Genomic DNA, 57671 nt, shown 5'->3' with positions numbered 1-57671 from the left:
GAGAAACGCCAAATTTATCGATACGTTTGCGCAATACCTCGAAAGCAGATACGATAGACTCGTCTACGCGCTTTCTGATGATAGGGCGCACCTCACTATCACTCATTTGGAAGTTGATTTGGTCGCTGAGGGTTTTATTAGCGAACACATCGGGGGAGGCTAATTTACCTCCGTTCTTAGCGTAAGCCTCGAAGAACAAATCCAAGTAGGTTTTGTCGGTTTTGCGGAGCTGTTCATCGGCTTCGGCTAATGATTTGTTAAAGATAGGGTCTTTGGAGTTGTCAGCAAGACCTCTCAAGATGTCTTTTACGGAAATTTGCAGAATCACGTTGATACCGCCTTTAAGGTCAAGACCGCGGTTCAATTCTTTAGCTTTTACTTCACCATAAGTGAATTTTGTAAAACCGAGGTTATAGACATCTTGCCCCATTTTATCGTCCAAATACTTAGCTTCTATAGCTTCGCGTTTAGCGATATAGTCAGCTTGAGTATTAGGCACTTTTGCCTCAGCGAATGCTTTGGCTTCATCTTCTACTCTACCTGCCACGTAGGTGAATGAAAGCTGATAAATACATATTAGCCCAAACAATATGGCAAATAGTTTCACAAGTCCTTTGTTTTGCATTTTTTTAATTAAATAATTTACTTATTTTATCTCTTCAAACGGCAAAGATATATATTTTACTGAACATAGAAAAATAAAGTCCTAAAAAATTATATTTTATTTATATTTGAAAGGCTGGTATAAGGGGTGAATGTTCTTATATATTTATTGATTATCAAATGGATAAATGAGTTTAATACCACAATGCCAAAAATGCCAATAATACCGATTGTTTAATGATTAATGGTTAATTTGGGAGAAGCTTATAGGAAAGACGGTGCGAGCCGCACGGACAGTCGTAGCACGACAGGCAAATAAACAAAAGACGAACAAAATATCCTCACCCCAGTCACATACTCTCCTATTCGGAGACTTCTCCCAAGGAGAGGGAGTGTAGTAACGGAAAAGTGGGACGAACAAAAGACGAACAAAAGACGAACAAAAGACGAACAAAAGACGAACAAAAGACGAACAAAAGACGAACAAAAGACGAACAAAAGACGAACAAAAGACGAACAAAAGACGAACGAATGACGAACGAATGACGAACGAATGACGAACGAATGACGAACGAATGACGAACGAATGACGAACGAATGACGAACGAATGACGAACGAATGACGAACGAATGACGAACGAATGACGAACGAATGACGAACGAATGACGAACGAATGACGAACGAATGACGAACGAATGACGAACGAATGACGAACGAATGACGAACAAAGAACGAACAAAGAACGAACAAAGAACGAACAAAGAACGAACAAAGAACGAACAAAGAACGAACAAAGAACGAACAAAGAACGAACAAAGAACGAACAAAGAACGAACAAAGAACGAACAAAGAACGAACAAAGAACGAACAAAGAACGAACAAAGAACGAACAAAAGACGGTGCGAGCCGCACGGGCAGATGGAGAAAGAACGAACAAATGACGGTGCGAACTGCACGAGCAGATAATGAATAAGCGAAGGAAGGGTGGGGGTACGTTGAGGTTAAGAGGAGGTTTAAATTAAGGTAAAGTGAATTTTTTACTTATTTATGTCTCTTTTTGGAGTTTATTCACTACTTTTGCACCCGATTTTAAAACAAAATATTAGTAAGAATAAAAAGAATCTTATTAATATTCAGTGTGATAGCACTGTTGCTTACAACCTATGGTTGTTCGTATGTAAGCACTTACGAAGAATGTTCGACCAAGAAGGTAACAGCATTAATGATAGTGAACTCGCTACTAATTATACCCTTAAAAAAATAGCAAATTAGCAAATTTGTCAATTAGCAAATTAACTTTATGTCTTTACAACAAGAAATACAAAAACGCCGTACCTTCGGCATCATCTCTCACCCCGACGCGGGAAAGACAACCCTTACCGAAAAACTCTTACTCTTCGGGGGGGCTATCCAAGAAGCTGGTGCGGTGAAATCGAATAAAATAAAGAAAGGAGCTACCTCCGACTTTATGGAGATTGAACGCCAACGTGGGATTTCGGTAGCTACTTCGGTGCTGGCTTTTAACTACAAAGAGCATAAAATAAACATTTTAGATACCCCTGGACACAAGGATTTCGCCGAGGACACCTTTCGCACTCTTACGGCTGTGGACAGTGTAATCGTGGTTATTGACGTTGCCAAAGGGGTGGAAGAGCAAACCGAAAAACTCGTTGAGGTGTGCCGTATGCGCAATATTCCTATGATTGTGTTCATTAATAAGTTAGACCGTGAAGGGAAAGACGCCTTTGACCTGTTGGACGAAGTAGAACAGAAGTTGGGCTTAAAGGTTACTCCGCTGAGTTTCCCCATAGGGATGGGGTATGATTTCAAAGGGATTTACAACATCTGGGAGAAGAATATCAACCTTTTCTCAGGCGACAGTCGTAAGAATATAGAGGAGACTATTGCCTTTAACGATATTAACAGTCCTGAATTAGAGAAGATTATATCCGAACAATCTGCCGAGAACCTCCGTTCCGATTTGGAGTTAGTGTATGAAGTATATCCTAAATTCGATAGAGAAGCCTACCTCAGAGGAGACCAACAACCTGTATTTTTTGGCTCGGCATTGAACAATTTTGGGGTAAGAGAACTCTTGGATTGTTTTGTGGAAATTGCTCCTTCGCCCCGCCCGAAAGCCAGTGAAGAGCGCATCGTAAACCCTGAAGAACCTACTTTTACGGGCTTCGTTTTCAAGATTCACGCAAATATGGACCCTAACCATCGCGACCGTTTGGCGTTTGTGAAAATTGTTTCGGGCACTTTTGAGCGTAACAAACCTTATTTACATACGCGTTTGGGTAAGAAGTTGAAGTTCTCCAGTCCGAATGCTTTCTTTGCCGAAAAGAAAGAAGTAGTGGATATCTCGTATGCGGGGGATATTGTAGGATTGCACGATACGGGGAACTTTAAGATAGGCGATACACTCACCGAAGGTGAAGTATTGCACTTTAAGGGGATACCGAGCTTCTCTCCTGAGCACTTCCGCTACATTAACAATGCTGACCCACTGAAATCTAAACAATTAGAAAAAGGTATCGACCAGCTAATGGACGAAGGGGTGGCACAGCTCTTTAAGTTAGACTTCAACGGTCGCAAAGTAATTGGGACGGTAGGAGCACTCCAATACGAGGTAATTCAGTATCGATTAGAACACGAGTATGGGGCAAAGTGTAGTTATGAAAACTTTCCTATTTATAAAGCTTGTTGGGTAGAGACGCCTGAAAACCCCAAAGATGCTGAGTATCTTGATTTCTTACGCGTAAAACAGAAATTCTTAGCCCGCGATAAGCAGAATCAATTAGTTTTCTTAGCCGACTCAGCTTTCTCTATTGAGATGGTAAAACAAAAATATCCGAACTTAAAGTTGCATTTTACATCGGAGTTTGAGTAAGAAGAAGTATTGATATACATAAAGTATCAGAATAGAAAAAGTTTCCTCATATTAAAATGTAGGAAACTTTTTTTGTTTATAAAGTTTATTTGCTGTACTTTTGCACCCGCAAAAAACAAAATGATGAAATACACTTTATTTATAATGTTCTTGGCTATTGCGACACCTATTTTTTCTCAGGAGGCGGTGAAAGACACATTGCAGGAACTTCCTAAGACAGGAATAAAAGCCGATAGAAGAGCCCAGTTAGAGAGGGCTATTTCTAAGCTATGGGAGCTTGACCGAGAAGACCAGAGAGGTACTTTTAAATTTGTGGATTACTTACCTATAGAAGAGCCCAGTTAGAGAGGGCTATTTCTAAGCTATGGGAGCTTGACCGAGAAGACCAGAGAGGTACTTTTAAATTTGTGGATTACTTACCTATGTACGTAATGCCTTTCCGTTTTACGGATAAACCTACGGAACAACCTATAAGTTTGAACCCTGACCGACCTATACCCGAATGGCGCGACTACCAGCACGTAGAGGTAAAATTTCAAGTGAGCTTAAAAGCTAAGATTATGCAAGATGCTTTTGGGAAGGGTGATGTGTGGGTAGCTTTCACTCAGCAATCGTATTGGCAGATGTACAATGGTGAGCTTTCACGTCCGTTTAGGGAACTGAATTACGAACCAGAATTGATATTTACTTATCCGCTGAACCTCTCGGTGGGGAATTTTAAAGTGAAAATGGCAGGACTATCCGTAAACCACCAATCTAATGGTAAAGAAGCGGCACATTCCCGCAGTTGGAACAGAATTATTTTATCAGGTATTTTCCAATGGAATGACTTAATGGTTAATAGCCGTTTCTGGTGGCGTTTCTCAGAAAAGGCAAGAGAAGATGACAATCCCGATATTGAGAATTATATAGGGCGTTGTGAATTGGGCATTGCTTACCCCTTCCGTAAAAGTGTTTTTAATTTGCGAGTGAGGAATAATTTAAATTTTAATCATAATCGCGGACACGTAGAGCTGAACTGGGTATATCCGCTGAGTCGCGACCTGCGTATTTTGTTGCAAGCCTCTCACGGTTATGGTGATTCTCTTATCGATTACAATTACAAACAAACTATTGTGGGAGTAGGCTTTACTTTCTTGAGTCTTTAAACAGATAAGAAGTAAGAGGTAAGAGGTAATAATGGAAACTTTTTTTGTTTATTAAGTTTTTTTGTTATACCTTTGCCCCCGAATTTAAAGATGAGAGAGATGAAAGAAGATATTGTAAAACGTGCCTTAAACGACTTTATGCAGTATGGGTTTAAAACCTTTACTATGGATGATTTGGCTAACAAATGGGGGATGTCTAAAAAGACGCTTTACGAGTATTTTCCCTCTAAACAAGATTTAGTAGATGCTTGTTTAGATTATGCCTTAGAAATGAGTTGTACAAATGTAACTACTTTTGTACAAGGGGAAGGTTCAGTGATAGAAAATGTATACCGCAACCAAAAAAAGGTTCAAGAAGTTTTCAATATCAATAGTGACCGCCCTATTTGGGAATTGCAAAAGTACTATCCTAAAACATACGAACGTATGGAAAGTGAGTTCGCTAAAACTGATGGACTTTTTATAGATAAACTCTTAGAAAAAGGTTGGCAAGAAGGACTTTTTAGAAAAGATATCAATGTGAACTTCTATAAGGTTTTCTATACTAGTGTACAACGTCTCCGTTCTATAACTCATACTTTCCCTGAAAGAGAATTTCCCTTCTGGGAAACTATCTATACTATTTTAGAGTACTTTTTTAGGATACTTGTCAATGAAAAAGGGCTAAAAGAATTGGAACGAGTGCTTGAGGAGGTAAAAGATAAAAGGTAAAAGGTTAATTTAATACTATAATACTAAAAATGCCAATAATACCAATCATCAGAGGTGAAAAAGTAAGGTCAGCGAGAGAAGGGTATCTGAATAAATAAAGTAAAAAGAAGTTACAACAGAATTAAAAGGACAATATAAATAAGCCTATTAATAGGCAATACAATTATTATGAAAAAAATCATTACGAGTGCTTTGTTGTGCCTTAGTGTTATGAGCTTTGCACAACAAAAAGAATTGACTTTAAAAGACGCTATTCGTTATGCTTTAGAGAATAAAGCGGATGCTGAGAAAGCGCGATTGGAAGTAACCAAAAGCGAATACAAAATACAAGAAGTACGCGCTAATGCACTGCCTAATATTTCGGCTTCGGGCGGTATGGTGTACAACCCTAAGTTACAAGCTACTTATATTGATGCCAGCACTTTTCCTTTCCCGGGTATGTCCGCAAGTAATGAGCCTATAAAGATGGAAATGGGGCAAAAATGGTCGGCTAATGCTGAAGCAAAACTTACCCAAGTGTTGTTTAATCAAACGGTGTTTATGGGCTTGAAAGCGGCTCGTACGACACGTGAGTTTTATATGCTTAACCAACAGCTTACCGAGAATGAAATCATTGAAAAAGTAGCACAAGCCTACTACCAAGTATACCAAACCCGACAAACATTAGAAAATATAGAAAGTAATTTGGCTCTTACCGAGAAGACGGCTAATGTTGTAAAAGGGTTAAACCAATCGGGGTTGTCAAAGAAAATAGACGTTGACCGCACTACTGTGGCTGTAAATAATCTCAAATCGGCACGCCAACAAGCCCTTAATGGAGTACAACTCTCGGAGAACGCGCTTAAATATATGATAGGTATGCCGATGAGTGAAGTAATTACTTTGCCTAAAGAAGGCTTTGAAGCTAATTACGATTTGGCTTTTGAGAAAGGTAATAGCAATACTCGTATAGAGTTACAAGTACTAGAAAAGCAAAAGCAACTCCTTGACCTCAATACCAAAGTACAACGTGCAGCACTTTATCCATCATTAGCGTTGCAGGCTACTTATGGTTATTTGAGTATGGGACCTAAAACACCGATTATTTACGGCAAAAAAGATAAAGTGTACGGAGCTGACTATTCGGCTATTACATTGGGAGTGAATATACCTATATTTTCGGGTTTCGGTACACGTGCTAAGATACGCCAAGCACAGATAGAAAGTCAAGCGCTTGAAGCGACCCTTAAAGACACCCGTTTGGCAATGGATTTGGCTTATGAGAATGCCCACAGTCAGCTTACTAATAACCTTCTTACTATAGATTCGCAAAAGGAGAATGTAAAGCTTGCAGAAGAGGTATTGCTCAACACCCAAAACAACTACCAACAAGGTTTGGCTTCCCTTACAGATTTATTGGAAGCAGAACGCTCTTTATCGGATGCTAAGAACAATTACACCAATGCTTTGTTGGACTACAAATTAGCAGAAATACAGTTGCTAAAATCACAAGGGAAGTTAGAGACAATGAAGTAAGAAATCCCATAATATCTATATAAGAAAGAGACAGTACAATATTAAAAGTACTGTCTCTTTTATTTTGTTATTTGTACGTTACTTTTTCAAGTGCTCAGCTATAAGCTCTAATTCTTGGTACCACTCTTCTCCAAACTTTCTAATAAGAGCCTCTTTTACGAATTTGTAGATAGGCACTTGTAACTTTTTACCCAAGACACAAGCATCATCGCATATAGGACTCCAACGATGGTAATTGACTGCTGTGAAGGAACTGTACTCTTGTAATCGTATAGGATATAGGTGACACGATATAGGTTTCTTCCAGTCTATCTTTTTATCGTTATATGCTTGCTCGATAGCACAAAGAGCCCAACCTTTTTCATTGCGTACTACATAAGCACATTCGCCTCCATTGATGAGAGGAGTTTCCCATTCGCCGTCTTCTCCTTTGATGTATACTCCTTGTTCCTCAATAGCTGTACGACCTTCCTCGGTAAGGTAAGGAGCTACTTCGGGATAAATGCGCTTCATCACTTTTAGTTCGCTTTCTTCTACGGGTGCTCCTGCATCACCTTCTATACAGCAAGCACCTTTACAAGCATTGAGATTGCATACAAAATCGCAATCTATGATATCTTCCGAAATAATGGTATTGGCTACTTGTATCATATTTTAAACGGCTTTAATAGCTTTTTCAAAAGGAATGCGCTGAGTAATACTTCTGCCCAAAGTTACCTCATCAGTATATTCGAGTTCGCCTCCTACGGCTATGCCTCGGGCAATGGTAGAAATGGTGATATGGTAAGGCTCTACTTGTTTGTAAATATAGAAATTGGTAGTATCGCCCTCCATTGTATTGCTCAGAGCGAGGATTAACTCAGTTACTTTACCTGTCTTTACTTTTTCTATCAGTGAGGCAATGTGTAGATTGGAAGGAGCAATGCCATCAATAGGGGATATTTTGCCTCCTAAGACGTGATACTGACCAAAGAATTGCCCTGTGTTTTCTATTGCCATTACATCTCTAAAATCTTCTACAACACAAACGACTCCCGTATCACGCATAGGGTTAGCACATATCTCACATAAATCTACATCGGAGATGTTGTGGCAGTTTTTACAATACTGTATATGGGTACGTAAAGCCACAATAGCTTGTGCCAATTGTAGTGATTGCTCTTCGGGTTGTTTGAGCAGGTGCAAGGCTAAACGCAAAGCCGTACGTTTGCCTATACTAGGCAATTGTGCTATTTCGTAGACGGCGTTTTCTAAGAGTTTAGATGAGAAGTCCATTTTAGGAGATAGTAGTTAGGGGTTAGGAGATAGTTTGTGAGCAACTTTTGTGCAAGCCTTGTCAATAAGCTGATAGACGTTTTCGAAATCAGCTTCTGTGCCGTAATAAGGGTCGGGGATTTCGTGTTGTGTCATTCCACCCAAAGCATCAGCTAAGAAATGTACTTTAGCACGCTCTTTTTCGTTCTTAGCAAGCCGGATAACGTTTTGGTAATTGCTTTTATCCATTACGAAAATATAATCGAAAAGGGCAAAATCTTTGGCTGAGAACTGACGACCTCTAAGCATAGAGATATCTACTCCGTGTTTTTTGCCAGAGGCGATAGAACGAGTGTCAGGAGCATCGCCTACGTGATAGTTGGCGGTACCAGCTGAATCTACTTCAAAGTTATCGGAAGGGAGTTTGCTCCTCATCAAGCCTTCGGCTAAAGGAGAACGGCAAATATTGCCTAAGCAAACCATTAGTATTTTCGTTTTTTTCATATATTAAAAGAGATAAGGCTTACGCCTTAGAAATTAAACAAAGAGATTATTGGTTTTGACTTAGCCAAAGTGTGAAACTTTGGATAAGTGTGTGACGCAAAAATGTTAGTTGTTACTTGTCAATTGTTAATTGAAATAGAGTCCTAATTTATCAATGTATTGCCATACTTTTTCGGGGAGGAGCGGGCGTATATTGCGTCCAGCTTTGATTTCTTCACGGATAAAGGTGGCTGAGAGTTCGATGATAGGGGCGGGTACACGGGTGATATGCGGGTGCTCAGTTAAAGCTTCGGGCACTGTACCTTCTGAAATACGAGGATAGACATAAATAGGGTAATTTGCTAAAATATGCTCGTAGTTCTTCCATTTGTGAAAGCTTTTTAGGTTGTCTTCCCCCATAATTAGGGCAAAGTTAGTATTAGGGTGTTTTTCCTCTAAATAGGCTAAGGTATTAACTGTGTAATTAGGTTGTGGCAAGTGAAACTCGATGTTTGAGGCGCGTAACTTGGGATAGCTCTCTATTGCCAAATTGACCATTTCCAATCGCAAGTGGTTGTCTAATAACGATTGTTTTTCTTTAAACGGATTTTGAGGTGTTACCACAAACCACAGTTCGTTCATTGCACTGTGCTCTACCAAATGATTGGCGATAATGAGATGCCCTATATGAATAGGGTTAAACGAGCCAAAGAATAAGCCTATTTGTTTTTTCATCGGTTGATAAAATCGGTTACTATGCGCTCAGCCTCTTGTAGGGCTTGTTGTAGATTATCGTTTTTGATAATCATATCAAACTGGTGAGCAGTTGCCATTTCTTGTTCGGCTTTGTTGAGACGCATTTGTATTTTCTCCTCTGTTTCAGTCTTACGGTTGCGCAAGCGCTCTTCTAAGGCAATAAGGCTTGGCGGTTCAACAAATACTGCTAAGGTTTGTTCTGGATATTGTTGTTTGAGGCGGAGACCTCCTGCGACATCAATATCGAATATCACATTCTTTCCCTTTGCCCATAGGCGTTCTACTTCTGATTTTAATGTGCCGTAATAACAACCTGTGTATACCTCTTCCCATTCCATAAATTCGTTGTGCTGAACACGTTTTTTGAATTCATCAGCAGAAAGGAAATAGTATTCTTTGCCGTGTTGTTCTTCACCACGAGGTGTACGAGAAGTAGCCGAAATAGAAAAGGCTAAGTTTAGTTTTTTGAGCGAGAGTAAATGTCTCACTATGGTAGTTTTGCCGCTCCCAGAAGGAGCTGAGAAAATAATTAGTTTGTTCATTTTTTAATTAGCAAATTGGTAAATTAGCAGGTTATAATACGTTTAGAACTTGTTCTTTAATCTTTTCGAGTTCGTCTTTCATTTGGACTACTAACTGTTGCATAGGGGCGAAGTTAGCTTTTGAACCTAAGGTATTGATTTCTCTGCCTATTTCTTGTGCAATAAAACTCAATTTACGTCCGTTAGAATCTTCGCTGTGAAGGGTTTCGAGAAAATAGTCTAAGTGTTTTTTGAGTCGGATTTTTTCTTCTGTGATGTCCAATTTTTCTAAGTAGAAAATGAGTTCTTGCTCAAAGCGGTTGGCGTCTACACTCTGGATATCAGCTACCGCTTTTTCCAAGCGTTCGCGAATGAGCGCTAAGCGTTCACTGTCGAGAGCTTGTACCTCTTGCAGTAAGCTATCGATGTTACTAATACGCAAAACGAAGTCTTTTTCTAAAACTTTACCTTCTTGAATGCGGAAGGTTTGCAAATCGGTAATGGCAAGGCTGATATGTTCGAAAATAGCTGAAAGTTCTTCTTCGGAAACGCTTTCGGTAGTGGTTTGTAAGGCATCGGGCATACGTACTGCCATTTTTAGCAGTTCGGTAAGGTCACCATCAACAATAGTACGCATTTGCTCGATATAGGATTTTACGATATTAGGATTGATTTTAGAGGGCGTTTGTGTGCCTGTATTTTCTACAAAGATACTAAAATCTACTTTTCCGCGTAAGAGTTGCTCGGCAATGAGTTTACGGAAATCGAGTTCTTTTTCGCGATACGCTTGCGGAATACGTGTATTGATATCAATACTCTTACTGTTTAGGGATTTGATTTCTATACTAATATGTTTATCGGTGAGAGATAGTACGCTCTTGCCAAAGCCTGTCATTGACTGTATCATAATATCGTTTTTGAAAATAAGTGCAAAGGTATAAAATAATTAGTAATTGACAATATTTGTGAGGTGAGTATGTTTATAAATTTTCATCAAGACTTTTATTTCATCAATGCGTTTGGTTTGTATCGGTGAATTAAGAATCGCAAATAACAAATAACGAAAATAATGCTAATGTTGGTTAGAATTAGCAATTAGTTGTTTATTAATGCGCTTTATAAGACCTGCACCTTCGTAAATGAAACCTGTATAGAGCTGGATAAGTGAGGCTCCTGCTTCTAACTTTTCGAGGGCATCGGTTTCACTAAATATTCCTCCAACGCCAATGATGGGAAATGCGTGGTTGCTCTTTTCACTTAGAAAACGTATTACCTCAGTGGAGCGATTTTTTAGAGGTTTCCCACTAAGTCCGCCGGTTTCTTTTTGATTATCGGATACTAACCCTTCTCTACCAATAGTGGTGTTGGTAGCTATTACGCCTGCAATATGAGTTTCTTGTACGATTTCGATGATATCTGACAGTTGTTCGTCGGTAAGGTCAGGGGCGATTTTTAAGAGGATAGGTTTAGGGTTTTTATGGGTTAGGTTTGTATTTTGCAAAGTGCTTAAAAGCTGTTTTAGAGGTTCTTTTTCTTGTAATGTACGCAAATTTGGAGTATTGGGTGAACTTACATTTACTACAAAATAATCGACATAATTAAAGAGTTGTTCAAAACAAATCAGGTAGTCGTTTACCGCTTCTTCATTTGGGGTGGTTTTATTTTTACCAATATTTCCTCCTATCAGTACATTGGTATTCTTTTTAAGGCGCTTTACAGCAGCTTCAACTCCTTCGTTGTTAAAGCCCATACGGTTTATAATTCCTTGGTCTTCTATGAGTCTGAACAATCGCTTTTTGGGGTTCCCCAGTTGTGGTTTAGGGGTAATGGTTCCGATTTCGATAAAACCAAAACCTAAATTGGCTAACTCTTTGTACAATTTAGCATCTTTATCTAAACCTGCGGCTAACCCTATGGGATTTTTGAAGTGTAGCCCAAAGACTTCGCGATGTAGAGAAGGGTGTTCCACATTGTATATTTTGCGAATGAGCAAAGGCACTAAGGGGATTTTGTGAATAAACTTTAAGTATTTAAATGTAAAGTGATGAGCTTTCTCGGGGTCGAGACTGAAAAGGAATGGGCGAATGAATAGCTTATACATATCTTGGAATTTGAGAAAGAGGGTTAAGATTAGGGTTGTGCCATAAAGTTGCGCAAGGCTTCTATGGTCTCGGCTTCGTTTTCAATATATACTAAATGTCCGCCTGAAAGCAAGGTGTAGCTTGCACCTGCTTTTTGGGCTAATGCTATCAAACTATCGGAAGGGATAAGAGCGTCTTTTTTACCCATAATGATATGCTTTTTAGCGGTTAGTTGTTCGAATAGTTCAGTGCGGTCGGGGCGTTGTTTCATTCCTAAGGAAGCTGCTTTGATACCTTCGTTAGGGGTATGCATTGCTATATCGATTAGTTTGTTGAGCGCGGGCTTCATCAGCGTTTTGTTTTCATCGCTAAATAGGTTTGTAACGGCAGTGCGCACGAAGAGTTCTTTTTCTTCATCGATTACTTTTAGCACTCGGTCTCTATTTACTTTTTTCTCTGGAGAATCGGGTAGGGTAGTGGAGTTTAACAATACTATTCCTTCTACTTTTTTGGGGAATAATTCGGCAAAAGCTAAGGCTACATACCCACCCATTGAGTGCCCCACGATGGTGCAATGTTCTATTTCTTCTTTTAGTAAGATATCGTTTACTTGGCTTGCCATCATTTCCATTGTGTGTACTGGGGCGATAGTGGGGGTCTGCCCGTGCCCTAAAAGGTCGATAGATAGTGTGAAATATTCGGTAGAGAGAGCTTTAGTAATAGGTTGCCATATAGTATGATCTTCTAAAAAGCCGTGAAGGAAGACAATTATCTTATTCTTTCTTTTCCCTTCTTTTTGATAAAAAGACTGTTTCATTGTGATAATTAGTTTGTTAGGTGCTTTTTTGGGTTTGTTTTGCTGTTGTTGTAAGAGCTTGATAGTTAAGGGATAGATATAGAAAGCTTATAGGAAGCTTATGCGAATCTTGGACGATAGATATAGAAAAGCTATACAAATGATATAAGATAGTAATCCCTATTCTAATTTCGTTTTATATAAGATATATTTCGTTTTGAGAGATAAGGTGCTTTTTAGAGCTGTTTAATAGGAGGTTATTCTCTTGGAAAAGAGGTGTTTAGTAGTCGTTCTTTACTCAGTACGACGCCTCCTTCGTCAGCTCCTTGTCCGCCTGCGTAGTTTACCCAATTAACGGTTTTCCAATGAGGGGCAACAGTAACGATGCGAGTAGAGCCAAAAGCCATATAGTAAGTAGTTTTAATGCCTTCGTGGCGGACGTCCATACCAGCTTGTATGCCTACTTTGGCGTTGGGGGTACTTGGGTCGAGACGTACCTCTACTTGCATATATACGCCTTCGACTTTGCTAGGGGTGAACTCTCCCACAGGTTTCATAAGTTTAGAACCAAAGTGGTTTACTAATATTTTGGCATCATACCATTTGCCGTCGTATTTTCCTGATTTGGCAATAGGGATAGTGGAATAGTTTTTTTCTTGTATTACTTTAATCTTCCCATTGCCTGCTTCTGTTACGATATCTTTATAATATGTAGCCGCCCACGTGATAGGGGCTTGGTCGGTAATATCAGTTTCAGGAAAATGAATTCTCCGCCATACATTTTCACCTTTGTAAAGCACGTAGAAGCGGAAGTTTTTTACATTTATCAAAGCGTTAGGGTTCTGATTGTTTTTTTCAGAAAATAGCACCCCCCAAAGGTTGTACAATTCAAAATATCGGTTTTCGTTGGGGTACTTGCAGTAACCTTCTTTGCCATAAATTCCCCAATAACAACTTTTATAAATGATTTTGTTGTGATTAAGAGACGCAAAATTTAAGGCAGCCCCGATGGATATGTTACCTCCTTTTTCGAACAATCTCTTGGAAGTATTACTATAACCATTGAAAATGAAGGGGGTGTTGTCACTAAAATTTGTGTCGTGCCCTGCTTCGGTATTGCGCATAGCTTGTTGTAGCATTTGTTGGGAATGCTCAGAAAGGCTATTGCTGTTGCTGTCTTTATTACAGCTTATCAGTGTAATAGCGGAAAAAATGATACTATAAGAGAGAATGTTTTTCATTTGTTGTGATTATAGATTGTTGAGATATACGCGACAAAGGTACAAATAATTAATCATTTAATACTATAAGTATGATGAAAAAAATATACCTTTGCAATCTGTTAGTAATGTTGATACAAACAACGATGGGAAATATTTATTTAATACCGAACTTATTAGGGGGTGTTGCTCTTGATGTATTGCCAGCACAGGTGACAAATGTAGTGCAATCACTTACTTATTTTGTAGTAGAAAACGAAAAGTCGGCAAGGAAGTTTATCAAGCTCGTTACTCCGGACAAGGTGCAAGCAGATTTAAAAATAGTTGTGATAGATAAGCACCATCAGGATACTGACTATCAGAGTTTTTTAACCCCTTGTATGGAAGGACACTCAATAGGGATTATCTCGGAGGCAGGTTGCCCAGGGATAGCCGACCCAGGAGCTGATATTGTGCGGGTGGCTCACCAAAAAGGAATGAAGGTGATTCCGCTGGTAGGACCTTCTTCGCTGTTATTGGCAATGATGGCGAGTGGACTTAATGGGCAGAATTTTGCTTTTAACGGATATCTCCCTATTGATAAACAAGAGCGAAAGAAGGCACTTAAAACCTTAGAGCGCAAAGCACGAGAAGGACAGTCGCAACTATTTATAGAAACGCCTTACCGCAATAAGCAGATGCTTACTGACTTGATAGAGACATTACAAGCTAATACTCTTTTGTGCGTGGCTTGTGATATTACACTTCCTACAGAAGAAATTAAAACACTCCCTGTACATCGTTGGAAGAAAACGAATATTGATGTGCAGAAGAGACCTACTATTTTTATTATAGGGAGCTGAAATGATATGTAACTTTATAGAAAAAGGCTATCTGAGATTCTTCTCAGATAGCCTTTTTTGTAAATTCTTATTGTACTGGCATTGAAGAAACAGCTGCCGCTGTTGCAAAAACAGTAGCTAAAAGAATAAGGATAACAAGCCCAATTAAAGAGAGCACAAGCCCTGCAATGGCTAATCCTTTAGGAGTTTTAGTAACACCTATACCTGAAAGGACAAGTCCTAAAAGCCAGATAATCCACCCTAAAACAGGAACCCAACCTAAGAATACAGCTATTAAAGCTAATACAAAACCAGCAGTGCCTATTCCGTTGCTCTTAGAGGAGTTTTGGATAATGATGGTTGGGTTGTTTTCTTTAGCAGTTTGCTGTTCTTGAGAAACAGATTGCTCTTGTGTTGAAGTTGTATTTTCTTCCATAAAAAACTGAAAATTAAAATTACTCCCTACTCTGTTAAAGGCTTTTCGGGGTGTCGCCTTTTGCTATTTAAAATCGGTTGCAAAGATATGAAATATTATGATATGAAGGAAATTATTTTAACAAAAAATTAAGTTTTCTTTTATAACAAGTGTTTTTTCCACTCTTTCCAATGGTATTTCTTGGCGTAGATATACAATAAAAGAGGAAAGCAGAACAATAGAGGAGCCCATACACTGAAGCCTAAAGAGGGTTCTGAGACATCACGCAAGACGGAAGGAACTTGGAAAACTGTCCAGTCGGAAGTTACTAAAAGAGCTGTAAAAAGGTTGTTGGCGGTGTGAAACCCTAAGGCTAACTCTAAGCCATCGTCCATTAAGGTAGTGATACCTAAGAACAAGCCTGTACCTGTGTAATAGATAAGCAAGCTGTATCCTAATTTTTCTACCTCGGGGTTGGCAATGTGCATTAGTCCGAAGGTGATAGAGGTAAAAAGCAAAGGAAACCACGCATTGCGCATAACAAGTCCTAAGCCTTGCATTAGGTAGCCACGAAAGAATATTTCTTCAAAAGCGGTTTGCAAAGGAATGAACAGCACTACTATCACGAGTAGTTTTAAGAAGGGTATCCACTGAAAATTCCAAATATAATCATCGGGGTTAAAAAATAAGTAGTCGATACAAGTTATGCCTATGGTTACGCCTCCCCACAACAAGAAAGCAAACCAAAAACGCTTCCAACTGATACGAGGTCGCGCCGTAATAAGTGCTACCAAAGGCTGGCGATGTATGAATTTCACCCATAGTAACAATAACCCTAAGAAGACAGCAAAGACAACTAAGTTCTGAAACAAGAATTGTAATTCTCCTTTTTGGGCAATTTCCGACTGTATAAGTGCAGAAGTATCAAAAAACTGTGCTGCTAAAAAGTTCAACCCTGTAAAAGCAAAGAACAGGGTTGGAACTATAATGTAAAGCCATTTAGGGCTCTGTGATAATCTTCCGTTTTTAAGATACATAGCTTTATTGTGTAATGATTCCTATTTCGGCATACGATACTCTATTGGTATCATCTACAGTTTTGGTAGCGGTAAGCTTGATATAACGGGCTTTCTCGGCAGGGAAGGTAATGCGTTGTTCAATAGGATTGTTCTTGATATTCCCAAATTCTCCCTCACTTAGCTTCTTCCAATGAACATTATCAGTACTCACTTCAAAAATATAATGACTGATAGTGCCTTCAGCCCAGCGGTCTTGTGAAGGCAAATAGGTAAATCCTTTTAGGTTTAACAGCTCTCCCAAATCAATAGTAATGGCAGTGGGTGTATTGCCCTTTTCTTGAGCAAACCACGTATTAGGTTTCTCATCAATTACTTTCTGAATATCAGAGGAAGCAGAAGATAACACTTTCCACTTTGCTTTTGGGGTATCCAATGCGTAAGAAGCTACTTCACTGTACAATTGCTGCTTGCCGTCATAGGCTACAAATTTTAAAGAAGTAGGCTGAGTAACAGGGAAAGGAGTTGTATAGCGCAACGACTGTTCAGTAGGCTGACTGCCGTCTAAAGTATAATAAATTTCAGTTTCGGTATCAGCGGGAGTGAGGGTTACTTGACCATTCTTATCACGAGAAAGCTGAGGAGTTACCAATAACACAGGTGCATTGTATAACCCTATATTGCTAATCAATGGCGAACCTTTAGCTTCTAAAACTGTGAAACGAACCTTAGTAGCTGTTACTGATGGGAAGCGTAGTAATCGCTTGTAGCCAATAGTTGTTTGTTCATCTATAGTTTTCCATTTGCCATCTTTTTGGTATTCTAATTTAAACTTCTTTACACGTTGCCCCAATGGGATATACTCTTGTGCCATAAAGCGGTTGAAGGTAGTAGGCTTGGTAAAGTTTAGTTCTATAGAAGCTTCTGTTACTCCTTCGTCGGTTGTCCAATAGGTGTTTTTATCACTATCGGTAGTTTTTTCAGCTTTAAATTGCTTGTTATTTTTACGAATATTAGAAGCCGTTACAGAGGCTTCAGTTACGAGGTTATGTGCAAAATCTGCTTCTATAACTTTTTTGAGTTCCATAAGTCTCTTGATGTCATTTTCGTGTACTAAGCCACGTCTATCCACGGGGAGATTGAGTAATAAGTTGTAACCGCGACCTACTGAAGCGTAGTATATGTCTACCATTTTTTCTAATGGACGCACTTGGTGGTCTTCTCGTGCGTGGTAATACCAACCTGGGCGAATAGATACATCAGCTTCGGCAGGAATCCAATTTACGCCATTTTCATCGCCTTCACCCAAATGATGTAAGTGGTCTTTTCCTTGTAAAGAAGGGTTAGAGGTAAAAGGATTCCAGTTAGTAGGAGTACCAAAGCCTTTTTCATTACCTATCCAGCGAATATCCGGGCCTTCATCACCAAAGATAGTAGCATTAGGCTGCAATTCGCGTACTATGGCAAATGTTTTATCCCACTGATAATAAGTATGAGCATCAATAGTACGAGTTTCGTTAGCTCCACCGTAATAACCTGAACCACCGTTGGCACCGTCAAACCATACTTCAAATATTTCACCGTAATTGGTAAGCAATTCTCGTAGTTGGTTATGGAAATAGGTAACGTAGGCTTCTCTGCCATACTCAGCGTGGTTTCTATCCCAAGGTGATAAATATACTCCAAATTTAAGTCCTGCTTTGTGGCAGGCTTCTGAAAGCTCTTTTATAACATCGCCTTTGCCGTTTTTCCAAGGAGAGTTTTTTACAGAATGCTCGGTGTACTTTGATGGCCATAAGCAGAAACCATCGTGGTGCTTAGCCGTGATAATAACACCTTTCATACCAGCGTCTTTAATCACTTTTACCCACTGATTTACATCTAACTCAGTAGGGTTGAATAAAACAGGGTCTTCGCCACCTGTGCCCCATTCCATATCGGTAAAGGTGTTCATATTAAAGTGGATAAAAGCATAATATTCCATCTCGTGCCACGGCAACTGACGTGCGGAAGGAATAGCTCCCACTGACTTGGGTGCTTCAATACTTTTGCAAGCCACCATACATAAAGTGGTGGCTAATAAGACTAATTTTTTCATTGTATACAGTATTTAAACTTCTTTGTTATAAAGTTTTCATAAGTGGTGCAAAGATATAGAATATTTTCTTACTATCAAAATAAAATTCTAAAGATTGTATCTCGTACTAATATCTCAATAAAATTATTTTAACTTTTCTCTTGTGTTACTAAATAAAAAAGAGACTATTCTCTTATGAAAATAGTCTCTTAAATGTGTTTTTCTCTTCTCTTACTGATTAGAGAACTTCTGTATTGCTTCTTCTAAAACATCGTACACTCGGTCTAATTGAGCATCTGTGATGATGTAAGGGGGCAAAATGTAGATAATATTTCCCACCGGACGCAGTATTACGCCTTCTGAGATGAAGAAGTTGTACAGTTTATCCCTGAATGAGCCGTAGTAGTCAGTATTTTGAGAGGTTTTGAGGTCGAATGCCAAAATAACACCTAAGGTACGTGCATTCTCTACCGATGGATATTTCGCAATACGGGCTAAAAACTCCTGATGACGGCGTGCAATACGTTTTAAGTTGGCTTGCATTTCGTCACTTTCCAATATGCGAATAGCTTCTAAGGCAATCGCACAGCCCGTGGGGTTTGCTGTAAAGGTATGTCCGTGGAAAAGAGCTTTGTTCACGTCTTCACTGTAAAAACCGTCAAATATCTCTTGGGTAGCAGTAGTTACTGCAAGCGGAATCGTTCCTCCTGTAAGAGCTTTCGATAAGCACATAATATCGGGTTTATGAGTAAGATAGTCCGAAGCAAAAGTGCGTCCTGTACGCCCAAAGCCTGTCATTACCTCGTCGGCAATGGTAATCACACCATTTTCTTGTGCTATATGAATCAGCTTGTCTAAGGCTTCTGGTTCATAGATTTGCATTCCTGAGGCTCCTTGTACTAAGGCCTCAAATATAAAGGCGGCAGGGTGATGTTCGGCAATCACTTCTTTTAGTTTTTTAGCAGCTGCATCGCTTCCTTTTTTGGGTAACGGTATGCGCACTACTTTCAACAAGTGTTCTTTAAAAGCATCAGTAAAGAATGAAATACCCGAAGCTGCCATAGCGGCAAAGGTATCTCCGTGAAATGCATCTTCAAAAGCAACTACCGTAAAGCGTTTCTCGCCTTTATTGAAAAAGTACTGTAACGCCATCTTGATACCTACTTCCACTGCCGTCGAACCGTTGTCCGAGAAGAATACTTTCTGTTGGTTTTTAGGCAGGATACTGATAAGCTTTTCAGCAAGCTCTACCGCAGGTCGGTGTGTAAAGCCACCAAAGAGTACGTGCTCTAACTGGGTGAGTTGTTTGTAGGCAGCTTGGGCTAATCGCTCGTTGCTATGCCCATAGGGGTTCACCCACCAACTGGCAATGGCATCTATGTATTCTTTGCCGTCCTCGTCCCAAAGGAGAGCATCTTTTCCTTTCACAATTCCGATAGGTTTGGCAGCCGTTTGATGTTGGGTATACGGGTGCCACAAATGTTTTTCGTCTCGCTGTTGTAAATTCATTTTTTCGATTGTATAATGGTTTTGGTTATAATATCTTTTTCCATATTCCAGCCTCTCGCCGGACTGTATTCGCGCCCGTACAAGATGATTTGCACGTGCAGTTTGTTCCATTTTTCTTTGGGGAAGAGTCGTTTGGCATCTTTCTCCGTTTGCACTACCGAACTACCGTCGGAAAGCTTCCAGCGGTGCATCAGTCGGTGTATATGGGTATCAACGGGGAAGGTCGGAATGCCAAAGGCTTGTGCAAGAACAACGCTGGCAGTTTTATGTCCTACTGAGGGGAGAGCCTCTAAAGCCTCAAAGGTTTGAGGAACTTCGCCGTTGTATTTGTCTATAAGTATTTGGGAAAGCCCGTGAATACCTTTAGATTTCATAGGGGCAAGCCCTAAGGGTTTGATAATCTCCTGTATTTCGTCTACCGAAAGTAGTACCATATCATACGGATTGTCCGCTTTGCTAAATAGAATAGGCGTGATTTGGTTCACCCGTGCATCGGTAGTTTGTGCCGATAAGAGTACGGCTATCAGTAGCGTATAAGGGTCTTTGTGTTGTAGGGGTATAGTAATTTCAGGATAGATACTTTCCAGTGTATCGATGATAAAGTTTACTTTTTCAGCTTTTTTCATTTCTCTTTTCTAATAAAACAACATTCTCTACGTGGTAGGTTTGTGGAAACATATCCACGGGCTGAACTTTGGTCACTTTATAAGTTACATCAAGCAAGGAAAGGTCTCGCGCTTGCGTTGCACTATTGCAACTTACATATACTATCTTTTTGGGGGCTATTTGAAGAATTTTAGCTACTACATCTTTGTGCATACCGTCGCGAGGAGGGTCGGTGATAATCACATCAGGGGTGCCGTTTTCTTCTATAAAAGTGTCGTTGAAAATGTTTTTCATATCTCCCACGTAAAAAGTAACATTCTCAATACCATTGGCAAAAGCATTGTCTTTGGCATCTGCTATAGCCTCTGGTACAGCTTCTACCCCTATCACTTTTTTCGCTTTTTTGGCTACAAACTGCGCAATAGTGCCCGTTCCCGTATAAAGGTCGTACACTAATTCATCGCCCTTTAAATCGGCAAAGTTACGAGCTACTTGGTACAGCTTGTACGCTTGTGCCGAGTTAGTTTGGTAAAACGACTTGGCATTGATTTTAAATCGCAACCCTTCCATTTCCTCATAAATACAGTCAGTACCTTTATAGCAAATAAGTTCTTGGTCATAAATAGCATCGTTGCCTTTGCTATTGATACAGTATTGCAAAGAGGTAATCATCGGGAATGTCTCTGCAATATGGTCGAGGAGCAGTGTAATTTTAGGGTCGTTGCGGAAGAACTGTATCATTACCATTATTTGCCCAATGGAGCTAATGCGTATCATCATAGTACGCAATAAGCCTGTTTGTTGCCTCGGACTGTAAAAAGGCATTTCGTTCGCCAAGGCAAAACGCTTTATCTCCAAGCGTATCGCGTTAGAAGGGTCGGCTTGCAAGTAACATTTGTCTATGTCTAAAATCTTGTCCCAAGCTCCTGCTATGTGAAAACCTAAGGCATTCCGATTGTCTATTTCGTCGGCTTTCTTAATTTCATCGGGAGTAAGCCAGCGCATATCCGAAAAAGAAAACTCCATTTTGTTGCGGTAGTAATAAGTCTCGTCAGAGCCTATGATAGGCATCACAGCAGGAATTTCTATCCTACCCAATCGTACTAAGTTGTTTTCTACTTCTTTCTGCTTGTAAAATAGCTGACTTTGGTAGTTCATATCTTGCCATTTGCAACCGCCACAATAGCCGAAGTGAGAACATACGGGCGTTACTCGTTGCTCTGATAGTTGGTGATATTTAGTTACAAAACCTTCATAATAAGCCGATTTCTTCTTGGTGGTCTGCACATCTACTACATCACCAGGAATAGCGTTACTTATAAATATCACACGTCCGTCAGGGGCTTTAGCAATGCTTTTGCCTTTGGCTCCTGCATCAATCACGGTTACATTTTCAATGGTTATATGCTTATTTTTGCTCATTATGGGTGCAAAGGTACAAAATAATTGCGAATTACAAATGCTCTCATTATATTCAAACTCCCTCCAAGATTCTCCAATATTTCCACTAACCTACTAATTTCCTAATGATTCCTTCTTCTTTCCGTCATACTTCCCCCTATTGCCTATGGCCTAATGCCTAGTGCCTTTTCTCTTTCTTTCGCCTCGAAACCCCGTTTTTAACATTTTTAGCCTTGTTGTATTGTATTATGAATCAACTTTTTATATACCCTTTCTATACCAATCGTCCAAGATTCGTATAAGCTTCCTATAAGCTCTCTATAAGCTAACCCCACCCTCCTTACACCCTTTTTTCACCAAAAATCCTTTCAACTCACTTTTTATATTTTTCGTTTTCCTCCGATAACTCAGACCAGTCCAATATGTCCGACAAGTCAGACCCGTCAAAAAACCTTTTTTATCACTACCCATTTGCTAATTTCCAAATTTCCTAATTCTCTAATTTTCTATGCCCGTCGTGCTACGACCTTTGCCAAAGTTAATGTTCCAAAAAGTTACTTCACAAGGCACAGCCTCATTCCTCTAACTCAAGCTCGTACCCCATTTACTAATTCTCTAATTTTCTCATTTTCTCATTGGTATTATTGGCGTTACCTTTCATTTATATCATCAATTACGTCCTATTGAAGTCTTTTTTGTATTTTTGCAACGCTATTTATAGAAGAAATATGTACGATAAAGTCCGAGCCATAGTTATTTCAAGCCTCAAATACAGTGATAACAGTCTTATAGTGAAGTGTTTTACTCAAACGATGGGTACTCGTAGCTATTTGTTACAAGGCGTTTTAGCACAGAAGAAAGGGAACTTAAAAACAGCCCTTTTTCAGCCTTTTATGCTGTTAGAACTGGTGGCTACCCATAAAAATAACGGTACGTTAGGACGTGTAAAGGAAGCTAAGATAGCCGTCCCTTATTACTCGTTACATACTGATATGTATAAGAGTGCTGTAAGTATGTTTCTTTCTGAAGTATGTGCTTTTGTTTGCACATCTGAAGCTCCCGATGAAGAAATGTTTTTGTTTTTAGAACAGAAGCTCCTCTTTTTTGATAGAAACGACTTCTCTGCCAATTTTCACTTAAAGTTTCTGCTTGATATCACTCGCTATCTCGGCTTTTACCCCGATACCACTCACGAGCATTTGCCCTCCTTTTCGTTGGAAGACGGCATTTTCAGTACTACCGATGAAAGCAAATACACCATTACAGGCGCTACCTTGTTGCTATTCAAAACCCTCCTACACACCGATTATCATCAGTTGTCAACCGTTAAAAGCAATAAGAACGAGCGTAATGCATTGCTTTTTCAACTGCTTAAATACTACGAATGGCACTTCCCCAGTTTTAGACAAATAAAATCATTAGAGGTGCTACAAACGCTCTTTTAGCACTATTTTAACATAATACAATGCTGTTTTTTACTCCCACACTTAGCTAAAGTTTTAAACTTAGCCAAAGTTAATCATAACTAACAGTCTGTTAGATTTCTTATCTCAAATTTCCACTAATAAAAAAACTCCAAGTAAAATCTTTTTTACTTGGAGTTTCTTGCGTTTATGAATTTATTGGAACAAAAATATTAAATGTCGATAGCTTCACCATAAGCAGCTGCTACTGCTTCTTTTACACCTTCGCTCATTGTAGGGTGTGGGTGTACCGCTTTGATGATTTCGTGTCCTGTAGTTTCCAACTTACGAGCTACTACCGCTTCAGCAATCATATCAGTAACGCCGGCGCCAATCATATGGCAACCTAACCATTCGCCATATTTAGCATCAAAGATTACTTTTATAAAGCCTTCAGTAGTACCCGCTGCATTTGCTTTTCCTGAGGCAGTGAATGGGAACTTACCTACTTTTATTTCATAGCCTTTTTCTTTAGCTTGTTTTTCGGTCAGACCTACTGAAGCAATTTCAGGAGTGCAGTAAGTACAACCAGGAATATTACCATAGTTAAGTGGTTCTACGTGCATTCCTTTAATCTTTTCAACGCAAATAATACCTTCTGCTGAAGCTACGTGAGCTAAGGCTTGACCAGGAACTACGTCACCAATAGCGTAATAGCCAGGAACATTAGTTTGGTAGAACTCGTTTACTTGAATTTTATCGCGTTCAGTTTTGATACCTACCGCTTCCAAACCGATATTTTCAATATTTGTTTTGATACCTACGGCTGAAAGCAAGATATCAGCTTCTAAAACTTCTTCGCCTTTGGCTGTTTTCACAAATGCTTTTACACCTTTTCCAGAAGTATCTACTTTGGTTACCTCAGCCGAAGTCATAATATTGATACCTGATTTTGTAAGGCTCTTTTCTAATTGTTTAGAGATATCCTCATCTTCCACAGGAACAATGTTAGGCATAAACTCTACGATGGTTACTTCAGTACCCATAGCGTTATAGAAGTAAGCAAACTCAATACCGATAGCCCCACTACCTACTACAATCATTTTCTTAGGTTGCTCAGGGAGCGTAAGTGCTTGGCGGTAACCGATAATTTTCTTGCCGTCTTGAGGTAAAGCAGGCAACTCGCGTGAACGTGCTCCAGTAGCAATAATAATGTGGTCAGCACTGTATTCAGTTACTTTGCCATCTTTATCTTTTACGTCTACTTTCTTGCCAGCTTTTAGGGTACCATAGCCCATTATCACATCTATTTTGTTCTTTTTCATCAAGAACTGCACCCCTTTGCTCATTGTAGCAGCTACCTCGCGGCTACGTTTGATAACCGCATAAAAATCTTTGTCAAAAGACTCTTTTTTTACGGTGATACCATAGTTCTCAGCGTGCTTTAGGTATTCAAACACTTGCGCTGATTTTAACAAAGCTTTCGTAGGAATACAACCCCAGTTCAAACAAATACCACCGAGGTTTTCTTTTTCAATAACAGCGGTTTTAAACCCTAATTGAGAAGCGCGAATGGCAGTAACATACCCACCAGGACCACTTCCTAATACAATAACGTCGTATTTACTCATTTCTTTTAAAATTTATCAAGTTTGATATTAGGCTACAAAGTTACGAATAATATTTTGAATAAAAACTATTTTAATCACTTTTTTATTTATATGTAATTTTATATGTTTGAATAATAGCTATTTAAATCCTGATTGTCCGAAGTAAATGAGATTTACTTTATTGAAGTCTAAAAATCATAAAAACTCTAAAATCATTGCGTTTTTTTCAAAGTTTTATTACCTTAAAAAAGCAATTAGTATTCAGTTTTCTAAGATTATACCTTTGTCTTAGCTTCAGTTTAGCTTCGTTCATTGTTCGTTCATTGTTCGTTCATTGTTCGTTCATTGTTCGTTCATTGTTCGTCTTTTGTTCGTTCATTGTTCGTTCATTGTTCGTCTTTTGTTCGTCTTTTGTTCGTTCATTGTTCGTTCATTCATTATTTGTCTTTTCATTATCTGCCTGTCGTGCTACGACTGCCCGTGCGGCTCGCACCGTCATTTGTTTGTTCATTCTTTTCCTAAAAATCGGAGTTTTTCACCATTTGTCTAATTCAGAGCGAAGAGAGCAAGAGGTTTCATAGCTATATGTTTTTAGTGAGAAGTTCTACAATCTTGTTGTTCGGGAAAAACTCTTTTAACACTACTTTCAGTACCGTATAGGCGGGAATAGCCACTACCATTCCTGTTATCCCGAAAAGTGTACCACTGATAAGGGTAATGAGGAAAATCTCTAAGGCAGTAGATTTTACTGAATTAGAGAAAATAAGCGGTTGAGAAAAGAAATTATCAATAAACTGACCTATTATGAACCCTATCAACACATAGATAGTAGTAGGCAGACTTACCGTCATAAAATCGTTTTGTAGGTTGCTACTCATTGTAAGTAAAGCCATTAGTATAAAACCTATCATTGGGCCTATATAAGGAATAAGGTTCAGTAAAGCACATAAAAGGGCTATGATAAAAGCATTTTCTACCCCGAAAATAAGCAATACTATGGTGTAAATTATAAAAAGAATAGTAAGTTGTAGTATTAATCCTACAAAATAACGCGACAATAGGTTGTTTATTTTGAAAATAGAGGTTTTAAGTTTGCGTTTGCGTTTAGGAGAGAAAATAGAAAGCAATGCAATAAGTATTCTGTCACCGTCTTTCATAAAGAAGAAGGTAATAAAAAGCACTGAGAAGAATCCTACCCCAAAACTACTGATAAACGAGATAAAAGAGTTTAGGAAGTTAGGAATATCGATGAAATTCAACATCTCTTGTACTCCAAAAGAGTAATCTTCTCTCTGAAGTCCGACCTTGCTAAGAGTTTGGTGGAGGAGGGCGTCAAGATTGTCCTTCAGCAAGTCTATATTAAAACTTGAGAGGTTCTTGCCTTGCGAAATAAGCAAAGGGATAAATAAACTGAATACCCCAAGGCTCAATACCACGAACAATAACATTGTAAGAACCACACATAAGGTTCGGTTTTTTATTTTCAGCTTTTTGTAAAAAAACTGTATAAGAGGTTTGCCCATCAATGTCAGTACCAGCGATACAATGAGGTAAATGATAATAGATTGCAGTAAGTAAAGGGTGTAGAGCCCTAAGGCTACCAATACAATAATCCCTACGGCACGCAATATACCATTTGCTATTTCTTTTGAGTTCATTTTTTAATGATTAATTGTCAGAACTGATAACTATTATTTAACAAGTAAAAATCTAATAATACGATTGCGGTCATAGCCTCGACGATAGGTACTGCACGAGGTACTACACAAGGGTCGTGTCTGCCTTTACCTTGCATTGTTACGATGTTGCCGTGTGTATCGAGTGCGGGTTGCTCTTGCATAAGGGTAGCTACAGGCTTAAAAGCTACTCTAAAATAAATATCCATACCATTGCTGATACCGCCTTGTATCCCGCCTGAATAGTTGGTTTGGGTAGTGCCATCGGGGTTAAAAAGGTCGTTGTGCTGGCTACCGCGCATTGCAGTGCCTGCAAAACCACTGCCGTATTCAAAGCCTTTAACCGCATTGATAGAGAGCATCGCTTTGCCAAGCTGTGCGTGGAGCTTATCGAATACAGGTTCACCTAAACCTACGGGTACTCCTTTTACTACACAACTTACTACCCCGCCTATGGTGTCACCCTCCTTACGAATGGCTTTGATGTAGGCTTCCATTTGTTCCGCTAAGGTAGGGTCGGGACAGCGCACGGCATTAGTTTCGGTTATTGCCAAATCGAGGTCAGTATAGGGTTTGGTAAGGGTAAGCTCACCTACACTCGATACATAAGCGGTAATTTGTACACCTTTCAGTATCTGTTTTGCAATAGCTCCTGCTACTACCCGACAAGCTGTTTCACGCGCTGACGAGCGACCGCCTCCACGATAGTCACGTATACCGTATTTCTGTTGATATACATAATCGGCGTGGCTGGGGCGGTATACCTCGGCTATATGGGTATAGTCAGCTGAATGCTGATTTTCGTTCTCAATGATAAAACCAATAGGTGTACCCGTGGTTTTACCGTTTAAAATACCCGAAAGAAAGCGTACCTTGTCTCCCTCTTTGCGTTGCGTAACAATCGCTGACTGCCCTGGTTTTCGACGGTCGAGTTCGTGCTGTATAGCTTCAAAGTCTAAGGTTATATTAGGTGGACAGCCGTCTATAATTCCTCCTAAGGCTTCGCCGTGCGATTCGCCAAAGGTGGTGAGCCTAAAGAGTGTACCTATACTATTTCCAGCCATTATAATTCTTTCATTTTGGTTACTAAGGTTTCCATAAACTTACTGATAGGTGTCTTTACCATCATTGCCATTACGGGGTTGAAGTTGCCCTCGAAAAGTAGTTGTACCTCACTCTCATTGTTCGATACTTCCGTAATATTGGCAGTAAGCTGAAAAGGAATCTTACCTTTTGCTTCACCTAATACCAACTGACTGCTGGGGGTACTACTTTTCTTTTCTAAAGAAATTTCAGGCATTCCTTTTAGAGCAAACACAAAGGACTGCTCGCTGAGCATTTGGAACTTACTAATATTATCGGGCATCAGTCGTTCAAAATTAGCTACATTTTCTAAGAGCGCAAAGAGGTCTTTAGCACTTTTCTCTACAATTGTTTTTTTACTTTCTAAGTTCAAAATAATGATTAATGTTTAATGATAAATGGTTAATTATTTTTACTTAACTAAGACTGTTTCCCAGCCGTCGTATTCGCCGTGAGTATCGAGAGCGAGGTCTATCAAATCCCACGTATCGGGGTCGATGTTGTCTACACTATTTACTTTACTGAGGATAAGGCGGTAACCTAAATCTTCATTAGGATCTTCACCCTCTTCGGGCTCTATTTTATCTCTGTTATATACTAAAAAGCCTAAGGATTCAGCTTTTGTAATAGCACTATTCATATCCTTTTCAGTTTGGAAATACAACCAGTGTTCAATAGGGCGCTCTTGGTCGGTATGGTCGCCTGCCTCTTCACAATGTTCTTGCAAATTACTATTGTGAATGCTTTGCATTTCGTAGATATTAGGGAAAAGAAATTCAAAGTAAATCTTCCAATCAGTATCGTCAGTAGTTTTGATTTGAGTGCTATAATCAGGGTGTTTAGTTACTACTGATTGCAAGCGTTTTTCTAAATCAGAAGTATTTTCGGTATAAAAATACCACGTGATAGTGCCTTGATAAGTGACAATACCCGCTAAGATATCTCTTTCATTAAGCAAAGGCATTATTTCTTCATCTTCTATCGTATAGAGGAAGTCACGTTCTCGGTTATTTGAAAAACCGTTTTCATCAGGTTCTTTTAGCTCAAAAGTAAGGCGTACGCTTTGAGGGTATTGGGTGATAGGAGCAATTTCCTCTAATCCTAAATTGAGGCGGAATACAGCGGGGTTATCTTCTAATCTGCCGATATAGACAGTCCAGTTTTCTGGAATTTGAATATTTTGCATATCATTTGTTATTAAAAAATAGGATTCTACTTAAAGGCTCTTTACAATCTTCTGTCCCATCTATTCTTATCAAAGTTGTGCTTTTTCCAGTACAACATAATTAGGAAGCCTATGAGAGCCCCTCCTACGTGTGCAAAGTGAGCGATATTACCACCGAAAATAGTAATTCCTCCCACAAATCCCATTATTAAGTCTAAGGCTACAAGTAAAGGGATAAAATAACGAGCCGCTATAGGGTAGGGGATAAAGAACAACATCAGTTTGGCATCGGGGAAGAACATTCCAAAAGCCACTAATATACCATAAATAGCACCTGAAGCGCCTACGGTAGTACTTGCGAAAGTAGACCCCATATTATTAATAGCATCGACTGAAGCCACTTCAGTCCACACGCGGGGATAAGAATTAGTATTGACAGTGTTTATTAAATCTTCCATAGTAACTCCCATACTGCCAAGAGCATCGAGGGTGTGATGTACATAGTAGTAATTTACTCCCGTATGAAGTAAGGCTGCTCCTACGCCACAAGAGAAATAGAAGAATAGAAACTTATTGCGCCCCCATATATTCTCTAAGGGAGTCCCGAATGCCCATAAGGCGTACATATTAAAGAGCAGGTGTGTAAAATCAGCGTGCATAAACATATAGCTGATATATTGCCACCAGTGAAAGTTAGGATTCTCAAAATAATGTAAGGCAAAAGAACCAACTATATTTATTTGAGGTAAAAATAGTCCTTTTTCATTCAATGCGGTAAGTATTAATACTATCGTATTGATAATAATCAGATGTAGTACTGTTTTAGATATTCTGTCCATTTTAGTCTTTAGTTATTAGTTGTTAGAGATTGGTTAATTAGCAATGTTCATAATGCTTATATTGCCTATCCGACTCGCATTTAAAATAGGTTTTCTATTTCATTTACTGAAAGGTTGTAATAAATTCGCTTTCCAAAAGGCGAAATTAATACTTCTTGACAACTAAACAAATTATTTATCAAAGTTTCTTGTTCTTCCTCACTGAGTACCTGTCCGGTTTTTACAGCTAAGCTCTTGCATAAAGCTTTAGCAAAGGCTTCTTTCTGAGTGTTTTCGGTAGAGGGTAATGCCTCGATATGCTGTTGCAAGAGTTCGTTGAAAATATTAGGAATCTCACTATCGGTAAGGTGCAGAGGAATCCCACTTACTACAATCTTGTCGGTTTCTATGGTAAACATAAAGCCACTGCACTCAAAGAGCTCGCGCAGTTGTACAATCACTTCCAATTCGTGTGGTGCAAAAGGCAGTTTGTAGGGGAACATCAGTTGCTGACTTGCACTATGGGTGGATTGCAGATGCTTCATAAAATCTTCGTACAAGATACGTTGGTGCGCCCTGTTGATATTGATGATGATAAGCTCTCCTTCCAAAGTAGTTATGAGGTATTTCTTTGCCAAAGCAATGATTTTCTTACCTTGGCTTCGTGTAGGTTCGGTTTCAAAGAGCGAACTCACGATAGTTTCAGGGGTTGAGGTATTGATGGAAGATTCAATGCCCGTGTACAAACTCTCCCACGTAGGTGCTTTTTTGCTGTAAGAGCCGAAATTACTATGGCTATCGCTTCCACTGCTTCGGCTTACATATTCTTCTTTAAATGGGTTGAAATTGGGGTCTACTTCTATCTTAGGGAACTCTGGGGTTTTATCCTTGTAGTTATAAGGAATATCGAAAGTAGGGTCTTTGCTAAAATCGAGGGTAGGAGCAATATTAAACTGACCCAAACTGTGTTTTACTGCCGACTTCAGTAGGGCATAAATACTATGCTCTTCTTCAAACTTAATTTCGGTTTTCGTAGGGTGAATATTGATGTCGATAGTTGTGGGGTCTACTTCTAAACTGATGAAATACTCCGCCTTCTGGTCGGTGTGGATAAGACCTTCGTAAGCCGAAGCAATTGCGTGGTTGAGGTATTGATTTTTTACAAACCTATGATTGACCATCAAAAACTGCAAGTTTTTAGTCTTTGCTAAATACTCAGGTTTTACGATAAATCCGCTGATTTGCACCAAAGGTGTGTCTTCGGCGATGATAGGCACTAACTTTTCATTGGTTTTGCTTCCAAAAAGATGTACAATGCGTTGGCGGAAATTGGTAGCTGGTAGGTTGAACAGCTCGTTGCCATTGTTGTACAAAAAGAAATGAATTGCAGGGTGTGCCAAGGCAACACGGTGAAACTCATCGAGTATATGACGGAATTCCACCGTATCCGATTTTAGAAAGTTGCGACGCGCTGGAATGTTGAAAAAGAGGTTCTTCATCGCAATGCTCGTACCGGTAGGGCATACGCAGGGCTCTTGGCGCGTAATCTTACTGCCTTCGATGTGTATTTCGGTACCCAACTCGTCCTCTGGGCGCTTGGTTTGCATCTCTACGTGCGCAATTGCCACTATGGAGGCAAGGGCTTCCCCCCGGAAACCTTTAGTTTTCAAATGGAAAAGGTCTTCTGCTTTTTGTATTTTGGAGGTGGCGTGACGCTCGAAAGCCATACGCGCATCGGTAGTACTCATTCCCACACCGTTGTCAATCACCTGCACGAGGGTCTTGCCTGCGTCTTTGATGAGCAGTTTTATTTCGGTAGCACCGGCATCGATAGCATTCTCCATCAGCTCTTTGACTGCTGAGGCGGGACGCTGAATCACTTCGCCAGCAGCTATCTGGTTAGCTACGTGATCGGGGAGTAATTTTATAATATCTGACATTCTATCTATTTAGGTAAAAGGTAAAAGATAAAAGGTAAAAAGTGCGAGGTCGTAGCACGACGGGCAGTGTGAGCCACACAGGCAGGTGCGAGCCGCACGGACAGTCGTAGCACGACAGGCAGATAATGAAAAGACAAACAATGAACGAACAAAAGACGAACAAATGACGAACAAATGACGAACAAATGACGAACAAATGACGAACAAATGACGAACAAATGACGAACAAATGACGAACAAATGACGAACAAATGACGAACAAATGACGAACAAATGACGAACAAAAGACGAACAAATGACGAACAAATGACGAACAAATGACGAACAAATGACGAACAAATGACGAACAAATGACGAACAAATGACGGTGCGAGCCGCACGGGCAAATGAACGAATGATGAACGATGAACGAACAAATGACGAACAAATGACGGTGCGAGCCGCACGGGCAAATGAACGAATGACGAACGATGAACGAACAATAAGCGTATGAAAACCGAAGGAATCTTCTATTTTAGTTGAAAAAAAGAGCTACTTTTTATGCTGTAAAACAGAAAATTTTGTTTTTCACACTTCACGTATCGGTATTTAGTTTTACTTCTTATCTGGTACAAAATTTGTGCAAATATAAAAAAGTATTACTTTTGTGGAAAAATATTTTCAATATGAAACACTTGTTTATCTCTATATTCATAGCTATCAGCTTGTTATCTTGTGCTAAAGAACCTGTTACTAATGGCAATGAGGTGTCTTTTATGGGCTCTGACTATACCGGTAACGATACCGATTTGCGCGTACGCGATTTTATTTGGAAGGGACTTAACACGTATTATTTGTGGCAGGCCGATGTGCCTAATTTGCAAAACAACCGTTTTGGTAGTTTAGCTGATACCAAAGCTGATAAAAATAAGAGTTATACTCAATTCTTAAAGAGTTTTAGCAATCCTAAAGTCCTTTTCTATAAAGGGTTACTTAATAGATATGAAGAAATAGATCGCTTTAGCTATATCACCGATAATTACACCGATCTCGAAAACCAATTCAAGGGTATTACCGCCAGTGTGGGTATAAACTACGCTTTTGGTTTTGTAGACGAAACAAAAACTAGAGTTTATGCTGTAGTGCGTTATGTAGTGCCTAAATCGGAGGCAGAACAACAAGGTTTGCAACGGGGGGATTTGATAACCACTATCAACGGGCAATCACTTAACCGTTCTAATTATCTTCAACTGTTGCAAAATACGGGTGTCATCTCGTTTTCAACCTTTAGAATTGTGAATGGCAAAGCAACTCCTACAGGGAAAACCTATACTTTAAATCAAAACCAAACCCCTGAAAACCCTGTACTTATTCATAAAGTATTCAACAAGGGAGGTAAAAAAATAGCTTACCTGATCTACAATGCTTTTGTATCTGATTTTGATGAGACACTGAACGATGCCTTTGCGGAGTTTAAAGCAGAGGGGGTTACTGACTTAATACTCGATTTGCGTTACAATGGTGGGGGAAGCGTTAATTCGGCTACTTACTTAGCATCGATGATTACAGGTCAGTTTAACGGACAGGTGTTTGCGGTAGAAAAATGGAATAGCAAGTTGCAACCTTTTAGAGGGAATGAAAGAGAGTATTTTACGTCTAATATGGTAAAAGGCAGTCGGCAGGTGGCTATCAATAGTCTGCGACTTAACAAAGTGTATGTAATTACTTCGGACGGGACAGCTTCAGCCAGTGAATTGGTTATCAATGGTCTTAAAGCCTACATAGATGTAGTGCAGATAGGTGAAACCACAATGGGTAAGAACCAAGGCTCGGTGACTGTTTACGACTTTACCGATAAGCAACGAAAAGTTAAAAACCCTAAGCACAAATGGGCGATGCAACCCTTGGTAATGAAGATAGAAAATGCTAAAGGTGTGGGTGATTACGTAAATGGCTTAGAACCTAATATCCAGATTAGTGAGATTGTAAATGATTTAGGGGTATTAGGCGACGAAACTGAACCTCTTTTGGCTCGCACTTTACAAGAAATTACAGGGAATGTTGCCGGAAGAGCTTCGCGATCAGCGTCGAAAGAAACTTTTTACTTTGAGAAGCTTGGTACTTCTACCTCTGGCTATTTTGGCTTGAATGAAATGTACAAATGAATCGATTTTACGAACTAACCATATCTAAAATCACACAACTTACTACTTCATCGGTAATGATTACCTTTGAAGTACCTGAGTTATTGAAGAAAGTATTTCACTTTGAAGCTGGCGAATACCTTACTCTCCAGCAAACGATTCGTGGAGAAAAAGTGCGTCGTGCTTATTCTATTTGCTCTGGAGTGAACGAAAGTGAACTGAGCGTAGCCGTAAAGCGCGTGCCTAATGGTGTGTTCTCTACCTATGCGACGACCCAACTCAAAGCAGGTGATGTATTAGAAGTGATGCCGCCTAAGGGTTCTTTCGTATTCTTCTACGACATCTTTGGCAATCGCGATATTATGCTCTTCTCGGCAGGAAGTGGTGTAACTCCTATGATGAGCATTGCTAAAACAGCCTTGTCTAAAACGAATATCAAGGTAGTATTTGTCTATGGTAATAAGTCTAAAGAGGAGGCTTTGTTTTTTGATGAAATAGAAGCCCTCCGCATTCAGTATCCCGAACGCTTTTTTGTCCACTACGCTTTCAGTCAGCGGCCTTGGGGCGACCACTATACGGGGCGCATCAACGATAGGATAGTAAACGAGATTTTTGCTAAATACAAAGATCTTAACTGGGGGCGTTACTATGCTTGTGGTCCTACGGAATTGGTGAAAAACCTTCGTGAGATACTCTTGTTAAGAGGGATAGATAAAGACCGCATTTTTACAGAGCTTTTTGAGGCATCGCCAGCTGAGATAGATTACAGCACCCTACAAGGCAATGTCGCCATTACTCTTGAACTTAACGGACAGACGCACAGCTTTGAGAGTGCGCGCAACCAAACACTTCTCAGTTCGGCACTCTTACGTGGCTACGATGCACCTTACTCTTGCCTGAACGGCGTGTGTAGTAGCTGTATCGGTAGGGTAGAGGAGGGAGAAGCCAAAATGGCGAAGAATGAAACCCTCAGCGAAGAAGAAGTATCGCAAGGCTATATTCTTACTTGCCAAGCTTATGCGATGACCGATACAATAAAGGTTCGCTTTTAGTATAATGTTAATCAATTACTCATTTTAGTTTTGAAGTTGTTATTCTTTAAAGAAAGAATCTACGAACTCATATTTGTTAAAAATTTGTAAGTCGTCTATACCTTCTCCTACTCCTATGTATTTTACAGGAATCTGAAATTGGTCAGAGATGCCTATTACCACACCCCCCTTGGCGGTACCGTCCAATTTAGTAACAGCCAAAGCGGTTACTTCAGTGGCTTTGGTAAATTCTTTAGCTTGCTCAAAGGCATTTTGTCCAGTAGAACCATCGAGTACTAACAGCACTTCGTGAGGAGCATCAGGAATCACTTTTTGCATCACGCGCTTGATTTTAGAAAGCTCGTTCATTAGATTGATTTTGTTGTGCAAGCGTCCTGCCGTATCAATAATTACTACATCAGCATTTTGTTTTACCGCTGAACTAAGGGTATCATAGGCTACTGAAGCAGGGTCGCTACCTAACTGCTGTTTAATCATTGGCACTCCGGTACGGTCTGCCCACACTTGTAGCTGGTCAATCGCAGCGGCGCGGAAAGTATCAGCAGCACCTAATACTACTTTCAAGCCTTTTTTAGTAAACTGACTTGCTAGCTTGCCGATAGTAGTGGTCTTTCCAGCTCCGTTTACTCCTACTACCATCATCACATAAGGTTTTTTGTCAGTAGGTAAAGTAAAGTCTGTTGCTTCTCCTGTATGGGTTTCTGATAGAAGTCCTGCTATTTCTTCACGAAGGATAGTATTCAGTTCAGAAGTATTTAAGTACTTGTCTTTAGCCACACGAGCCTCTATACGGTCAATGATTTTAAGAGTAGTATTCACCCCTACGTCACTGGCAATAAGCACTTCTTCAAGGTCATCGAGCACCTCTTCATCTACTTTCGATTTCCCAACGAGAGCTTTTCCTAAGCGGTCAAAGAAGCTGTTTTTAGATTTCTCTAAGCCTTTATCTAAGGTTTCTTTCTTTTCTTTTGAAAAGATATTTTTCAGAAATTGCAATGCCATAGCTTATTGTATATTTTAGGATATGAGTGCAAAGGTAGTAAAAAAGTTTATATATGCAAAAAAGCCGTCTCACGACAGCTTTTTTTAAATATGATAAAAATAGAGAAAATTTAATTATTTCTTCTTCAAAAATTCATCAACGAGCTCAGGAGCCATTACGCTTTCTACGAAAGTATAAGCACCTGTTTTAGGTGATTTCACCATTTTGATAGCTTTAGTATGCTTCTTAGATTTACCTTGTAGGGTTGCTACTGTTTTCTTTGCCATAATGTTTTAATTATTTAATTTCTTTATGAACAGTTACTTTCTTGAGGATAGGGTTGAACTTCTTAAGCTCTAATCTATCTGGAGTATTTTTTTTGTTTTTGGTAGTGATGTAACGTGAAGTTCCTGGTAAACCAGACTCTTTGTGCTCAGTGCACTCCAAAATAACCTGAATTCTATTACCTTTTTTAGCCATTTTAGTATTCTTTTAAATTAGTTAATATATCCGTTACGTTCTACTTCTTTAAGCACTGCATAGATACCTTTCTTGTCAATAGTTTTAATTGCAGTTGCCGATACTTTTAGGGTAATCCAACGATTCTCTTCTGGAATGAAGAAACGTTTTGTACGGAGGTTTACATTGAATTTACGTTTAGTTTTGTTCATTGCGTGTGACACGTTATTGCCCACCAATGCTTTTTTGCCTGTTAAGTCACAAACTCTTGCCATTTTTTCTCTATTTATTAATGTGTTATTTATATTCAGGGCGCAAAGGTATAACTATTTTTTGAAACAGCAAAACTTTTTTCTCTTTTTTCAGACTGTTTTTGTGTATACTAATTTATTATATACTGTATTCCAGGTGTTTAATCAAGTTGAGATTATTATTTATATATCTGAAAACTACTGCTTTTTAGTCATAAAACAACCCCATATTCATATACCCTTCGCCGTTGCAGTATGAATTCTACTAATAACCTTCTTCTTATTTCCACCTTAGCTTTATCTTTTCTTCGTTCATTGTTCGTCATTTGTTCGTCTTTTCTTCGTTCTTTGTTCGTCTTTTGTTCGTCTTTTGTTCGTTCATTGTTCGTCATTCGTTCCTTTGCCCGTGCGGCTCGCACCGTCTTTTGTTTGTCTTTCCTATAAGCTCTCTATAAGCTTCTCCCAAATTAACCATTAATCATTAACCATTAACCATTAAATAAGGCTTTCATCTACATTATTTTATTCTCCCGCCCCCATTTGCTAATTTGCTAATTGACTCATTTACTAATTTTATCTGCCCGTGTGGCTCACACCCGCCTGTGTGGCTCACACCATCATTTGTCATTAATTTGGTATTATTGGCATTCCTGGTATTCCTGGTATTATTAGTATTATTTGCCATTTTGCTAATTATTTGTACTTTTGTGCCCTATAATCATTTAAACAACAGTATATTCAATGAAAATAAACGATTTACTAAACATAGCACATACTTACGGTAGCCCTGTATATGTATATGATGCCCAGAAGATTGCTTCTCAATATAACCGACTTACCAATGCCTTTGCCTCAGTACCCAAGTTGCGCATCAACTATGCAATGAAAGCCCTTTCTAATATCTCTATTTTGAAATTGATGAAGGATTTAGGTGCTGGTCTCGATACCGTTTCTATTCAGGAAGTACAGTTGGGATTGCTGGCAGGTTTTGACCCTCAGCAAATTATTTTTACGCCTAATGGTGTCTCAATGGACGAAATTGAGGAGGCTATGCGCTTAGGAGTACAGCTCAACATCGATAATCTTTCGTTCTTGGAACAGTTTGGCACACAACACCCTGAGATACCCGTGTGTATTCGTATCAATCCACACGTGATGGCAGGCGGTAATAGCAATATTTCGGTAGGACATATCGATAGTAAGTTTGGTATTAGCATTCACCAAATACCGCATATCTTGCGCATCGTCGAGAATACAAAAATGCACATCAACGGTATTCATATGCACACAGGTAGTGATATTTTAGATATTGATGTGTTCCTATACGCTGCCGAAATACTCTTTGAAACCGCTAAACACTTTAAGGATTTACAATTTATCGACTTTGGTAGTGGCTTTAAAGTGCCTTATAAAGAGGGAGATATACAAACCAATATAGAAGAGTTGGGCGAACGTCTCAGCAGTCGCTTTGCTGATTTCTGCAAGGAGTACGGTCGCGACCTTATATTAGCTTTCGAACCTGGTAAGTTTTTAGTAAGTGAAGCAGGCTACTTTTTAGTAAAGGTAAATGTAGTAAAGCAAACCACTTCTACCGTATTTGCAGGCATCGACTCTGGTTTTAATCATCTTATCCGACCAATGTTCTACGGGGCTAATCATTATATCGAAAACATTTCTAACCCCGAAGGTAAGAAGCGTTTCTATTCAGTAGTCGGGTATATATGCGAGACCGATACTTTTGCCTCTAACCGACAAATAGCTGAGATTACTGAGGGCGATATATTGTGCTTTCACAATGCAGGTGCCTATTGCTACACTATGGCGAGCAACTACAATTCACGTTTGCGCCCAGCAGAAGTATTGTGGCAGAATGGGGAAGCTAAACTTATCAGAAAGGCAGAAACCTTGGAAGACTTACTAAGAGGACAGATATATTAACAATAAAAAAGGCTGTCCGAAAAGTCTTAAAATTGCATTTGCGTCGCTACACTTTGCCAAAGTCTGAAACTTTGGCAAAGTTCATACTTCTTCTATTGCCTGTACAACTCGCGCTATAAAAATCGGTTGTGCCAGCTGTCTTCCAAAGGCACTTCCCAATTCTCTTCGTATTCTATTTTAGTATTCACCAAATTGTTGAACACTATAGTCTGTGCCGATACTGCTTTTTCTTTTACCATTTTTTTGAAATCGGCAAGGTTTTTATAGGCGATGTGTTCACCTTGACGGTAACTCACATTCATACGGTCAAGCAATGTAACGTTGTATTGGGCTTCAAGCTCTTGAATAAAGTGCGCTAAAGCATCAAGAGAACAACCTCCTACACCGTGGGCATCGGGTAATGCTCCTATAACTATAAATCGGTTATAGCGCAATTCAAATGATGATAGCAAATCCTTACCGTGCACCATCCAGTGGTTTATAAATTCTTCTAATTGTGTATGCAGTTGCTTTTGCTCTTCTTCTGTAAAGCTACGGTTGCATTGGTATACCCACACACGGGCATCATCGGGGAGTTCTTTAAAATCTCTATACACTTATCTAATGATTAATTGTTAATAATTAATTCACAGTTTGTCCCTCTCCTTGGGAGAGGGGAACGGGGTGAGGACTTACTTCTTCATTAGCCTATCCAAGTTTCTCTTGTTATCACGATCTTTAATAGTTTCGCGTTTATCGTACAATTTCTTACCGCGTACTAAGGCTATATCCATTTTAGCCAAACCTTTTTCGTTAATAAAGAGTTTAAGTGGTACAATAGTAAGCCCGCTATTTTTCACTTCTTTATTGAGTTTGCGTAGTTCTTTTTTCTGCAAAAGCAGTTTGCGTTCGCTTTTGGGGCGGTGGTTGTAATAGGTGCCAAAGTCATATGCTTCAATGGTAGAGTTGATTACGAAAAGCTCTCCTTTATCGTTAAACTCGCAAAAACTCTCAGCTATAGAAGCCTTTCCTAACCTGATAGACTTTATCTCGGTACCCACGAGCACAATCCCCGCCGTGTATTTGTCGAGGATTTCATATTCAAATTTCGCCCGTTTGTTGAGTATTTGTACTGTTTTCTGAATCATAGCACAAAAGTAGTAAATTTGTTACATATAGCAAGCCTTTTTTAAGTTTTTTTGTACTTTTGCCAAAAATCACTCTTATGAAATACCTCTTACAACTTTTTATATTATTATCAGTGTCCTCACTTTTAGCGCAGCAGAATGATTTTGTGCTTCTCAGAAGCCTTTCTAATGACTTTGTATTCGATATGAAATATGCCACACCCGATAATTTCCTCAAACAAGCAGTATATGATTGTGGTGAGTGTTATCTCCGTAAGAGTACTGCAAAGGCTTTGGTAAAAGCTAATGAAGAGTTTAAATCGTTGGGATACCGCATTAAATTGTTCGACTGCTACCGACCGCTTTCGGTACAGAAAAAGATGTGGAAGATACTTCCAGGTACCCACTACGTAGCAAACCCCGCGAAAGGTTCTAAACACAATCGCGGGGCTGCTGTCGATCTTACCCTTGTAGATGCACAAGGCAAGGAATTAGATATGGGTACTCCTTTTGATTTCTTTGGTAAAAAAGCACATCACACTTGCACGACCCTCCCTAAAAAGGTACTTGAGAATCGCAAGTTGTTGAAGGATGTACTCAACAAATATAACTTTAAATCTATTTTCTCAGAGTGGTGGCACTATGAGTACCGTCCCGAAATGCAATCTAAAGTCGAAGACTTCCAATGGCAATGTAAATAAAATGTCTCTTCTGTCGTGATACGACTCTTCACACACTTTGCCAAAGTTTCTAATTGCTTGTCGTGTTACGACTATTTTAAGTTTTGAGGTACTTCCAAAATCTCTATACTTTTCACTCTCATAGCGTTTTGCACCAAGTGTCTTGTATATTCAGGATAAGGAAGTCCCGCTGCGGGGGCTCCCATATTACATTCACCATCAGAGCCACCTCCTCCGTTAATCCACAAATAAGCATCGGCGTGTGCACCTGTGGTTTTGGTAGTGCTACGCGGGCCTAAAGCTGCATTAAAGTTATTGCAAGAGTTATAAGGAGCATTTGCATTTTGGTGTTTAGGTCTATTAATACCACTGCGCCCTGTGTCAATCACGTAATGTAAATCTTTAAAACCTTTAGAAGCTAAGTAAGTTACAAATCTTTCTGCTCCTGCTTGTTCTTCAGCAGTGCCTCCTAAGCCCGAAACATTCAGTGCGAAACCACGCATATATTTTAAACCTCCATCTATAATAGCATTGGCAACAGCTTCAGGGTGTTTTGTGACCAAATCAGAATTCCCAGCGTGAATATAGCTCGCTACATTAGGGTTGTTCTTATTTAGTTTTTCAGCGGCGTAACTAAGCAGTTCAGCACGCTCATTGTATTTAGCTGAGCCTCTTGGGTGACCGCAGTAGTTAATGGCATCAGGCTCAATAATAACCACCGCCCGGCGTTGTCCAATAATGGCACTTACACGGTCTATCCACTCTTTGTAAGAAGCAGCATTAGGGTGTCCACCTTTTGAAAACGACCCACAATCGCGATTGGGGATACCGTAAAGCACCACAATAGGCGTTTTGCGAGCGCGTTCTGCTCCCTCAACGAAGTTTTTAAGCCAACGGTCATTTTTCTCTTTACCACCACTACCAGGACTAACACCGCCGTCATACCAACCTCCGCAGGGCGTACCATATACTTGGTAATACAGCTTTTTCAACTCGGCATTTTTTTCATTTTTTACTACGTCTAACCGAGAGGGCTCCAAGTAAAAATCCCAGTCATAAGCTACCGGCTTTTTACCTTGTGGTGGGTTAGGTGGAATAGGAGGAGTAACCGGAGGCGTAATAGGAGGTGTAGTAGGGGTCTGAGTAGTAGGAGTTTGTGTAGTAGAGGTTTGTGTTGTTGGAGTCTGTGTAGAGGGGTTGCTCTCTTCCCCTGATTTTTCGCAGGCGGTCATTACCCATAAAAAAGCTACTAAGGATAGTAATTTATTCATAATCTTTAATCTTATTTATTTGTATTATTCTTATCTTTGCAATGATAAAGGTTATTTTCTAATTGCTTGTCGTACTACGACTATTTTAAGTTTTGAGGTACTTCCAAAATCTCTATACTTTTCACTCTCATAGCGTTTTGCACCAAGTGTCTCGTATATTCAGGATAAGGCTTTCCCGCTTTTGGGGCTCCCATATTACATTCACCATCAGAGCCTCCTCCTCCGTTAATCCACAAATAAGCATCGGCGTGTGCACCTGTGGTTTTGGTAGTGCTACGCGGGCCTAAAGCTGCATTAAAGTTATTACAAGAGTTATAAGGAGCATTTGCATTCTGGTGTTTAGGTCTATTGATACCACTGCGCCCTGTGTCAATCACGTAACGCACTTTGTCAAAACCTTTAGAAGCTAAGTAAGTTACAAATTTCTCGGCTCCTGCTTGTTCTTCAGCAGTGCCTCCTAAGCCCGAAACATTCAGTGCGAAACCACGCATATATTGTAAGCCTCCATCTATAATGGCATTGGCAACAGCTTCAGGGTGTTTTGTGACCAAATCAGAATTCCCAGCGTGAATATAGCTCGCTACATTAGGGTTATTCTCTTTTAGCTTTCTTGCACAATAAGTGAGCAAATCAGCGCGTTCTTTGTACTCAGCCGAGCCCTTTTTATGTCCACAGTAGTTAATAGCATCGGGTTCGATAATTACTACTGCACGGCGTTGTCCAATAATGGCACTTACACGGTCTATCCACGCTCTGTAAGAAGTAGCATTAGGGTGTCCGCCTCCTGAGAACGACCCACAATCGCGATTGGGGATACCGTAAATCACCACAATAGGCGTTTTGCGAGCGTGTTCAGCACCTTCAACAAAATTCTTTAGGTAGCGGTCGCTATCCTTACTGTTTGGGTTAATTCCATCATACCAATCTCCGCAGGGCGTACCATACACTTGGTAATACAGTTTTTTCAACTCAGCATTTTTTTCATTTTTTACTGCATATAACCGAGAAGGTTTCAAATAAAAATCCCAATCATAAGGTATTTGAGTTTGCGCATTTTGGGGCGTATCTTCCCCTGATTTTTCACAGGCAGTTATTACCCATAAAAAAGCTATTAAGGCTAGTAATTTCTTCATAATCTTTAATCTTATTTATGTCTTAATTTGGCAAAGGTAGGAATTTATTTTCATTTACCCAAAATTATTTTCTAATTAATTTTTCCAGTCGTTTTCCTCCGTTTGCTCTCCACTTTTTCACCACCTTGTCTCTACTTTTCCTTTGTTCATTGTCTATCTGCCGTGTGGCTCGCACCGTCATTTATTCGTTTATATGTACGAACTTTGCCAAAGTTTCAAACTTCGGCAAAGTTGAAATCTACTAATAAACCTCTTTTTATTTCTATCTTAGCTTTAACTTACCTTCATTTTTTCTTTTTCATTTGTTCGTTCATTGTTCGTCATTTCTTCGTCATTTCTTCGTTCTTTGTTCGTCTTTTGTTCGTCTTTTCATTATCTGCCCGTGCGGCTCGCACCGTCTTTTGTTCGTCTTTTGTTCGTCTCTCCTATAAGCTCTTTATATCTACATTATTTTATTCTCCCGTCCCCATTTGCTAATTGACTCATTTACTAATTTACTAATTTTATCTGTCTGTTGCGCTACGAGCTCACACTTTACCTTTTATCTTTTATCTTTTATCTTTTACCTTCAACAATTGGCATTGTGGTATTAATAGCATATTTGCTAATTTCAAATAAATACTGTACCTTTGCCAAAGTTTTTTTTGATAGCTTGTCGTATAGCGACTTTGGGCAATGCTCAATATAATATGAAAGTTACAGTAATTACTAACGTCTGAAAAAACTAACAACCGATGAAAGGAATTATATTAGCAGGCGGTTCAGGTACACGCCTTTACCCCATTACTAAGGGAGTTTCTAAACAATTGCTCCCTATTTACGATAAACCAATGATTTACTACCCATTATCGGTGCTGATGCTTTCGGGTATTCGCGAGGTATTGGTAATTTCTACTCCTCAGGACTTACCAGGTTTTGAGCGCCTCTTAGGTGACGGTTCCGACTTCGGTATTCGCCTTAGCTATGCCGAGCAACCCAGTCCCGATGGCTTGGCTCAAGCTTTTATCATAGGCGAAGAGTTTATAGGCGATGACGATGTATGCCTGGTATTAGGAGATAATATTTTCTACGGACAGAGTTTCTCGAAAATGCTCGCTCAAGCGGTAGAGAATGTAAAGAAAGAACGCAAAGCTACTGTCTTTGGTTATTACGTAAAAGACCCTGAACGCTATGGAGTAGCTGAGTTTGACACCGCTGGAAATGTGCTTAGCATTGAGGAAAAACCCACACAGCCTAAATCTAACTATGCGGTAGTAGGGCTTTATTTTTACCCCAATAAAGTAGTGAAAGTAGCCAAAAGTATCAAACCCTCAGCACGAGGTGAATTGGAGATTACTACGGTGAATCAAGAGTTTCTAAACGACGACGAATTAAAAGTACAACTCTTAGGGCGCGGTTTTGCCTGGCTTGATACGGGTACTCACGATTCACTTAGTGAAGCATCAAACTTCGTAGAAACCTTAGAGAAACGTCAAGGACTCAAAATTTCTTGTTTGGAAGAAATAGCCTATCGCAAGGGTTGGATTACCGTTGAAAAGTTGCAAGAGTTAGCAAAACCAATGCTCAAAAACCAATACGGGCAATACCTTTTGCAATTAACGATGAACAATAGATAATTTGCTTTTCCAAATAATCTAACGCTAAAACCTAATCTATGCTGGCGTGAGCTTGTAGCTCGTGCCTCCTAACATCTAATCTCCTAAAAAATGGCAAAACTAAAAACAGCATATTTCTGTCAGAATTGCGGAGCACAATACAGCAAATGGCAAGGACAGTGTTACGTCTGCAAGCAGTGGAATACCATTGTGGAAGAAGTCGTACAGAAAGACACTGCTCCTGCTTGGCAAGAGAAAGAATCACCTATCAAGAGTAAAGCTCCTAAGTATATTTCTATTTCGCAAATCGATACACAACAGGAGGCGCGCCTCAACAGCAACAACCACGAATTGAATAACGTCTTGGGTGGTGGAATTGTACCGGGGTCGGTTACTCTTTTAGGGGGTGAACCAGGGATAGGCAAGAGTACGCTACTGCTACAAATAGCTCTTAACTTGCCTTATCGTACACTCTACGTATCGGGGGAGGAAAGTGAGAAACAGATAAAAATGCGCGCCGACCGCATTCCGCATAAGCTTGATAATTGCTTTATCCTCACTGAAACTAAGACGCAAAATATCTTTCAACAGATAAAAGAACTCTTACCCGAAATCGTGATTATCGACTCTATTCAAACCCTTCAATCCGATTATATAGAGGCATCAGCAGGGAGCATTTCTCAAATTAGGGAATGTACCTCCGAACTGATTAAGTTTGCTAAAACTACTCACACTCCTGTAATACTCATTGGGCATATCACTAAGGACGGACAAATAGCAGGACCTAAGATATTAGAGCATATGGTCGATACGGTTTTGCAGTTTGAAGGCGACCGTAATCACGTGTACCGTATCTTGCGTTCACTGAAAAACCGCTTTGGCTCTACTTCTGAACTAGGTATTTACGAGATGCTTAGCAACGGATTGCGTGAGGTAAATAATCCTTCGGAGATTCTCATTTCCAAAACCGATGAGACGATTAGCGGTACCTCCATAGCTGCCACTTTGGAAGGTATGCGTCCGCTGATGATTGAAATACAAGCACTCGTAAGTACAGCGGTATATGGTACACCACAACGCAGTACTACGGGCTTCAATGCCAAACGACTCAATATGCTTTTGGCAGTGCTTGAGAAACGCGCAGGATTCCGCTTAGGTGCTAAGGACGTCTTCCTAAATATTACCGGAGGCATTACTATCGACGACCCTGCAACCGATTTAGGAGTGGCGATGGCTATCCTATCATCTAACGAAGATATAGCAATTGAAAAGGACGTCTGTTTTGCCGGCGAAGTAGGATTAGGCGGTGAAATACGCCCTGTACAACGCGTAGAGCAACGCATTACTGAAGCTGAGAAATTAGGCTTCAACACTATTTTTGTATCAAAATATAACAAAATAGCCCTTAAAAATACTAAAATTAGGATTGTAAAAGTTGCCAAGATAGAAGATGCAATACAAGAACTATTTGGATAATAAAAACGCCTTATGTTGAAAAAACTCTTTAAAGATACCATTATCTACGGCATTGCTACTGTACTCCCTCGTGTGCTTACCCTATTGCTCACAAGGTTGTACGTGAATAAACTCGATACTGCCGATTTTGGTATCTATTCAGGGTTGTTTGTCTATCTTATCTTGGGGAACGTACTGCTATCATACGGTATGGAAACAGCTTTCTTCCGCTTTATGAATAAAGGCGAACAGAAGAAGAAGGTACAATCTACCGCGCTTACTTCTCTTACATTCAGCTCTTTGTTTTTCCTGCTGATTGCCTACTTATTGCGACACTTTATTGCCTCCTGGCTGAACTACGATGTACAGTATATTGTCTTTGCCATTTATATATTAGTACTCGATGCCTTAGTGGTCATTCCGTTTGCGTGGCTCAGGAACAAAGGCAAAGCCAAACTTTATGCTATTGTTAAAATAGGGAATACAGCAGTGAATTTAGCTCTGAACATTTACTACCTGAACTATTTACCTGCTGAAACTCTTGCTACCAACGGTGGTGTATATTATATCTTCTTAGCCAACGTAATAGCGAGTTTAGCGACTTTCATTGTCTTACTGCCCATCTATTTCAAAATACATTTCCGTTTTGATTATCGACTTTGGAAAGAGATGATGGTTTATGCTTTCCCTGTATTATTGGCAGGTATTGCTTTTGCGGTAAATGAAGGTTTTGACCGAGTGTTCTTGCGTATGCTCCTTCCCGCTGATACTGCCGATGGAACTATAGGTATTTATTCTGCTTGTTACAAAATGGGGGTATTTATGAACCTTTTTGTCACTGCTTATAAACTTGGTATAGAACCTTTCTTTTTCAGCAGTGCACAGGATAAGAATGCGCCTAAAACTTATGCTCGTATCACTGAATATTTCATTGTGTGTGGAGGCTTTATTTTGCTCTTTATTACCGTATTCACCGATATTTTTAAACTTATTTTGATACCTAACAAAGCTTATTGGGAAGCCCTTTGGATAGTGCCTATCATCTTGTTAGCTAACCTATGTTTAGGTATTTACCATAGTCTTTCGGTGTGGTACAAAGTAACCGACCGCACCAGCTTTGGAGCTATCGTATCTTTAGTAGGAATGGCTATCACAGTAGTGTTCAATTTTGCGCTTATTCCTTGGCTCAGTTATAAAGGGGCGGCGTTAGCAACTCTTATCACTTATGGGGCGATGATGTTTATTTCGTATTACTACGGACAAAAATACTATCCGATACCCTACAAAAAAAGGAAGATAAAAATCTTCCTTGGAATGAGTGTTGTTTTCTCATTTGTAAATTTCTATGCTTTTGACAATAGTATCTACATAGGTATCTTACTTTTGCTTATTTATGGTTATTTAGCGAGTTTTACTATAAAGCTCAAATCTACTCTTCCTAAACAACCGTAAAAAGGTTCATCTTTTCTTCTTCCTTGTTGCGCATTAGCGCACTGTCTTCCGGTGTTTTATCCTTATAACCACAAAGATGTAACAAGCCGTGTGCCAATACCCGCAAGAGTTCTTTTTGGAACGGTACTTTAAAGATGTTAGCGTTCTCCTTTACGCGTTCTACCGAAATATAAATGTCCGAATGGAGTACCTTTCCCTCAGAATAATCAAAGGTGATGATATCGGTAAGGGTGTCGTGTTGCAAGTACTCTACATTTATTTTGTGCAAATACTCATCATCGCAAAAAATATAGTTGATATTGCCCACTTCTTTACCTTCGGATTGGGCTACGCGTTTCACCCAACGTTTTACTTCGTTTTTCTTAAAAGGAAAGACAAAGGGAGTTTCGTTAAAAAAGAAGTCATAATAATTATTTTTCTTTAGGCTTATAGGTACTGATACCTAAAAGTGCGTAAATGGGTGAGAAATTGATGAGAATGGTTACCAAAAGCAATATAGAAACGCCTGATAACACGGAAGCAATGGTAATAGAAAACTCATTAAAATAACCCAATATTGCAGTGATAACGATAATGAGCAAACGGATATTCTTGTCCAAAGTGCTAATATTTCTTTTCATATAGTCACATTTTTTAATTTGTGGCAAATGTACTTCTTTATTTGAATAAAACAAAGATTTTAAATAATTATACACTCACTTTTGCGCTATCTCAAATTATTTACGCAAACTTCATAGATTTAGTAGGTGATATTTTGGTAATCACATAGGTAGGAATGAGTAGCATCAGCAAGCACAATAGCAAAACGCCTATATTGAGCAATAACACCCACAGAGGAGTGAAAGCAATCGGTACTTCGGTTACGTAATAGGTGGCAGGGTCTAACTTGATAAGGCTGTAACGCTGTTGTAACCAGAGCAATAAGAATCCTAAAACATTCCCCCATAAGAGTCCCAAGCCTATGATATAGGTGGCATTATACAAAAATATCTTGCGGATACTGCGGTCAGAGGCACCTAAGCTCTTTAAAGTACCTATCATTGGTGTTTTCTCCAATATGAGCACGAGAATAGCCGTAATCATATTAAATCCACCAACAACTATCATTATCCCGATGATGAGGTAAATATTGAAATCGAACATACCAAGCCATTCGAAAATAAAAGGAAACTTCTGAATGATAGTTTGCGAATCGAGGAATGAACCTACCTTGCCGTACACTTGTTTGCCTACTTCTTCTATACGGTCAAAATCTTTGATAAAAAGCTCGAAATTGCCTATTTGGTCAGGTTGCCATTTATTGATTTTCTGAATATGACGTATATCAGTGAAGATGTATGACGCATCAAATTCTTGAAAGCCACTATTGTAAAGCCCTACAATTTTAAAACTACGTTGGTTAGGAGCTTGGGCAGCTTCGTCTTTTAAAAAGATAGCTTGGCAACGGTCGCCCAGTTTTAGGTGCAATCTGTTGGCTAAATAGGTAGACATTAGCACCTCATCGGTTACTTCTTCACTCGCTACATTAGGGGTGCGCCCTTCGGTAATAAAATCGCGAATAAGCGACCAATTGTAGTCTTTCCCCACACCTTTAGCGAGAATCGATTCATAAGTGGTTTCAGTACGGATGATACCACCTTTGGTAGCTACTGCTTGAATATGGGTAACTTCGGGTACTGCTGAAAAAGTAGGGTAAAAATCTTGTTTTATAGCAATAGGTTTGGTAGTAACTTGTGACGCATTACTGCTATAATCAAAAATCTGAATGTGCCCGTGAAAGACTACCAACTTCTCCCTAATCTTGCGTTGCAAGCCAATACCCGTAGCAATGGCAATGAGCATCATCACCATACCCACAGCAATGGCAGCTATTGCCATTTTGATAATTGGGGAAGAAATTGTACCTTTGTCCCCTTTCGAAAAAATAACTCTTTTTGCTATGAAATATTCAACATTCAAAACAATAATGCCTTTTAGAAGTGCCAAAATTACACTTTTTTTCTTATGTACGCTTATATCGTGCAAAAATAATGGACAGACACAAGGTAATGCTTCTGTGCAAAATACTGAAAAACAGATGAAAGAAGTGGTGGTGGGCGCTAACCGAATGTATCTTTACATTAAGGATTTACGCGCTAAAAATATAGCTATCGTTACGAATCAGACTGGGATTGTGAAAGCCGAAAAAGGGAATTATGTGCATTTGGTGGATACGTTATTAAAGAAGAAAGTATCTATCAGCAAGGTTTTTGCTCCTGAACACGGATTCAGAGGGGAAGCCGATGCGGGTGAAGTAGTGAAAGACGACAAGGACTCTAAAACGGGCTTGCCTATTGTATCGCTCTATGGTAAAAACAAAAAACCTACTGCTGAGCAACTGAAAGGTGTAGACCTTGTACTCTTTGATTTGCAAGATGTAGGGGTACGCTTTTACACTTATATTTCTACTTTGCATTATGTGATGGAGGCTTGTGCTGAACAGCATATTCCTGTAATAGTACTCGACCGTCCGAATCCTAATGCACATTACATTGATGGAGCGGTGTTGCAACCTGCCTTTAAGAGTTTTATTGGGATGCACCCTGTGCCCGTGGTTTATGGAATGACTATTGGAGAATATGCTCAGATGATAAATGGTGAAAAGTGGTTGCAAGCAGGCGTTACTGCTGACCTTAAAGTGATACCTCTTGCCTATTATACACATCAAACGTCTTATAGCTTACCGGTAAAACCTTCGCCTAACTTACCTAATGATGTATCGGTGAACTTGTACCCAAGTTTGTGTTTTTTTGAGGGGACAAATGTGAGTATGGGGCGCGGTACCGATATGCAGTTTCAGATTTATGGCTCTCCTTATTTTGATAAGACGGCTTTTAGCTTTACGCCACACCCTAATGCAGGCGACAAGAATCCGAAGTTTAATGGTGAGCTATGTTACGGTGAGGACTTGAGAAAAACACCTCGTTTGGACAAACTAAATCTCACTTGGCTTAAAAAAGCTTTTGAGCAAGGCAAAGGAGTGAAAACACCTTTCTTTACTTCATCGTTCAATAAGATTGCTGGTAATGATATATTAAAGAAGCAAATAAGCGAAGGGAAGACCGAAGACGAAATACGCCAATCGTGGCAAAAGGATATAGAGCAGTTTAAGGAGATGAGAAAGAAATATTTATTATATCCGTAATTAATACTATAATGCCAATTGTTGAAGGTAAAAGATAAAAGGTAAAAGGTAAAGTGTGAGCTCGTAGCGCAACAGACAGATAAAATTAGTAAATTAGTAAATGAGTCAATTAGCAAATGGGGACGGGAGAATAAAATAATGTAGATTTAGAGAGCTTATAGGAAGCCTTATTTAATGATTAATGGTTAATGGTTAATGGTTAATTTGGGAGAAGCTTATAGAAAGCTTATAGGAAAGACGGTGCGAGCCGCACGGGCAGATAATGAAAAGACGAAGAAAAGACGAAGAAAAGACGAACAATGAACGAACAAAAGACGAACAATGAACGAACAAAAGACGAACAATGAACGAACAAAAGACGAACAAAAGACGAACAAAAGACGAACAAAAGACGAACAAAAGACGAACAAAAGACGGTGCGAGTCGCACGGGCAGATAAAGAAATGACGAAGGGAAGGTGAATCTAAGGTGAAGAGTAATTAAGGTTCTTTAAAAAATAAGAAAGGGTTTAAGTGATTTATAAATCACTTAAACCCTATTTCTAATTAACTAATATTCCTATTTTCTAAAAACGTACCCCTACGCCCAATTGTATTTGTTGGGTAGTTGCTTTTTCTTTAAGGGCGTTACTAATATCACTGTAACCCCATACATAGCGACCGTAAGCAAAAAGAGGACCTAAATTTACTTCGGCTCCTGCTACTAATGAAAAATCAGTATCTTTAAAGAGCTTTTCTCCGTTTTCCCAAGTACTTTGGTCGCGGTTGGCAAGGAAACTAAATTGAGGTCCTGCGTGTAGTGAAATCAATCCGTTAGGGTTGTATTTCAAGAGTACTGGTACACTTACGTAGTTCAGTGTTTTTTTCTTTTCGAACTTGTCGTTCCAAACAGATTGGTAGCTATCGCGGAGCTCTGTATTGGTTTGACTAAAAAGTACTTCACCCTGTAGCCCCCAGCTATCATTGAAATCGAATTCGACGAAACCACCTAATTGATAGCCCAATTTAAAGTTTTTATCATAGGCAACACCTTCTACTTTACCTAAGTTAGCACCAGCTTTTGCTCCTAAGTGAAACTCTTGAGCATAGGTAGCGGTGGTGAGTAGCATTATCGCAATAAAAGCTGTTAATTTAGTGATTTTGTTTTTCATACGCTTAATTATTGTTTAATGATTCAGTATAGTTATTCCAAATAATGTGCCAAAAAAAATAATTTACCAAATTGCAAATTTGTAAATTAGCAAATTATATACTACTTTTGTGGCGTGAAAATATAAAGCTAACAGACCAATGATCATACATCATTTAGGCGAAGAGCCTTCCGTATTAAACCGATTTATCGCCCAGTTGCGTGATGTAAATATTCAAGCAGACCGTATGCGATTCCGTAAAAATTTGGAACGAATAGGGGAGGTATTGTGTTACGAGATGAGTAAGTTTCTACACTATAAAACGGAAACAATTACTACACCTTTGGGCGAAAAGAAGGTACAACTTCCGAAAGACGAGATAGTAATTTGCTCTATTTTGCGTGCTGGTTTGGCATTGCATCAAGGCTTGATGAACTACTTTGATAATGCTGATAATGCTTTTATCTCGGCTTATCGCAAACACACTTCCGAGACTGATTTCGATATAATGGTGGAGTATCTGGCTTCGCCGTCCTTAGAAGGTAAAATCTTATTCTTAGCTGACCCAATGCTGGCTACAGGGCGTTCGTTTGCTAATGTATTTAACGCGCTGAAACCTTTAGGAACACCTAAAGAGATACATTTGTTTGCTGTTATAGGGGCACAGCAGGGGATAGAATACTTGGAAGATAAGTTTCCTGAGACTACTCATTTATGGATTGCTACCATAGATGCTCACCTTAACGACCACGGCTATATAGTACCAGGTTTAGGTGATGCGGGTGATTTAGCTTTTGGTAATAAAATGGAGTAGAAGTCCTATGCCAGGCATAGATAATAGTGACCATAGTACGATTTCTTTTAGCCACCACACACGTATTTTCTCTACATAAAGAGCAAAGAGAATGGCAATAGGGGCAAAGGTGTATATCACTTCTTTGGAAAGGAATACTACTATAAGTCCTATCCAGAGGAATTGTATTACTACTAATGAGCTGATACTGTGATAAACACTTCTGAAATAGTATACTGCTAATGCCACTAAAAGAAGGAGCGCTAAGCTACATACTGCTATTGTTGTAGCAATGGAATGAGAGGAAAAGTTTAGAAGATTATTTATATCTGAAGTGATGAGATTTGTAAAATCATCAATAGGAAAAGGCTCTTGAAGTATTAATAAAATAGCCCCTAATAAGATGCTAACAGTAATGATTGCTAAAAGAGGTATAAACCAATAACGGCGTTTTTCAGCTCCGTAAAAGAGCAGAGAAATCCATACATTTAGCAGAAAAATTAAAGCCCAAGAGTGCAACAAGCCTGCACAAATGATTAGTAGAGAAGTATCGAATAGTTTTTGTGGAATGCCTTCACCTGTTTTAAGAGTAAGTACACGCCACAAGGCTACAATGATAAGTAAGTTAGCACCTACTAATTTCATTTTATCAAAAAGGGTAGGGAAGAGCACTACGAAAATACTAAAGAAGGCTATAGAGTAGCAGTTTTTGGTGTCAGTAAGTTCATTCCACCGGTCTATTTGATGAAGCAATAATAAAGAAAGAAAGAATAATACGAAAGTACTCATTAAAACAGTGAGATGAGACACGTCACTGAGAGGAAGTTGTAGTATTTTAAATTGAAATAGCCCATCACCTATCAATAGTGCTAATAGCACAATGATAAATGTGATGGGCTTTGTATTTTCAAAACGTACTGATAGCATTAGTTACTAATGGTTAAAATATTACCAGCTACTGAAACATTATAATTTAGTAAAGGATAAGGTTTGGCAATTTGTCCAATAGCAATAGGGGAGCCTGTTCTCAAATCATAAACAGTTCCATCGCAAGAACATTTGGCAAAAGTATAGCTATGACCAGTTTCCTCATAGCTATTTTCATCTTCTACAGCCCTTATGCCAAACAGACGACTATGACACTCTTGTAAATTATGATTAGGACAAGCAGCTTCCCAAGCACGATATCCTCCGTCACTATAACAAGTTACAAAAAATCCTTTAATACCTCTGTGGGGTATAAAAACCGTATTCATAGGTGTTTTTAAGCTGTTATAGAGAGGTAAACTTATATCGATAGTATAGGTGAAATGTACTTCTCCTAAGTTAGGGTTGCGCGTTTGCCGTTCTTTCTCACAAGAAAGTAGTCCAATCAAAAGTATTACATATATCAGTCTATACATCTTGTTACCTATTATTTAGCTTAAAATTGATACCCTACTCCCATTGAGAGCGTTCTATTTTTAAAGTCGTAAGAATTAGCAATACCCGTACTTATGAGGCTTGCCTCATCGCCTTCAAAGATATTAGTGAGTCCTTGTACCCAACGTATTTCGAAAAACCAACCTGCATCAGTAGTGTAACCTATCCCTGCAGTCATAGCTACATCTATAATGTCTATGGCATCTGATTTTACACGAGTTACGGGTTCTGTACCATTGAAGTAGAAATTAGGCTGGTCAACGCGATATTCTATCTGAGGACCTACGTGCAAATTAATACCCTTTCCTACATTGAATCGTGCCATTACAGGAGCTGAAAGATAATCAAGAGCCAAAGTAGCATTCCCATATCTATCAGATTTTATTTGTGCACCACGACGATTGTAGATACCTTCTATCTGTAAAGAGAACAATTTAGATAGGGGAAACTCTAAAGTAACCCCAGCATAATAACCGTGATATGGTTTAAAACTTGCCTCACTACTTACATCTCCTTTTAAGGTAGCATAATTGTACCCTGCTTTCACTCCTATGTATTGTGCTTTTACATTGTAAAAAGCAAACAAACATATGGCTAATAATACTATTTTTCTCATTGTTTATTATTTTTAGATGTTAGTCGTTTGTTGTTAATACTATAATTTTTTGGTAGAGATAATCTTCACGGGGCAGGCTTTTTGTGCTTTCTCACAATCCTCAAAAATACTATCGTCATAACTTTTTAGGGTGAAGAAGCCTTTCTTTTCAGTGGAACGTAATAATACGCTCTTGCCATCTTTTTTCGACATCTGGAACTGCTCAGGAGCCATCTCTACGCAGTAGTTACAGCCGATGCATTTTTCACGCTGTAAGGTTACTATTACCATATTAAACTAAATCTGCTAATCTGCTAATTGATATTTGTTTTTACTATTTTATACAGTTTATCTGATAACCTTATTCTGAAATTGGTTTTGATAGTACAAGAATCACCTTTCTTAGCTCTTTCAGCAGGAGTATCGTTTACCATCATTGAGGTGAGTTCTATTTCTTGAACGCCTGTTGAAGGTCCAGTGATAAGTAATTTGTCGCCTATCTTTATATCAAAGGCTTCAATAGCAAACTCTGCAATACCAGTCTTAGGGAAATAGTGTTTGCCTTGCCCAATGTACACTTTCTTTTGGGTAGCATTAGAGCCTGGGTTTTCACTCCATTCACCAAGTTTTTGCCCTAAATAATATCCACTCCAGAAACCACGATTGTACACCGTTTTGAGGGCTTCTATCCAGCCTTCAAATTTTTCTTTACTGTATGTGCTTGCATAATAAGCATCTATTGCTTCTCGGTAGGTGCGAATAACGGTAGCCACATACTCAGGAGCGCGCCCACGTCCTTCAATCTTTAACACCTTTGCCCCTGTGTCGATTACTTGGTCTAGGAAGTCAATCGTGCAGAGGTCTTTAGGCGACATCATATACTCGTTGTCTAATTCTATTTCAAAACCGCTTTCTTGGTCGATTACAGTGTATTTCTTGCGGCAGTTTTGCTTGCAAGCTCCGCGATTGGCTGAGGAATTGTGCGAGTGCAAACTCAGGTAGCACTTGCCCGATACCGCCATACAAAGCGCCCCGTGTCCAAATATTTCTATTTCTACCAAATTGCCCGAAGGTCCTTTGATTTGCTCTTTTTCTATCTGCTCACATATCTTTTTGATTTGTCGTAAGCTCAGTTCACGGCTCATTACCATTGTATCAGCAAACATCGCGTAGAAGCGCACGGTTTCAATATTAGTGATATTGATTTGAGTAGAGATATGCACCTCCATTCCTATTTGTCGAGCATAAGCTATGACTGCCTGATCCATAGCTATCACAGCTGTAAGACCTGCTTTTTTGGCAGCGTCTAATAGTGTTTTGATGATAGATAGGTCGTGGTCGTAAATAATAGTATTAAGGGTGAGATAAGTGCGAATGCCCTTAGGAGCACAACGACGCGCTATTTCATCAAGGTCGTCAATCGTAAAGTTGATACTTGCTCTTGCACGCATATTCAGCTGGTCTACCCCAAAGTACACTGAGTCGGCACCATTGTCTATTGCCGCTTGTAGCGACTCAAAATTACCAGCTGGTGCCATTAGTTCAATTTTTCCTGAATGAGTCATTATATAGTGAGTGAGGGGGCAAAGATACGAAAATAAAGTAGAATTTGAAAATTGTAATGTATAAAATTAAGTAAAAAGCGAAAATATGCTTAATATGCTAACTTGTCAGTGAAGTAAAATATTAATGTTCTTCCAGCTTCTCCGTTAGTTCAAACCAGCGTTCGGTCTTTTCCTCTATCGCAATAAGTGTCTCTTGCAAGGCTACTGATTGTTCTTGTATTTCATTACTGCTAAGACTTCCTTCGGCAAAAGTAGCTTCTATAGCAGTTTTTTTCTCTTCTAACTGCGCTATTTCTTTTTCCAATCGGTTGTATTCCTTCTGCTCGTTGAACGATAAACCTTTCGTTCCGTCCTTGCGCCAAGTGTTTTTGGTGGCTTCTTTCTTTGGAGTATCGTCTGTCGGAGGAACGCTCTCTTCGTACACGCGGTAATCGGTGTAGTTACCAGGGAAATCCTCTACTTCGCCATTGCCTTTGAAGACAAAAAGGTGGTCTACTATTTTATCCATAAAATAGCGGTCGTGCGATACTACCACCAAGCATCCTGGATAGTCTAACAAAAAGTCTTCTAAGACGTTCAGAGTAACAATATCGAGGTCGTTCGTAGGCTCGTCTAAAATCAAAAAATTGGGGTTTTGAATGAGTACAGTACATAGGTATAAGCGTTTGAGTTCCCCTCCGCTGAGTTTCTCTACATAGTCGTATTGCTTTTTACGGTCGAAGAGAAAGCGTTCTAATAGCTGTCCTGCTGAGAGAGTACGCCCTTTAAGTAGGGGAATGTAATCGCCATACTTTTGTATCACTTCTATTACCTTTTGTCCTTGTTGTACCTCAATACCATCTTGGGTATAGTACCCGAACTTAATAGTGTCTCCCACTACTATTTTACCACTATCAGGTGTGATAGTCGATGTGAGTAAGTTGAGAAAGGTGGATTTGCCCGTGCCGTTCTTACCTATAATTCCCACTCGTTCGCCCCGCAAGAAATTATAATTGAACTTATTGAGCACGCGCAAGTCTCCGAAGCTCTTGCTCACATTGTGAAACTCCACCGTCTTGCTTCCCAATCGCTCCATATTGATTTCGAGCTGTACCGAGTGCTCCTTCCGACGCTTGTGGGCTGCCTCCTTTATCTTATAAAAATCGTCTATACGCGATTTCGATTTGGTAGTCCGTGCCTTAGGTTGCCTACGCATCCAGTCGAGTTCCTTTACATAAAGGTTTTTAGCCTTCTCTACCGATGCCTGCTCTTGTGCTAATCGCTGTTCTTTTTTCTCTAAGAAATAGGAGTAGTTCCCTTTGTAGCTGAATAGTTCGCCATTGTCCAATTCGAGGATTTCATTGCATACGCGTTCTAAAAAATAACGGTCGTGCGTAACGATAAAGAGTGTGAGGTTTTCTTTGGCAAAGTACTGCTCTAACCATTCAATCATTTCTAAGTCGAGGTGGTTCGTAGGTTCGTCCAATATCAGCAAGTCAGGTTTGCTAATAAGTACATTGGCTAAGGCGAGACGCTTTTTCTGTCCTCCCGAAAGGTTTTTTACTTTCAGTTGGAGGTTGTCTAATTTTAGACGGAAGAGTATTTGTTTGTATTGTGTTTCAAAATCCCAGGCATTATGGCGTTCCATCTGTTCGAAAGCCTTTTGATAAGCCATTTCGTTTTCAGGGTGCTGTAAAGCGTGTTCGTACTCCTGAATCAATCGTAAAATAGGATTGTCGGTTGCGAAAATAGTCTCTTCTACTGTTAGTTCTTCGTTAAAAGAGGGATTTTGTGAGAGAAAACCTATATGTATGTCCTTGCGGAATACTACTTGTCCGCTATCGGGTTGATCTTTGCCTGCAATAATATTGAGTAAAGTAGTCTTCCCTGTACCATTTTTAGCGATAAAGGCTATTTTTTGGTCTTTATTGATACCAAAAGAGATGTTTTCAAGGATTATGCGTTCGCCAAAGGCTTTTGATATA

The 57671-nt window shown here is 39.4% G+C and carries 61 protein-coding genes and 1 pseudogene (2 of these 62 only partly in view); 19 read left to right on the top strand and 43 right to left on the bottom strand.

The genetic code is table 11. From position 1 onward, the window contains the following. A protein-coding gene (secDF, locus tag AM608_RS03400; RefSeq protein ID WP_053580774.1) for a protein translocase subunit SecDF crosses the window boundary here: on the bottom strand, window positions 1-625 show its 5' portion. Its footprint begins 2363 nt before the window's first position; 625 of the gene's 2988 nt are visible here — the first part of the coding sequence; the start codon lies at window positions 623-625; its stop codon lies beyond the left edge, outside the window. Window positions 626-1011: 386 nt separating this feature from the next. On the opposite strand from secDF, the gene AM608_RS12010 reads away from it, so the two are divergent. The 6 genes and pseudogenes from AM608_RS12010 to AM608_RS03375 all read left to right on the top strand — a co-directional run bounded on the left by AM608_RS12010 (window position 1012) and on the right by AM608_RS03375 (window position 6871). Continuing rightward, window positions 1012-1149, top strand: a complete 138-nt coding sequence (locus AM608_RS12010) for a hypothetical protein (protein WP_157466237.1) — start codon at window positions 1012-1014, stop codon at window positions 1147-1149. Window positions 1150-1321: 172 nt separating this feature from the next. Then, window positions 1322-1570, top strand: coding sequence for a hypothetical protein (locus tag AM608_RS12005; RefSeq protein ID WP_157466235.1), 249 nt, complete (start codon window positions 1322-1324; stop codon window positions 1568-1570). A gap of 334 nt (window positions 1571-1904) precedes the next feature. Further along, window positions 1905-3497, top strand: a complete 1593-nt coding sequence (locus AM608_RS03390) for a peptide chain release factor 3 (protein ID WP_009419006.1) — start codon at window positions 1905-1907, stop codon at window positions 3495-3497. Between the two features lie 120 nt (window positions 3498-3617). Then, window positions 3618-4645, top strand: a pseudogene (locus AM608_RS03385) (phospholipase A). A 99-nt stretch (window positions 4646-4744) separates the two neighbouring features. Further along, window positions 4745-5356 (top strand): TetR/AcrR family transcriptional regulator, encoded by a 612-nt coding sequence (locus AM608_RS03380; protein ID WP_172672741.1) that lies wholly within the window; start codon window positions 4745-4747, stop codon window positions 5354-5356. Window positions 5357-5524: 168 nt separating this feature from the next. Next, complete coding sequence (locus tag AM608_RS03375) at window positions 5525-6871, top strand: TolC family protein (RefSeq protein WP_053580771.1); 1347 nt, start codon at window positions 5525-5527, stop codon at window positions 6869-6871. A gap of 78 nt (window positions 6872-6949) precedes the next feature. On the opposite strand, the gene AM608_RS03370 is transcribed toward AM608_RS03375, so the two are convergent. The 9 genes from AM608_RS03370 to AM608_RS03330 form a co-directional block, all read right to left on the bottom strand. Then, window positions 6950-7522 (bottom strand): DUF3109 family protein, encoded by a 573-nt coding sequence (locus AM608_RS03370; protein WP_009410352.1) that lies wholly within the window; start codon window positions 7520-7522, stop codon window positions 6950-6952. Between the two features lie 3 nt (window positions 7523-7525). Then, window positions 7526-8146 (bottom strand): recombination mediator RecR, encoded by a 621-nt coding sequence (recR, locus tag AM608_RS03365; protein WP_009419002.1) that lies wholly within the window; start codon window positions 8144-8146, stop codon window positions 7526-7528. A gap of 15 nt (window positions 8147-8161) precedes the next feature. Then, a complete protein-coding gene (locus AM608_RS03360) occupies window positions 8162-8629 on the bottom strand; it encodes a low molecular weight protein-tyrosine-phosphatase (RefSeq protein ID WP_053580770.1) in 468 nt (155 codons plus the stop codon). 126 nt (window positions 8630-8755) lie between these two features. Further along, window positions 8756-9343 carry a nicotinate (nicotinamide) nucleotide adenylyltransferase gene (nadD, locus tag AM608_RS03355; protein WP_053580769.1) on the bottom strand — a complete coding sequence of 196 codons (588 nt, stop codon included), beginning with the start codon at window positions 9341-9343 and terminating at the stop codon, window positions 8756-8758. Beyond that, entirely contained in the window at window positions 9340-9906 is a 567-nt protein-coding gene (gene gmk, locus AM608_RS03350; protein ID WP_053580768.1) for a guanylate kinase, read from the bottom strand. The genes nadD and gmk overlap by 4 nt, the downstream gene beginning before the upstream one ends. Before the next feature lie 31 nt (window positions 9907-9937). Beyond that, window positions 9938-10792 carry a YicC/YloC family endoribonuclease gene (locus AM608_RS03345; protein WP_053580767.1) on the bottom strand — a complete coding sequence of 285 codons (855 nt, stop codon included), beginning with the start codon at window positions 10790-10792 and terminating at the stop codon, window positions 9938-9940. Between the two features lie 165 nt (window positions 10793-10957). Next, complete coding sequence (locus AM608_RS03340) at window positions 10958-11986, bottom strand: quinone-dependent dihydroorotate dehydrogenase (RefSeq protein WP_053580766.1); 1029 nt, start codon at window positions 11984-11986, stop codon at window positions 10958-10960. Between the two features lie 29 nt (window positions 11987-12015). Then, a complete protein-coding gene (locus tag AM608_RS03335) occupies window positions 12016-12783 on the bottom strand; it encodes an alpha/beta fold hydrolase (RefSeq protein WP_053580765.1) in 768 nt (255 codons plus the stop codon). 236 nt (window positions 12784-13019) lie between these two features. Continuing rightward, window positions 13020-14003 (bottom strand): hypothetical protein, encoded by a 984-nt coding sequence (locus AM608_RS03330; RefSeq protein WP_053580764.1) that lies wholly within the window; start codon window positions 14001-14003, stop codon window positions 13020-13022. Window positions 14004-14074: 71 nt separating this feature from the next. Between AM608_RS03330 and AM608_RS03325 the strand changes: the two genes are divergently transcribed. Then, on the top strand, window positions 14075-14824 hold the full coding sequence (locus AM608_RS03325) for an SAM-dependent methyltransferase (protein ID WP_053580763.1): 750 nt from the start codon (window positions 14075-14077) through the stop codon (window positions 14822-14824). 67 nt (window positions 14825-14891) lie between these two features. On the opposite strand, the gene AM608_RS03320 is transcribed toward AM608_RS03325, so the two are convergent. The 7 genes from AM608_RS03320 to AM608_RS12400 all read right to left on the bottom strand — a co-directional run bounded on the left by AM608_RS03320 (window position 14892) and on the right by AM608_RS12400 (window position 22298). Further along, window positions 14892-15239 carry a hypothetical protein gene (locus tag AM608_RS03320; protein ID WP_009410361.1) on the bottom strand — a complete coding sequence of 116 codons (348 nt, stop codon included), beginning with the start codon at window positions 15237-15239 and terminating at the stop codon, window positions 14892-14894. 140 nt (window positions 15240-15379) lie between these two features. Next, on the bottom strand, window positions 15380-16255 hold the full coding sequence (locus tag AM608_RS03315; protein WP_053580762.1) for a CPBP family intramembrane glutamic endopeptidase: 876 nt from the start codon (window positions 16253-16255) through the stop codon (window positions 15380-15382). Between the two features lie 4 nt (window positions 16256-16259). Further along, window positions 16260-18332, bottom strand: a complete 2073-nt coding sequence (locus AM608_RS03310) for an alpha-L-fucosidase (protein WP_053580761.1) — start codon at window positions 18330-18332, stop codon at window positions 16260-16262. A gap of 210 nt (window positions 18333-18542) precedes the next feature. Next, entirely contained in the window at window positions 18543-19820 is a 1278-nt protein-coding gene (gene bioA / locus AM608_RS03305; RefSeq protein WP_002672582.1) for an adenosylmethionine--8-amino-7-oxononanoate transaminase, read from the bottom strand. Beyond that, window positions 19817-20446, bottom strand: a complete 630-nt coding sequence (gene nth / locus AM608_RS03300; RefSeq protein ID WP_009421392.1) for an endonuclease III — start codon at window positions 20444-20446, stop codon at window positions 19817-19819. Before nth ends, bioA begins: the two co-directional genes overlap by 4 nt. Then, window positions 20433-21848, bottom strand: coding sequence for a 23S rRNA (uracil(1939)-C(5))-methyltransferase RlmD (gene rlmD / locus AM608_RS03295; RefSeq protein ID WP_053580760.1), 1416 nt, complete (start codon window positions 21846-21848; stop codon window positions 20433-20435). The genes nth and rlmD overlap by 14 nt, the downstream gene beginning before the upstream one ends. A gap of 297 nt (window positions 21849-22145) precedes the next feature. Further along, window positions 22146-22298, bottom strand: coding sequence for a hypothetical protein (locus AM608_RS12400; protein ID WP_053580759.1), 153 nt, complete (start codon window positions 22296-22298; stop codon window positions 22146-22148). A 257-nt stretch (window positions 22299-22555) separates the two neighbouring features. Here AM608_RS12400 and recO point away from each other — a divergent pair, with 257 nt between their 5' ends. After that, entirely contained in the window at window positions 22556-23272 is a 717-nt protein-coding gene (gene recO, locus AM608_RS03285; RefSeq protein WP_053580758.1) for a DNA repair protein RecO, read from the top strand. 191 nt (window positions 23273-23463) lie between these two features. On the opposite strand, the gene lpdA is transcribed toward recO, so the two are convergent. The 7 genes from lpdA to mutL form a co-directional block, all read right to left on the bottom strand. After that, a complete protein-coding gene (gene lpdA, locus AM608_RS03280) occupies window positions 23464-24861 on the bottom strand; it encodes a dihydrolipoyl dehydrogenase (protein WP_002672574.1) in 1398 nt (465 codons plus the stop codon). A gap of 560 nt (window positions 24862-25421) precedes the next feature. Continuing rightward, window positions 25422-26498 carry an AI-2E family transporter gene (locus AM608_RS03275; protein ID WP_053580757.1) on the bottom strand — a complete coding sequence of 359 codons (1077 nt, stop codon included), beginning with the start codon at window positions 26496-26498 and terminating at the stop codon, window positions 25422-25424. A gap of 17 nt (window positions 26499-26515) precedes the next feature. Beyond that, entirely contained in the window at window positions 26516-27580 is a 1065-nt protein-coding gene (gene aroC, locus AM608_RS03270) for a chorismate synthase (RefSeq protein ID WP_053580756.1), read from the bottom strand. Next, window positions 27580-27972 carry a hypothetical protein gene (locus tag AM608_RS03265; protein ID WP_002672562.1) on the bottom strand — a complete coding sequence of 131 codons (393 nt, stop codon included), beginning with the start codon at window positions 27970-27972 and terminating at the stop codon, window positions 27580-27582. The genes aroC and AM608_RS03265 overlap by 1 nt, the downstream gene beginning before the upstream one ends. Window positions 27973-28011: 39 nt before the next feature. After that, a complete protein-coding gene (locus tag AM608_RS03260) occupies window positions 28012-28785 on the bottom strand; it encodes a DUF695 domain-containing protein (RefSeq protein WP_053580755.1) in 774 nt (257 codons plus the stop codon). 41 nt (window positions 28786-28826) lie between these two features. Continuing rightward, on the bottom strand, window positions 28827-29603 hold the full coding sequence (locus AM608_RS03255) for a rhomboid family intramembrane serine protease (RefSeq protein WP_009420020.1): 777 nt from the start codon (window positions 29601-29603) through the stop codon (window positions 28827-28829). A gap of 80 nt (window positions 29604-29683) precedes the next feature. Beyond that, the gene (gene mutL, locus AM608_RS03250) at window positions 29684-31522 is read right to left on the bottom strand and encodes a DNA mismatch repair endonuclease MutL (RefSeq protein WP_053580754.1); all 1839 of its coding nucleotides are present in this window, start codon (window positions 31520-31522) and stop codon (window positions 29684-29686) included. A gap of 367 nt (window positions 31523-31889) precedes the next feature. Here mutL and AM608_RS12675 point away from each other — a divergent pair, with 367 nt between their 5' ends. From AM608_RS12675 to AM608_RS03240, 3 genes are all read left to right on the top strand, one after another. After that, window positions 31890-32015, top strand: a complete 126-nt coding sequence (locus AM608_RS12675; RefSeq protein WP_256379121.1) for a hypothetical protein — start codon at window positions 31890-31892, stop codon at window positions 32013-32015. A gap of 172 nt (window positions 32016-32187) precedes the next feature. Next, on the top strand, window positions 32188-33666 hold the full coding sequence (locus AM608_RS03245) for a S41 family peptidase (protein WP_053581823.1): 1479 nt from the start codon (window positions 32188-32190) through the stop codon (window positions 33664-33666). Beyond that, window positions 33663-34697 (top strand): ferredoxin--NADP reductase, encoded by a 1035-nt coding sequence (locus AM608_RS03240; RefSeq protein ID WP_053580753.1) that lies wholly within the window; start codon window positions 33663-33665, stop codon window positions 34695-34697. The genes AM608_RS03245 and AM608_RS03240 overlap by 4 nt, the downstream gene beginning before the upstream one ends. Window positions 34698-34736: 39 nt before the next feature. Here the strand turns inward: AM608_RS03240 and ftsY are convergent, their stop codons facing one another. The 5 genes from ftsY to AM608_RS12000 all read right to left on the bottom strand — a co-directional run bounded on the left by ftsY (window position 34737) and on the right by AM608_RS12000 (window position 36808). Then, a complete protein-coding gene (ftsY, locus tag AM608_RS03235; protein ID WP_009417856.1) occupies window positions 34737-35699 on the bottom strand; it encodes a signal recognition particle-docking protein FtsY in 963 nt (320 codons plus the stop codon). Window positions 35700-35813: 114 nt separating this feature from the next. Then, on the bottom strand, window positions 35814-35966 hold the full coding sequence (locus AM608_RS11440) for a DUF4295 domain-containing protein (RefSeq protein ID WP_002672546.1): 153 nt from the start codon (window positions 35964-35966) through the stop codon (window positions 35814-35816). A gap of 10 nt (window positions 35967-35976) precedes the next feature. Beyond that, complete coding sequence (rpmG, locus tag AM608_RS03230; RefSeq protein WP_002672545.1) at window positions 35977-36159, bottom strand: 50S ribosomal protein L33; 183 nt, start codon at window positions 36157-36159, stop codon at window positions 35977-35979. A 17-nt stretch (window positions 36160-36176) separates the two neighbouring features. Beyond that, window positions 36177-36413: a 50S ribosomal protein L28 gene (gene rpmB, locus AM608_RS03225; RefSeq protein WP_002672544.1), complete on the bottom strand. Its 237-nt coding sequence runs from the start codon at window positions 36411-36413 to the stop codon at window positions 36177-36179. 188 nt (window positions 36414-36601) lie between these two features. Continuing rightward, window positions 36602-36808, bottom strand: coding sequence for a hypothetical protein (locus AM608_RS12000; protein WP_053580752.1), 207 nt, complete (start codon window positions 36806-36808; stop codon window positions 36602-36604). Window positions 36809-37130: 322 nt separating this feature from the next. Here AM608_RS12000 and lysA point away from each other — a divergent pair, with 322 nt between their 5' ends. Next, on the top strand, window positions 37131-38327 hold the full coding sequence (gene lysA / locus AM608_RS03215) for a diaminopimelate decarboxylase (RefSeq protein ID WP_053580751.1): 1197 nt from the start codon (window positions 37131-37133) through the stop codon (window positions 38325-38327). A 113-nt stretch (window positions 38328-38440) separates the two neighbouring features. Here the strand turns inward: lysA and AM608_RS03210 are convergent, their stop codons facing one another. Both AM608_RS03210 and smpB read right to left on the bottom strand, forming a co-directional pair. After that, a complete protein-coding gene (locus tag AM608_RS03210; RefSeq protein ID WP_009420010.1) occupies window positions 38441-38923 on the bottom strand; it encodes a hypothetical protein in 483 nt (160 codons plus the stop codon). A 75-nt stretch (window positions 38924-38998) separates the two neighbouring features. Continuing rightward, window positions 38999-39454: an SsrA-binding protein SmpB gene (gene smpB / locus AM608_RS03205; protein ID WP_009417836.1), complete on the bottom strand. Its 456-nt coding sequence runs from the start codon at window positions 39452-39454 to the stop codon at window positions 38999-39001. Window positions 39455-39531: 77 nt separating this feature from the next. Between smpB and AM608_RS03200 the strand changes: the two genes are divergently transcribed. Beyond that, complete coding sequence (locus AM608_RS03200) at window positions 39532-40134, top strand: M15 family metallopeptidase (protein ID WP_053580750.1); 603 nt, start codon at window positions 39532-39534, stop codon at window positions 40132-40134. Window positions 40135-40205: 71 nt separating this feature from the next. Here the strand turns inward: AM608_RS03200 and AM608_RS03195 are convergent, their stop codons facing one another. Next, window positions 40206-41384, bottom strand: a complete 1179-nt coding sequence (locus tag AM608_RS03195; RefSeq protein WP_053580749.1) for a glycoside hydrolase family 6 protein — start codon at window positions 41382-41384, stop codon at window positions 40206-40208. An 80-nt stretch (window positions 41385-41464) separates the two neighbouring features. Further along, entirely contained in the window at window positions 41465-42517 is a 1053-nt protein-coding gene (locus AM608_RS03190; protein ID WP_053580748.1) for a glycoside hydrolase family 6 protein, read from the bottom strand. A 734-nt stretch (window positions 42518-43251) separates the two neighbouring features. Between AM608_RS03190 and rfbA the strand changes: the two genes are divergently transcribed. The 3 genes from rfbA (at window position 43252) to AM608_RS03175 (ending at window position 47019) form a co-directional block, all read left to right on the top strand. Further along, window positions 43252-44133, top strand: coding sequence for a glucose-1-phosphate thymidylyltransferase RfbA (gene rfbA / locus AM608_RS03185; RefSeq protein WP_053580747.1), 882 nt, complete (start codon window positions 43252-43254; stop codon window positions 44131-44133). A 90-nt stretch (window positions 44134-44223) separates the two neighbouring features. Next, complete coding sequence (radA, locus tag AM608_RS03180; protein WP_016479409.1) at window positions 44224-45588, top strand: DNA repair protein RadA; 1365 nt, start codon at window positions 44224-44226, stop codon at window positions 45586-45588. A gap of 12 nt (window positions 45589-45600) precedes the next feature. Beyond that, entirely contained in the window at window positions 45601-47019 is a 1419-nt protein-coding gene (locus tag AM608_RS03175) for a lipopolysaccharide biosynthesis protein (RefSeq protein WP_053580746.1), read from the top strand. On the opposite strand, the gene ybeY is transcribed toward AM608_RS03175, so the two are convergent. The 3 genes from ybeY to AM608_RS03160 form a co-directional block, all read right to left on the bottom strand. Beyond that, window positions 47006-47449 (bottom strand): rRNA maturation RNase YbeY, encoded by a 444-nt coding sequence (gene ybeY / locus AM608_RS03170; RefSeq protein WP_053580745.1) that lies wholly within the window; start codon window positions 47447-47449, stop codon window positions 47006-47008. The genes AM608_RS03175 and ybeY overlap by 14 nt on opposite strands. Next, entirely contained in the window at window positions 47430-47639 is a 210-nt protein-coding gene (locus AM608_RS03165) for a DUF2892 domain-containing protein (RefSeq protein ID WP_002672528.1), read from the bottom strand. Before AM608_RS03165 ends, ybeY begins: the two co-directional genes overlap by 20 nt. A gap of 100 nt (window positions 47640-47739) precedes the next feature. Continuing rightward, complete coding sequence (locus AM608_RS03160; protein ID WP_053580744.1) at window positions 47740-48897, bottom strand: FtsX-like permease family protein; 1158 nt, start codon at window positions 48895-48897, stop codon at window positions 47740-47742. Here AM608_RS03160 and AM608_RS03155 point away from each other — a divergent pair. Then, the gene (locus AM608_RS03155; RefSeq protein ID WP_053580743.1) at window positions 48881-50203 is read left to right on the top strand and encodes an exo-beta-N-acetylmuramidase NamZ domain-containing protein; all 1323 of its coding nucleotides are present in this window, start codon (window positions 48881-48883) and stop codon (window positions 50201-50203) included. The genes AM608_RS03160 and AM608_RS03155 overlap by 17 nt on opposite strands. Before the next feature lie 321 nt (window positions 50204-50524). After that, window positions 50525-50650 carry a hypothetical protein gene (locus AM608_RS12670; protein ID WP_256379119.1) on the top strand — a complete coding sequence of 42 codons (126 nt, stop codon included), beginning with the start codon at window positions 50525-50527 and terminating at the stop codon, window positions 50648-50650. A gap of 118 nt (window positions 50651-50768) precedes the next feature. Here AM608_RS12670 and AM608_RS03150 read toward each other — a convergent pair whose 3' ends face one another. Continuing rightward, entirely contained in the window at window positions 50769-51353 is a 585-nt protein-coding gene (locus tag AM608_RS03150; protein ID WP_053580742.1) for a porin family protein, read from the bottom strand. A 139-nt stretch (window positions 51354-51492) separates the two neighbouring features. On the opposite strand from AM608_RS03150, the gene upp reads away from it, so the two are divergent. Then, complete coding sequence (gene upp / locus AM608_RS03145) at window positions 51493-52146, top strand: uracil phosphoribosyltransferase (RefSeq protein WP_002672507.1); 654 nt, start codon at window positions 51493-51495, stop codon at window positions 52144-52146. Here the strand turns inward: upp and AM608_RS03140 are convergent. The 6 genes from AM608_RS03140 to AM608_RS03115 all read right to left on the bottom strand — a co-directional run. Further along, window positions 52120-53052, bottom strand: coding sequence for a hypothetical protein (locus AM608_RS03140; protein WP_053580741.1), 933 nt, complete (start codon window positions 53050-53052; stop codon window positions 52120-52122). The two genes, upp and AM608_RS03140, sit on opposite strands and share 27 nt — an antisense overlap. Beyond that, the gene (locus tag AM608_RS03135; RefSeq protein WP_053580740.1) at window positions 53052-53528 is read right to left on the bottom strand and encodes a hypothetical protein; all 477 of its coding nucleotides are present in this window, start codon (window positions 53526-53528) and stop codon (window positions 53052-53054) included. Before AM608_RS03135 ends, AM608_RS03140 begins: the two co-directional genes overlap by 1 nt. Window positions 53529-53548: 20 nt before the next feature. After that, entirely contained in the window at window positions 53549-54163 is a 615-nt protein-coding gene (locus AM608_RS03130) for a porin family protein (protein WP_009419506.1), read from the bottom strand. Between the two features lie 39 nt (window positions 54164-54202). Continuing rightward, on the bottom strand, window positions 54203-54433 hold the full coding sequence (locus tag AM608_RS03125; RefSeq protein ID WP_002672503.1) for a ferredoxin: 231 nt from the start codon (window positions 54431-54433) through the stop codon (window positions 54203-54205). A gap of 23 nt (window positions 54434-54456) precedes the next feature. Beyond that, window positions 54457-55707, bottom strand: coding sequence for a peptidase U32 family protein (locus AM608_RS03120; RefSeq protein ID WP_053580739.1), 1251 nt, complete (start codon window positions 55705-55707; stop codon window positions 54457-54459). Between the two features lie 121 nt (window positions 55708-55828). Then, window positions 55829-57671, bottom strand: partial view of an ABC-F family ATP-binding cassette domain-containing protein gene (locus tag AM608_RS03115; protein ID WP_053580738.1) — the 3' portion only. The gene runs 23 nt beyond the window's last position; only the last 1843 of its 1866 coding nucleotides appear in the window; the start codon falls outside the window, past its right edge; its stop codon occupies window positions 55829-55831.

It is taken from the genome of Capnocytophaga sp. oral taxon 323 (assembly GCF_001278825.1).
Lineage (GTDB): Bacteria > Bacteroidota > Bacteroidia > Flavobacteriales > Flavobacteriaceae > Capnocytophaga > Capnocytophaga ochracea.
Note: the sequence above shows the minus strand (reverse complement) of the source record. Positions and strands in the feature narration are given on the sequence as shown.

Coding starts and splice junctions, on each gene's coding strand:
- AM608_RS12670 (WP_256379119.1), top strand. CDS start 50,525: ATGAACGAACAAAAGACGAACAATGAACGAACAAAAGACGAACAAAAG.
- AM608_RS03135 (WP_053580740.1), bottom strand. CDS start 53,528: ATGTATAGACTGATATATGTAATACTTTTGATTGGACTACTTTCTTGT.
- rpmG (WP_002672545.1), bottom strand. CDS start 36,159: ATGGCTAAAAAAGGTAATAGAATTCAGGTTATTTTGGAGTGCACTGAG.
- AM608_RS03150 (WP_053580742.1), bottom strand. CDS start 51,353: ATGAAAAACAAAATCACTAAATTAACAGCTTTTATTGCGATAATGCTA.
- AM608_RS03340 (WP_053580766.1), bottom strand. CDS start 11,986: ATGTATAAGCTATTCATTCGCCCATTCCTTTTCAGTCTCGACCCCGAG.
- AM608_RS03380 (WP_172672741.1), top strand. CDS start 4,745: ATGAAAGAAGATATTGTAAAACGTGCCTTAAACGACTTTATGCAGTAT.
- AM608_RS03375 (WP_053580771.1), top strand. CDS start 5,525: ATGAAAAAAATCATTACGAGTGCTTTGTTGTGCCTTAGTGTTATGAGC.
- AM608_RS12005 (WP_157466235.1), top strand. CDS start 1,322: ATGACGAACAAAGAACGAACAAAGAACGAACAAAGAACGAACAAAGAA.
- smpB (WP_009417836.1), bottom strand. CDS start 39,454: ATGATTCAGAAAACAGTACAAATACTCAACAAACGGGCGAAATTTGAA.
- bioA (WP_002672582.1), bottom strand. CDS start 19,820: ATGAATTTACAACAGCGAGACGAAAAACATTTGTGGCACCCGTATACC.
- nadD (WP_053580769.1), bottom strand. CDS start 9,343: ATGAAAAAACAAATAGGCTTATTCTTTGGCTCGTTTAACCCTATTCAT.
- AM608_RS03190 (WP_053580748.1), bottom strand. CDS start 42,517: ATGAAGAAATTACTAGCCTTAATAGCTTTTTTATGGGTAATAACTGCC.
- AM608_RS03120 (WP_053580739.1), bottom strand. CDS start 55,707: ATGACTCATTCAGGAAAAATTGAACTAATGGCACCAGCTGGTAATTTT.
- AM608_RS03195 (WP_053580749.1), bottom strand. CDS start 41,384: ATGAATAAATTACTATCCTTAGTAGCTTTTTTATGGGTAATGACCGCC.
- aroC (WP_053580756.1), bottom strand. CDS start 27,580: ATGGCTGGAAATAGTATAGGTACACTCTTTAGGCTCACCACCTTTGGC.
- AM608_RS03165 (WP_002672528.1), bottom strand. CDS start 47,639: ATGAAAAGAAATATTAGCACTTTGGACAAGAATATCCGTTTGCTCATT.
- AM608_RS03125 (WP_002672503.1), bottom strand. CDS start 54,433: ATGGTAATAGTAACCTTACAGCGTGAAAAATGCATCGGCTGTAACTAC.
- AM608_RS11440 (WP_002672546.1), bottom strand. CDS start 35,966: ATGGCAAAGAAAACAGTAGCAACCCTACAAGGTAAATCTAAGAAGCAT.
- lysA (WP_053580751.1), top strand. CDS start 37,131: ATGAAAATAAACGATTTACTAAACATAGCACATACTTACGGTAGCCCT.
- AM608_RS03390 (WP_009419006.1), top strand. CDS start 1,905: ATGTCTTTACAACAAGAAATACAAAAACGCCGTACCTTCGGCATCATC.
- mutL (WP_053580754.1), bottom strand. CDS start 31,522: ATGTCAGATATTATAAAATTACTCCCCGATCACGTAGCTAACCAGATA.
- ftsY (WP_009417856.1), bottom strand. CDS start 35,699: ATGGCATTGCAATTTCTGAAAAATATCTTTTCAAAAGAAAAGAAAGAA.
- AM608_RS03335 (WP_053580765.1), bottom strand. CDS start 12,783: ATGAAACAGTCTTTTTATCAAAAAGAAGGGAAAAGAAAGAATAAGATA.
- recR (WP_009419002.1), bottom strand. CDS start 8,146: ATGGACTTCTCATCTAAACTCTTAGAAAACGCCGTCTACGAAATAGCA.
- AM608_RS03370 (WP_009410352.1), bottom strand. CDS start 7,522: ATGATACAAGTAGCCAATACCATTATTTCGGAAGATATCATAGATTGC.
- rfbA (WP_053580747.1), top strand. CDS start 43,252: ATGAAAGGAATTATATTAGCAGGCGGTTCAGGTACACGCCTTTACCCC.
- AM608_RS03130 (WP_009419506.1), bottom strand. CDS start 54,163: ATGAGAAAAATAGTATTATTAGCCATATGTTTGTTTGCTTTTTACAAT.
- AM608_RS03310 (WP_053580761.1), bottom strand. CDS start 18,332: ATGAAAAAATTAGTCTTATTAGCCACCACTTTATGTATGGTGGCTTGC.
- radA (WP_016479409.1), top strand. CDS start 44,224: ATGGCAAAACTAAAAACAGCATATTTCTGTCAGAATTGCGGAGCACAA.
- AM608_RS03315 (WP_053580762.1), bottom strand. CDS start 16,255: ATGTATCTTAAAAACGGAAGATTATCACAGAGCCCTAAATGGCTTTAC.
- AM608_RS03345 (WP_053580767.1), bottom strand. CDS start 10,792: ATGATACAGTCAATGACAGGCTTTGGCAAGAGCGTACTATCTCTCACC.
- AM608_RS03245 (WP_053581823.1), top strand. CDS start 32,188: ATGAAACACTTGTTTATCTCTATATTCATAGCTATCAGCTTGTTATCT.
- AM608_RS03155 (WP_053580743.1), top strand. CDS start 48,881: ATGGCAGCTATTGCCATTTTGATAATTGGGGAAGAAATTGTACCTTTG.
- AM608_RS03140 (WP_053580741.1), bottom strand. CDS start 53,052: ATGCTATCAGTACGTTTTGAAAATACAAAGCCCATCACATTTATCATT.
- rlmD (WP_053580760.1), bottom strand. CDS start 21,848: ATGAGCAAAAATAAGCATATAACCATTGAAAATGTAACCGTGATTGAT.
- AM608_RS03330 (WP_053580764.1), bottom strand. CDS start 14,003: ATGAAAAACATTCTCTCTTATAGTATCATTTTTTCCGCTATTACACTG.
- AM608_RS03325 (WP_053580763.1), top strand. CDS start 14,075: ATGATGAAAAAAATATACCTTTGCAATCTGTTAGTAATGTTGATACAA.
- AM608_RS03360 (WP_053580770.1), bottom strand. CDS start 8,629: ATGAAAAAAACGAAAATACTAATGGTTTGCTTAGGCAATATTTGCCGT.
- AM608_RS03255 (WP_009420020.1), bottom strand. CDS start 29,603: ATGGACAGAATATCTAAAACAGTACTACATCTGATTATTATCAATACG.
- AM608_RS03160 (WP_053580744.1), bottom strand. CDS start 48,897: ATGGCAATAGCTGCCATTGCTGTGGGTATGGTGATGATGCTCATTGCC.
- AM608_RS03175 (WP_053580746.1), top strand. CDS start 45,601: ATGTTGAAAAAACTCTTTAAAGATACCATTATCTACGGCATTGCTACT.
- upp (WP_002672507.1), top strand. CDS start 51,493: ATGATCATACATCATTTAGGCGAAGAGCCTTCCGTATTAAACCGATTT.
- AM608_RS03275 (WP_053580757.1), bottom strand. CDS start 26,498: ATGAACTCAAAAGAAATAGCAAATGGTATATTGCGTGCCGTAGGGATT.
- AM608_RS03200 (WP_053580750.1), top strand. CDS start 39,532: ATGAAATACCTCTTACAACTTTTTATATTATTATCAGTGTCCTCACTT.
- gmk (WP_053580768.1), bottom strand. CDS start 9,906: ATGAACAAACTAATTATTTTCTCAGCTCCTTCTGGGAGCGGCAAAACT.
- recO (WP_053580758.1), top strand. CDS start 22,556: ATGTACGATAAAGTCCGAGCCATAGTTATTTCAAGCCTCAAATACAGT.
- AM608_RS03320 (WP_009410361.1), bottom strand. CDS start 15,239: ATGGAAGAAAATACAACTTCAACACAAGAGCAATCTGTTTCTCAAGAA.
- lpdA (WP_002672574.1), bottom strand. CDS start 24,861: ATGAGTAAATACGACGTTATTGTATTAGGAAGTGGTCCTGGTGGGTAT.
- AM608_RS03260 (WP_053580755.1), bottom strand. CDS start 28,785: ATGCAAAATATTCAAATTCCAGAAAACTGGACTGTCTATATCGGCAGA.
- rpmB (WP_002672544.1), bottom strand. CDS start 36,413: ATGGCAAGAGTTTGTGACTTAACAGGCAAAAAAGCATTGGTGGGCAAT.
- AM608_RS12400 (WP_053580759.1), bottom strand. CDS start 22,298: ATGGGTAGTGATAAAAAAGGTTTTTTGACGGGTCTGACTTGTCGGACA.
- AM608_RS03240 (WP_053580753.1), top strand. CDS start 33,663: ATGAATCGATTTTACGAACTAACCATATCTAAAATCACACAACTTACT.
- nth (WP_009421392.1), bottom strand. CDS start 20,446: ATGAAAAAAGCTGAAAAAGTAAACTTTATCATCGATACACTGGAAAGT.